The organism is Levilactobacillus suantsaii (assembly GCF_004115745.1).
Classification (GTDB): domain Bacteria; phylum Bacillota; class Bacilli; order Lactobacillales; family Lactobacillaceae; genus Levilactobacillus; species Levilactobacillus suantsaii.
Genome location: NZ_QXIL01000011.1, coordinates 1 through 57,671, shown reverse-complemented (window position 1 = coordinate 57,671; position 57,671 = coordinate 1). Strand labels below are relative to the sequence as shown.

The 57,671-nt window shown below is 50.3% G+C and carries 44 protein-coding genes (1 of these 44 running past the window's edge); 22 read left to right on the top strand and 22 right to left on the bottom strand.

Annotation, left to right across the window (positions count from 1 at the left end; genetic code table 11):
- A protein-coding gene (gene apf / locus DXH47_RS06905; protein WP_129032633.1) for an aggregation-promoting factor crosses the window boundary here: on the bottom strand, nt 1-362 show its 5' portion. 304 nt of this gene lie to the left of the window's left edge; only the first 362 of its 666 coding nucleotides appear in the window; the start codon lies at nt 360-362; its stop codon lies beyond the left edge, outside the window.
- A 496-nt stretch (nt 363-858) separates the two neighbouring features.
- Complete coding sequence (gene adhE / locus DXH47_RS06900; protein WP_129032632.1) at nt 859-3,474, bottom strand: bifunctional acetaldehyde-CoA/alcohol dehydrogenase; 2,616 nt, start codon at nt 3,472-3,474, stop codon at nt 859-861.
- 345 nt (nt 3,475-3,819) lie between these two features.
- Here adhE and DXH47_RS06895 point away from each other — a divergent pair, with 345 nt between their 5' ends.
- Complete coding sequence (locus tag DXH47_RS06895; RefSeq protein ID WP_129032631.1) at nt 3,820-5,457, top strand: glycerophosphoryl diester phosphodiesterase membrane domain-containing protein; 1,638 nt, start codon at nt 3,820-3,822, stop codon at nt 5,455-5,457.
- 141 nt (nt 5,458-5,598) lie between these two features.
- Here the strand turns inward: DXH47_RS06895 and DXH47_RS06890 are convergent, their stop codons facing one another.
- The 3 genes from DXH47_RS06890 to DXH47_RS06880 form a co-directional block, all read right to left on the bottom strand.
- Nucleotides 5,599-6,237, bottom strand: coding sequence for a nitroreductase family protein (locus DXH47_RS06890; RefSeq protein WP_129032630.1), 639 nt, complete (start codon nt 6,235-6,237; stop codon nt 5,599-5,601).
- A 197-nt stretch (nt 6,238-6,434) separates the two neighbouring features.
- Nucleotides 6,435-6,962, bottom strand: coding sequence for a DUF1836 domain-containing protein (locus DXH47_RS06885; RefSeq protein WP_129032629.1), 528 nt, complete (start codon nt 6,960-6,962; stop codon nt 6,435-6,437).
- 90 nt (nt 6,963-7,052) lie between these two features.
- Nucleotides 7,053-9,395: a cation-translocating P-type ATPase gene (locus DXH47_RS06880; protein WP_129032628.1), complete on the bottom strand. Its 2,343-nt coding sequence runs from the start codon at nt 9,393-9,395 to the stop codon at nt 7,053-7,055.
- 177 nt (nt 9,396-9,572) lie between these two features.
- Between DXH47_RS06880 and DXH47_RS11675 the strand changes: the two genes are divergently transcribed.
- Nucleotides 9,573-9,731, top strand: coding sequence for a hypothetical protein (locus tag DXH47_RS11675; protein ID WP_170954978.1), 159 nt, complete (start codon nt 9,573-9,575; stop codon nt 9,729-9,731).
- Nucleotides 9,732-9,852: 121 nt separating this feature from the next.
- On the top strand, nt 9,853-10,701 hold the full coding sequence (locus tag DXH47_RS06875) for an aldo/keto reductase (RefSeq protein WP_129032627.1): 849 nt from the start codon (nt 9,853-9,855) through the stop codon (nt 10,699-10,701).
- 102 nt (nt 10,702-10,803) lie between these two features.
- Here the strand turns inward: DXH47_RS06875 and DXH47_RS06870 are convergent, their stop codons facing one another.
- The 3 genes from DXH47_RS06870 to DXH47_RS11860 form a co-directional block, all read right to left on the bottom strand.
- On the bottom strand, nt 10,804-11,232 hold the full coding sequence (locus DXH47_RS06870; protein WP_129032626.1) for an Hsp20/alpha crystallin family protein: 429 nt from the start codon (nt 11,230-11,232) through the stop codon (nt 10,804-10,806).
- A 407-nt stretch (nt 11,233-11,639) separates the two neighbouring features.
- Nucleotides 11,640-12,698: a sugar transferase gene (locus tag DXH47_RS06865; RefSeq protein WP_129032625.1), complete on the bottom strand. Its 1,059-nt coding sequence runs from the start codon at nt 12,696-12,698 to the stop codon at nt 11,640-11,642.
- 105 nt (nt 12,699-12,803) lie between these two features.
- Nucleotides 12,804-12,971: a hypothetical protein gene (locus tag DXH47_RS11860; RefSeq protein ID WP_225423522.1), complete on the bottom strand. Its 168-nt coding sequence runs from the start codon at nt 12,969-12,971 to the stop codon at nt 12,804-12,806.
- Between the two features lie 97 nt (nt 12,972-13,068).
- Between DXH47_RS11860 and secA2 the strand changes: the two genes are divergently transcribed.
- From secA2 to DXH47_RS06830, 7 genes are read left to right on the top strand one after another with little or no spacing between them, the layout of a single operon-like run.
- Nucleotides 13,069-15,438, top strand: a complete 2,370-nt coding sequence (gene secA2 / locus DXH47_RS06860; protein WP_129032624.1) for an accessory Sec system translocase SecA2 — start codon at nt 13,069-13,071, stop codon at nt 15,436-15,438.
- A 15-nt stretch (nt 15,439-15,453) separates the two neighbouring features.
- Complete coding sequence (locus tag DXH47_RS06855; protein ID WP_129032623.1) at nt 15,454-16,689, top strand: preprotein translocase subunit SecY; 1,236 nt, start codon at nt 15,454-15,456, stop codon at nt 16,687-16,689.
- A gap of 12 nt (nt 16,690-16,701) precedes the next feature.
- Nucleotides 16,702-18,285 (top strand): accessory Sec system protein Asp1, encoded by a 1,584-nt coding sequence (gene asp1, locus DXH47_RS06850; RefSeq protein WP_129032622.1) that lies wholly within the window; start codon nt 16,702-16,704, stop codon nt 18,283-18,285.
- Nucleotides 18,224-19,804 carry an accessory Sec system protein Asp2 gene (gene asp2 / locus DXH47_RS06845; protein ID WP_129032621.1) on the top strand — a complete coding sequence of 527 codons (1,581 nt, stop codon included), beginning with the start codon at nt 18,224-18,226 and terminating at the stop codon, nt 19,802-19,804. Before asp1 ends, asp2 begins: the two co-directional genes overlap by 62 nt.
- Nucleotides 19,801-20,559 carry an accessory Sec system protein Asp3 gene (gene asp3, locus DXH47_RS06840; protein WP_129032620.1) on the top strand — a complete coding sequence of 253 codons (759 nt, stop codon included), beginning with the start codon at nt 19,801-19,803 and terminating at the stop codon, nt 20,557-20,559. The genes asp2 and asp3 overlap by 4 nt, the downstream gene beginning before the upstream one ends.
- On the top strand, nt 20,556-22,004 hold the full coding sequence (locus tag DXH47_RS06835) for a glycosyltransferase (RefSeq protein WP_129032619.1): 1,449 nt from the start codon (nt 20,556-20,558) through the stop codon (nt 22,002-22,004). The genes asp3 and DXH47_RS06835 overlap by 4 nt, the downstream gene beginning before the upstream one ends.
- Entirely contained in the window at nt 21,994-22,860 is an 867-nt protein-coding gene (locus DXH47_RS06830; protein ID WP_129032618.1) for a hypothetical protein, read from the top strand. Before DXH47_RS06835 ends, DXH47_RS06830 begins: the two co-directional genes overlap by 11 nt.
- A 154-nt stretch (nt 22,861-23,014) precedes the next feature.
- Here the strand turns inward: DXH47_RS06830 and DXH47_RS06825 are convergent, their stop codons facing one another.
- A complete protein-coding gene (locus tag DXH47_RS06825; protein ID WP_129032617.1) occupies nt 23,015-23,359 on the bottom strand; it encodes a DUF5776 domain-containing protein in 345 nt (114 codons plus the stop codon).
- Nucleotides 23,343-31,640, bottom strand: a complete 8,298-nt coding sequence (locus DXH47_RS06820; RefSeq protein WP_129032616.1) for a KxYKxGKxW signal peptide domain-containing protein — start codon at nt 31,638-31,640, stop codon at nt 23,343-23,345. The genes DXH47_RS06825 and DXH47_RS06820 overlap by 17 nt, the downstream gene beginning before the upstream one ends.
- A 579-nt stretch (nt 31,641-32,219) precedes the next feature.
- Here DXH47_RS06820 and DXH47_RS06815 point away from each other — a divergent pair.
- On the top strand, nt 32,220-32,657 hold the full coding sequence (locus DXH47_RS06815; RefSeq protein WP_170954977.1) for a MarR family winged helix-turn-helix transcriptional regulator: 438 nt from the start codon (nt 32,220-32,222) through the stop codon (nt 32,655-32,657).
- Nucleotides 32,658-32,671: 14 nt separating this feature from the next.
- On the top strand, nt 32,672-34,087 hold the full coding sequence (locus DXH47_RS06810) for an MFS transporter (protein ID WP_170954976.1): 1,416 nt from the start codon (nt 32,672-32,674) through the stop codon (nt 34,085-34,087).
- A 212-nt stretch (nt 34,088-34,299) separates the two neighbouring features.
- On the opposite strand, the gene DXH47_RS06805 is transcribed toward DXH47_RS06810, so the two are convergent.
- Nucleotides 34,300-34,662 carry a hypothetical protein gene (locus DXH47_RS06805; protein ID WP_129032613.1) on the bottom strand — a complete coding sequence of 121 codons (363 nt, stop codon included), beginning with the start codon at nt 34,660-34,662 and terminating at the stop codon, nt 34,300-34,302.
- Nucleotides 34,663-34,950: 288 nt separating this feature from the next.
- Here DXH47_RS06805 and DXH47_RS06800 point away from each other — a divergent pair, with 288 nt between their 5' ends.
- A complete protein-coding gene (locus tag DXH47_RS06800) occupies nt 34,951-36,330 on the top strand; it encodes a hemolysin family protein (protein ID WP_129032612.1) in 1,380 nt (459 codons plus the stop codon).
- Nucleotides 36,331-36,837: 507 nt separating this feature from the next.
- Here the strand turns inward: DXH47_RS06800 and DXH47_RS06795 are convergent.
- Nucleotides 36,838-38,292 (bottom strand): DHA2 family efflux MFS transporter permease subunit, encoded by a 1,455-nt coding sequence (locus tag DXH47_RS06795; RefSeq protein WP_129032611.1) that lies wholly within the window; start codon nt 38,290-38,292, stop codon nt 36,838-36,840.
- 299 nt (nt 38,293-38,591) lie between these two features.
- Here DXH47_RS06795 and nrdI point away from each other — a divergent pair, with 299 nt between their 5' ends.
- Together nrdI and DXH47_RS06785 are read left to right on the top strand one after the other, a co-directional pair.
- Nucleotides 38,592-39,065 carry a class Ib ribonucleoside-diphosphate reductase assembly flavoprotein NrdI gene (gene nrdI / locus DXH47_RS06790; protein ID WP_129032610.1) on the top strand — a complete coding sequence of 158 codons (474 nt, stop codon included), beginning with the start codon at nt 38,592-38,594 and terminating at the stop codon, nt 39,063-39,065.
- Nucleotides 39,058-39,813 (top strand): NADPH-dependent oxidoreductase, encoded by a 756-nt coding sequence (locus DXH47_RS06785; RefSeq protein ID WP_129032609.1) that lies wholly within the window; start codon nt 39,058-39,060, stop codon nt 39,811-39,813. Before nrdI ends, DXH47_RS06785 begins: the two co-directional genes overlap by 8 nt.
- A gap of 62 nt (nt 39,814-39,875) precedes the next feature.
- Here DXH47_RS06785 and DXH47_RS06780 read toward each other — a convergent pair whose 3' ends face one another.
- Nucleotides 39,876-41,048, bottom strand: coding sequence for an MDR family MFS transporter (locus DXH47_RS06780; RefSeq protein ID WP_129032608.1), 1,173 nt, complete (start codon nt 41,046-41,048; stop codon nt 39,876-39,878).
- A 199-nt stretch (nt 41,049-41,247) separates the two neighbouring features.
- On the opposite strand from DXH47_RS06780, the gene DXH47_RS06775 reads away from it, so the two are divergent.
- Nucleotides 41,248-41,481 carry a heavy-metal-associated domain-containing protein gene (locus DXH47_RS06775; protein ID WP_129032607.1) on the top strand — a complete coding sequence of 78 codons (234 nt, stop codon included), beginning with the start codon at nt 41,248-41,250 and terminating at the stop codon, nt 41,479-41,481.
- 14 nt (nt 41,482-41,495) lie between these two features.
- Nucleotides 41,496-42,044, top strand: coding sequence for a ferritin-like domain-containing protein (locus DXH47_RS06770; RefSeq protein ID WP_129032606.1), 549 nt, complete (start codon nt 41,496-41,498; stop codon nt 42,042-42,044).
- Nucleotides 42,045-42,155: 111 nt separating this feature from the next.
- Here the strand turns inward: DXH47_RS06770 and proC are convergent, their stop codons facing one another.
- On the bottom strand, nt 42,156-42,962 hold the full coding sequence (gene proC / locus DXH47_RS06765) for a pyrroline-5-carboxylate reductase (protein ID WP_129032605.1): 807 nt from the start codon (nt 42,960-42,962) through the stop codon (nt 42,156-42,158).
- A gap of 24 nt (nt 42,963-42,986) precedes the next feature.
- On the bottom strand, nt 42,987-44,288 hold the full coding sequence (locus DXH47_RS06760; protein WP_129032604.1) for a CD0519/CD1768 family membrane protein: 1,302 nt from the start codon (nt 44,286-44,288) through the stop codon (nt 42,987-42,989).
- Nucleotides 44,289-44,680: 392 nt separating this feature from the next.
- Here DXH47_RS06760 and DXH47_RS06755 point away from each other — a divergent pair, with 392 nt between their 5' ends.
- Together DXH47_RS06755 and DXH47_RS06750 are read left to right on the top strand one after the other, a co-directional pair.
- Nucleotides 44,681-45,241 (top strand): helix-turn-helix domain-containing protein, encoded by a 561-nt coding sequence (locus DXH47_RS06755; RefSeq protein ID WP_129032603.1) that lies wholly within the window; start codon nt 44,681-44,683, stop codon nt 45,239-45,241.
- A 216-nt stretch (nt 45,242-45,457) separates the two neighbouring features.
- On the top strand, nt 45,458-47,359 hold the full coding sequence (locus tag DXH47_RS06750; protein WP_129032602.1) for a heavy metal translocating P-type ATPase: 1,902 nt from the start codon (nt 45,458-45,460) through the stop codon (nt 47,357-47,359).
- A 72-nt stretch (nt 47,360-47,431) separates the two neighbouring features.
- Here DXH47_RS06750 and DXH47_RS11670 read toward each other — a convergent pair whose 3' ends face one another.
- From DXH47_RS11670 to DXH47_RS06735, 4 genes are all read right to left on the bottom strand, one after another.
- Nucleotides 47,432-47,578: a hypothetical protein gene (locus tag DXH47_RS11670; RefSeq protein WP_170954975.1), complete on the bottom strand. Its 147-nt coding sequence runs from the start codon at nt 47,576-47,578 to the stop codon at nt 47,432-47,434.
- Nucleotides 47,579-47,742: 164 nt separating this feature from the next.
- Nucleotides 47,743-48,300 carry an NEAT domain-containing protein gene (locus DXH47_RS06745; RefSeq protein ID WP_129032601.1) on the bottom strand — a complete coding sequence of 186 codons (558 nt, stop codon included), beginning with the start codon at nt 48,298-48,300 and terminating at the stop codon, nt 47,743-47,745.
- A gap of 1 nt (nt 48,301) precedes the next feature.
- Nucleotides 48,302-49,540: an NEAT domain-containing protein gene (locus DXH47_RS06740; protein WP_170954974.1), complete on the bottom strand. Its 1,239-nt coding sequence runs from the start codon at nt 49,538-49,540 to the stop codon at nt 48,302-48,304.
- A gap of 573 nt (nt 49,541-50,113) precedes the next feature.
- Nucleotides 50,114-50,899 carry an Ig-like domain-containing protein gene (locus DXH47_RS06735; RefSeq protein WP_129032599.1) on the bottom strand — a complete coding sequence of 262 codons (786 nt, stop codon included), beginning with the start codon at nt 50,897-50,899 and terminating at the stop codon, nt 50,114-50,116.
- A gap of 632 nt (nt 50,900-51,531) precedes the next feature.
- Here DXH47_RS06735 and zwf point away from each other — a divergent pair.
- A complete protein-coding gene (gene zwf, locus DXH47_RS06730; RefSeq protein ID WP_129032598.1) occupies nt 51,532-53,019 on the top strand; it encodes a glucose-6-phosphate dehydrogenase in 1,488 nt (495 codons plus the stop codon).
- Nucleotides 53,020-53,151: 132 nt separating this feature from the next.
- Here zwf and DXH47_RS06725 read toward each other — a convergent pair whose 3' ends face one another.
- Nucleotides 53,152-53,949, bottom strand: coding sequence for a tyrosine-protein phosphatase (locus DXH47_RS06725; protein WP_129032597.1), 798 nt, complete (start codon nt 53,947-53,949; stop codon nt 53,152-53,154).
- A gap of 321 nt (nt 53,950-54,270) precedes the next feature.
- On the opposite strand from DXH47_RS06725, the gene DXH47_RS06720 reads away from it, so the two are divergent.
- Nucleotides 54,271-55,053 (top strand): SDR family oxidoreductase, encoded by a 783-nt coding sequence (locus DXH47_RS06720; RefSeq protein ID WP_129032596.1) that lies wholly within the window; start codon nt 54,271-54,273, stop codon nt 55,051-55,053.
- Here the strand turns inward: DXH47_RS06720 and DXH47_RS06715 are convergent.
- A complete protein-coding gene (locus DXH47_RS06715; RefSeq protein ID WP_129032595.1) occupies nt 55,050-55,487 on the bottom strand; it encodes a GNAT family N-acetyltransferase in 438 nt (145 codons plus the stop codon). The genes DXH47_RS06720 and DXH47_RS06715 overlap by 4 nt on opposite strands.
- Nucleotides 55,488-55,756: 269 nt before the next feature.
- Here DXH47_RS06715 and gndA point away from each other — a divergent pair, with 269 nt between their 5' ends.
- Entirely contained in the window at nt 55,757-57,199 is a 1,443-nt protein-coding gene (gndA, locus tag DXH47_RS06710) for an NADP-dependent phosphogluconate dehydrogenase (protein WP_129032594.1), read from the top strand.
- 82 nt (nt 57,200-57,281) lie between these two features.
- Here gndA and DXH47_RS06705 read toward each other — a convergent pair whose 3' ends face one another.
- A complete protein-coding gene (locus DXH47_RS06705; protein ID WP_129032593.1) occupies nt 57,282-57,521 on the bottom strand; it encodes a hypothetical protein in 240 nt (79 codons plus the stop codon).
- Nucleotides 57,522-57,671 lie beyond the last annotated feature (150 nt).

Genomic DNA, 57,671 nt, shown 5'->3' with positions numbered 1-57,671 from the left:
GACGTGCGTTGCGCATTGTTACTATTGTAAGTCTTTGCGCTTTGCGTGTTGGCTTGCGTCGTAGTGGTCGTTGCTGGGGCCGTGTAAGTTTGGTGAGCCACACTCGCACTGGACGTAGTCGTCGTGCTGGTTGGAATCACCAGAGATTGGCCCACGTAGATCAACGCGCTGTTTTGTAAGCTGTTCGCTGATTCAATGGACTTAACAGATGAGTTGTAGCTGTTGGCTAAGGACCAAACAGAATCCCCCTGTTTGACCGTCACCCGCGTGTCAGCATTAGCAGTGTCGTTTGTAGCGAGGAGCCCGGCGCTCATCACTGCAACTGTCCCTAATGTCATAACTAAAGCTTTCTTAATCCTCATAAAAATAAACATCCTCCTTTGATTGCTTAACGGGTCTTAGAATAACTGATAGGTGTTACACGTAAATTGACGTTTGATTACGACCAGGTTAAGAAATCCCTAAGGCTATGACAACCTGTCATCTTTGTAACGCCGCTGTCATATAAAGCGTTTTATTTTCCCCTTTTTTAGCCTATTTAGTGCGATTTGGGGTAAAATACGCCCCACTGTGTCGTCAATTTTTTTGTAAAAATTGTCATTTTAGATGAAAAAACAATGAAAAAAGGCCCATTTTCGCCATAGATTACGGGGCCCTAACTTTTTTATCGGGACGAACCGCCCCGTAGTTACGCCTTTTCACCGTTTTTTCTTGGTTATTCATCCTGATGACAGCATCGCTTGCAATTTTAAGTTTCTTCCTATATAAAATATAGGTTCCTAGATGGCTCACAAAAAAAGCACCGACTCAACGTCAGTGCTTTTCTTGGTTTGATAAGGTTTTAGAACCATCTGGGAATTACTTTTCGACCCCCTGACCGTCATATTCGTCGACCATGATTTGCTTCAGGTCGGCAATTAACGGTTCCTTCGGGTTGGCCATGGTGCATTGATCTTCGAAGGCCAATTCCGATAAGTGATCCACGGCTTGGTCAAAGTGGGCTTTGTCGACACCATTGGCTTTTAAGCTCAACGTTACGTTGACAGAGTGCGCCAGTTCGATGATCTTGTGGACCAAGGCTTCCTTCAATTCTTCGTTGGTCTTTCCTGGCAGGCCTAAGAAGCGCGCAATTTCAGCGTAGTCTTCATCAGCCCGGAAGTATTCGTACTTCGGCCACATCGACAACTTGGTTGGTTCTTTGAAGTTGTACCGGATAACGTGCGGCAAGGTGATGGCGATGGCTAACCCGTGGGTCAGACCGAATTCTCCCCCAAGTTTGTGGGCGACCGAGTGGGTAATCCCTAAGAAGGCGTTGGCAAAGGCCATCCCTGCTAAGGTCGACGCATTGTGCATCTCGGCGCGAGCGTGCACGTCGCCGTTATAGGAAGCGGTCAAGTTGTTCATGACCAGCTTGATGGCTTGCAAGGACCATGGCCGGGTGTAATCCGACGCCATGTTGGAGACGTACGATTCGATGGCGTGGGTTAAGACGTCCAACCCGGAGTACGCCACGGTCTTCTTCGGCACTGTTTCGATAAATTGTGAATCCACGATGGCCACGTCTGGCGTCAATGCGTAGTCGGCCAGTGGGTACTTCACGTGGGTCTTGGAATCCGTGATGACGGAGAACGGCGTCACTTCGGAACCCGTCCCCGACGTGGTTGGAATCGCCACGAATTGGGCCTTGCTTGGCTTCTTGAACTGGTAAGTCCGCTTCCGAATGTCCATGAATTTCTGCTTCGCCCCGAAGAAGCTAGCTGCTGGATCTTCATAGAAGAGCCACATGTTCTTGGCAGCATCGATTGGCGACCCCCCGCCTAACGCGATGATGGTATCCGGCTTGAAGGTCCGCATCTGGGCCACGCCCCGGTTGACCGTGTCCGTGGTCGGGTCGGGTTCCACGTCGGAGAACAGCGAGTATTCAATGCCGTCTGGCCGGCGCTTCAATTCGTTTAAGACCGTGTCCACGTAACCCAGTTGAACCATCGATGGGGACGTGACCAGGAAGACGCGCTTGATGCCCGGCATATCGTCGAGATAACGCACAGACGTCTTTTCAAAGTAAACCCGAGGTAATTTAATCCATTGCATGTTATTTCGCCGCTTTGCAATTGTTTTGATGTTCAAGAGGTCAAAGGAAGACACGTTGTGGGAAACGGAGTTCTTGCCCCACGAGCCAGTCCCTAAGGTCAAGGAAGGAATCATTTCGTTGTACAGGTTCCCAATACCCCCGACTGCAGATGGCGTGTTGACTAACACCCGACTGGCCTTCATCTGAATGCCAAAGTCGGTGGCCAAATCATCGTCTTGCGTGTGGATAGCGGCGGTGTGCCCTAAGCCCCCGAAGTGTAAGAGCGCGTCGGCCTTCTTAAAGGCATCGGCGTGGCTAGTGGCCTTGTAGATCGACAGGACCGGTGATAGCTTCTCGGCTGACAAAGGTTCCTTGGGACCAATGCCCGTGACTTCAGCGGCTAAGACCTTGGTGTCGCTCGGAATCTTGATGCCGGCTAAGTCAGCAATATATTGCGCGGACATGCCGGCGATGGGGCCCTTGATGCCGCCTTCTGGTCGGAACATCGCGGTGGCTAACGCAGCGTGTTCACTCTTCTTAATGAAGTAAACGCCGCGAGCCTGCATTTCCTTTTTGACGTCGGTGTAAATCTCGGTGTCGATGATGGCACTGTTTTCTGAGGCGCAGACCATCCCGTTATCGAAGGTCTTGGATAACACGATGTCGTAAACGGCCCGTTTGATATTGGCCGTTTTTTCAATATACGCTGGACCGTTGCCGGGACCGACCCCTAAGGCTGGCTTCCCGGTGGAGTAAGCGGCCTTGACCATGCCAGGGCCCCCGGTAGCCAGGACACTCGCCACTTTCGGGTGGTTCATCAGCGCCGTGGTGGCATCCAAACTGGGCTTATCAATCCACTGAATAACGCCTTCGGGTGCACCGGCCGCAACCGCGGCGTCCCGGACCACCTTCGCCGCCATCACGGACGATTTTTGCGCCTGCGGGTGGAAGGCAAAGATGATGGGGTTCCGCGTCTTCACGGCGATCAAAGATTTAAACAGCGCCGTCGACGTTGGGTTAGTCACCGGGGTAACTCCGGCAATGATGCCCAAAGGTTCGGCCACGGTAATCAGTTGCCGTTCACGGTCGTCCTTAATGATGCCGACCGTCTTATCGTTTTTGATAGAGTGCCAAATCTCTTCGGTCGCAAACATGTTTTTAACGGCCTTATCTTCAACGTTCCCCCGGCCAGTTTCCGCATAAGCGGCCTTGGCCAGTTCCATGTGGTGGTCTAGTCCGGCAATTGCCATTTGATGCACAATGTGGTCAACTTTCTCCTGAGTAAAATCGTCCATCGCGCATAATGCACTATGTGCTTTGGTGACTAGCCGGTCGATCATTTGGTCGACGGTTTCAGTATCCGTGCTGGTTTTGGTGGTTTTAACTTTGATATCTTTTAACATCTCTATGCCTCCATCTTGGTTGAAAACATCTTGTTATCTTATTCACGAGTCCTATCTTATCATTCTTTTTTCAAACGTCAACTGCTTTGTGCTCAAAATATCACAATTTTCACTGAAGCCGGCGAAATCCCAAGTTCATGGGATTCAATAACCACGTCATTGGAAGCGGATACAAAAGCAGTGCTAGATCTGCCAAATTATTTTTCCGTTTGAGCGGTGTGAATTGAATCACATTATTGATAATTTTCAAGTTTTCCAAACCAGCCTACTTCCGACTGAAAGCGTCGCTAGACCACCCGTTTGGGTAAATTGTGGTACATTAAGACTATTAAGGGGGTAAGAACTATGGGTCAAGCCTGGACGTTTTGGCGGCGGAGCACCCGCCACTTTCGACACCACTGGGGAAGTTACGTCTCCCTGGTGTTTCTCACTAATGTTGCGATCAGCTACTGTGCCATCCCCATTTTCGGGTGGTTAACGGCCGCGTTGCTTCGTTGGCAGCAAGTCCCCTACGTGTCGTATACCAACCTCGGCAATATCGTACTCGACCATCCAGTAGCGGTCATCGGGCTACTGGCCATCTTACTGGCTATCATGCTGCTGGTCTATTGGCAGTTTGCCTTTTTACTGTTGGGGATTCGTAATATCCGCCGCGGTCGGCCCCGCACCACGGGCCAGTTACTACGGGCTACGGTCACCAGCTTGAAGGGGGCCTCCCCGAGCACTTTTTTGTTCTTCATGGGGTATTTCATCGTGATTCTCCCCTTTGGCAGTATCCTTTTTTCCACCCCACTGCTAAACAAAGCCAAGCTTCCGGCTTTCATCACCAGCTACTTATTAGATAACCCTCTGTGGGCAATCGTTTTGGTCTTCTTTTATGCCGGTGCCATCTACCTAGGGATTCGCTTGATTGCGGTCTTGCCCTTAATGATGTTGGACCACTACCACAGTCACGCCGCCATCCGCGAAAGTTGGCGCATTACCCACCACGACTTTTGGCACTACCTTAGTCGGATCTTGTTAGCCTTGGTCATGGTCAGCTTGAGTAGTCATGCCGACCACGAGCCGACACCCACGATGTTATTGAACTTCCACGAACCAGCGCACACTAAACTTCGCACTCGTTTATTCCTACTGGCTGGACTAGTCGTGATTGCCGCATCACTAGTGACTTTCAACCTGGTCTATTTGAACGGTCTGGCTACCAGCCGCCCCATCACCATTTCTCACCGGGGCGTCGATAACGGCAACGGCGTCCAAAACACGATTCCGGCGTTGATCAAAACCAGCCGTGAACACCCCGACTACGTCGAAATGGACATTCAAGAAACCAAGGACCACCAATTCGTGGTGCTACACGACACTAACTTGAAACAACTCGCGGGACTCAATAAAAAGGTGGGCCGCTTGACCCTCAACCAGTTAACTAAAATCACGGTGACCGAAAACGGCTATCAGGCTAAGGTCCCCAGCTTTGCCGCCTACCTCAAGGCCGCTAACGCCCACCACCAAAAATTATTAGTCGAGATCAAGACCAACTCAGCCACCACGCCCGACGTTGCCCAGCGCTTTTTACGCCAATTTGGTAACGACCTTTTGGCCCACCACGACCAGGTCCACACCCTCAGCTACCGCATCATGACTGCGCTCCGTCACGACCAACCGAAGCTCTTCGTCAGTTACGTGTTGCCCTATAATTTGACGTTCCCGTATACCGATGCGAGTGGTTATACCGTCGAAGCCACGACCCTCAACGACAACTTCGTCGAACAAGCTGCCCAGCATCACCAACGGGTTTACGCCTGGGATATCGACCGGGTGACCCAGCTCGACCAGATGATGTTCTTAGGCGTCAACGGCATCATCACCGACAATCTGCATACGATGCAGGCCGAAATCAAGCGAAATTCGGATAATCCGAGCTACGCCAATTTGTTACTGGCGTTCATGAACGAACTTGACTTGGAAACCCAAACGCAGTAGTTTCGAGTCCCATCGCAACCACTGGCATGGTCGTCTTACGACCCCATTTATCCTATCAAAGATTTCAGTAGAAACTAAAAACGGTGTCCTCACGTCGCAACGTAAGTTCACCGTTTTTTGCTTTCTTCAATTTTGGTTAGGTTAAGCGAAATCCGTCAATTCATCGACATTGTAGCGAATCGACTTGATTGGTGTCTCGTCGGGTTCCCCGATGGCAATGGCCATGACCGGGACGTAACGGTCTTTATCGAGGCCAAAGGTCGAAACGACTTTGTCCGCTGCGTAACCCGCTAACGGATTCGCCCCATAACCGTGTGCCCGAGCCGCCAGTAACAATTGCATGGCTACCATGCTGGCGTCGATCATGCTGTCCTTGACCAAGAAGTCACGGTCCGCATGTTCATAGAGCGGGAGGAAGGTCTGGAAAATCTCGTCACGTTTCTCCGGCGTGATCCGGCCTTCGTCACACATCTTGTTCCAAACTGCCCGATACTTTTCGTGAGACTGGGTGTCACCTAAGACGAAGATAATGGCCGAGCAGGTATCGGTTTGCGGGTAATTGAATGGCATAACCAGGTCGTGGGCCTTTTGCTTGCCCGCCTTATCGTTGCAGACCACGAAGTGCCAAGATTGCAGGTTGCAAGCCGATGGTGCCGTGGTGGCTTCCTTCAGCATCGTCATGATTTCGTCCCGGGAGATTTCCACGTCCGGCTTGAATTTCCGGACAGATTGGCGCTTCAACATTAAATCGGTATAACTAACTTCTTTAGTTGCATCCATTACAAACAGCTCCTTTACTCAGCCGATGAGGACAGCCTCACCTGGTCTCTAGTCACACCTTTACCTTATCACGAAACCGGTTACATTTAAACGGCCGTTATCGTTATTCCCCGTTTCCTAGCGAGCCACTTCCTGCAACTTTTTCTCGCCAAATTAAAACGGTTCCCGTCATCTGGAAACCGTTTCGTACGTCACATTTATTTGGTTTTTTCCACCTTACGAATCGGCCGTTTGATCATGGTCAATAACTTCGCAGATTGTAGCCGGGAGACCACCGCATCTACGGCGACCTGCATCAGCTTTTCGTTTAAGTTCTTGGCCGCCGGTTGGACTTGGTCTTCACCTAAGTGGTGGAGCCGGTCTTCCAACTGGCCGATAAAGTTATCATAGGCTTGCTTAGGGTAGTCGCCCGCCGTAATCTGGTCGATGCCCGAACGAACCGTGTCCGTTTGGAACATTGGTTTGAGCAGACTAATCATTAAAATATCCGTCAGCTGCATGGTCTGGTACTTCTTCTTCACTGGTGCCAAGATGACCTTATGTTTCACGTAATTGTTAATCATGGCCGGCGTCACCGTATCCACGCCTAACGGCCCCAGCACCTCGTTGACCAGCGCTGTGACTTGGTCCATGTACAGGTCGAATTTGGGGAGGTCATCCCATCGGGGAAGTTGCACCCCGTGCATCTGCGTTTCCCACCGGGTATATTGATTAAAATCTGCCATCGTCGTTCCCTGCCCTTCTGGATTTTGTCTTAATTATAACATATAACCTAGTCATGATGACTAGATAAAGCTTAGCCCCGCTATTTTTACCTAACGCCAGTTGATACGACTTAGAATCCGTTTACCCAGGACGGCTTGAACCAGTAGGAACACGGGTTGAACGCTGACGACCAACGGGAGGTAAATCAGGGCCAGTTCCCAATTGAACAGATCGACCAATGAGAATAATTTGCCCAAGAACAGAAAAATGAAAGCAAATAACGTGGCCATGACCAGAATCAGTACGACTTTGAGACGGTTGAGTGGTCGAGCCACCATCAGTAAGGCGTTCAGACTGACTAGTCCCGTCATCAGGACACTCAAAGTCGAAGTGGTCGCAAAGTCGAGGTGAAATTGCGTCCCTAAAACCATGATGACCACGATGTAGCCCACGACGCAGGTCGCAGCCGGTGCGGCAATCTCCATGACTTGTTTCATGAACCGGTCGGCAATCCGCGCATAGTTGGGTTGCAAGGCCAAAAAGAAGGTCGGAATCCCCACCATCAGCGATGAAATCGGGGTCAACTGAATCGGTTCGAAGGGGTAGCTGCGCGTCATAAAAATGAAGATCACGGTCAGCACCACCGAATACATGGTCTTGATCAGAAATAGCGACGCCACTCGCTCGATGTTATTGATGACTCGCCGACCTTCATTCAAAACGTTGATCATCGCATCGAAGTTCGAGTTGACCAGTACGAAGTCGGCCAGACTCTTGGTGGCCTCACTTCCAGAAGCCATGGCGATACTGCAATCGGCTTGACGTAGGGCCAACAGGTCGTTGACCCCGTCACCGGTCATGGCCACCGTGTGCCCGGCGGCTTGATAAGCTTTGATCAGTCCTTCTTTTTGCTGGGGGGTAACTCGGCCGAACACGTTATAGTCAGCCACTAGCTGGGCGTAATCCGGTTGTTCGCCCACCTGGCTCATATCGACCAGTTGCTGGGCGCCCTTGATGCCTGCACGTTCAGCGATGCTGGCCACGGTCACGGGATTGTCGCCCGAGATGACCTTCAAGGCCACGTCCTGGGTGGCAAAGAAGTCAAAGGTGTCCGCCGCGTGCGGGCGCAGTTCATCGGTAATCAACAACAACGCTAAGGCGGTGGGGCTTGTCGGGTGCGGCGTGGTCAATTGGTCCACTTGGGCCAGGACTAAGACCCGGTAACCCTGTTGCGCCGCCGTTTGGATTTGACTTTGTACGGCCACCGGGACCGTTTCAAAAATGAACTCCGGAGCGCCCATGACGTAGGCCCGTCCAGTAGCCAGCCGAGCGCCACTCCACTTACGCCCCGACGAAAATGGCAGGACGTCACTGGCCGTCACGTCCGGGTTGCCCAGGGCCTCTTGAATCGCCTGCGCCGTCTCGTTATCGTCACCGGTCGCCGCCACGATTTGAGCCAACAGGGCCTGTGCCGTCACCATGGACGTTGTGCCCAGCGGCACCACCCGGTCGAGCTTTAATTTGCCACTCGTGATTGTCCCCGTCTTATCCAAGCACAAAACGTCGGCACGGGCCAACGCTTCGATAGCTGGCAGTTCTCGGACTAAGACGTTACGCCGACCCAGGGTCAAGGCCCCTACCGCCAGTGCCACCGACGTCAACAGGACCAGCCCCTGGGGAATCATGCCACCAACGGCCGCAACCGTCCCCAAGATAGCCCGGTTGATTGCTTCGCCCTTGATGAGCGAAGCGCTAAACAAAATGATGCCCAACGGAATGATGGTAATGGTCAGCACTTTAATAATACGATTAATGTTATTCAGCAACAGGCTGGCCGTCCGGGGTTGTTGCTGGACGGAATGGGTCATTTGCTTGACGAAACTAGCCTGGCCAACCTTGGTGGCCTGGACCACAGCCCGGCCGCCCAACAGGACGCTCCCTGAAGCCATGGTGTCACCGGTTTGCTTCACGATGGGCGTTGACTCCCCCGTGATTTGGGATTCGTCGACTTCCAGCCCCGTGGTTTCACGAATCACCCCATCAACGGGGAGTTGGTCGCCCCGCCCCAGTTCCAGTAGGTCATCTTGGACGATCTCTTCCTGGCGGCGTGGTGTGGTTTTGCCGTCCCGGCGGACCCGAATGCGCCCTTCCGAAAGTAACGCTAGATGATCGATCTGGTGTTTGGAGCGAATTTCCTGAAAGATTCCAATCCCCGTATTCACCACAACGACTCCGATGAACAGTAAGTTTTTATAGCTACCGGTCAATAAAACTAAGCCGGCCAGCACGAGATTAATTAAATTGAATAAGGTTAATAGGTTGTCTTGAAAGATTTGCCGCACACTACGCGTTAGTGGCGGCACCGGGTCATTTTTTAGGCCTTGTTGGACTCGGGTGGTCACCTCAGCGGCCGTTAATCCCCGTGTTAGCGATGTCGATTGTTCTTGCGTCATGGCCCGACCTCCTTAAATTGGTACCGCTTTTACCCTTATTGTACAAGATTATCGCAACCCTCACCCGTCATCCGTTCAACTTTTCTGACATCTTAATGGAATCGCTAGCTGTTAACAGTCAGCCAGCAGAGTGGTTAAATGAGAAGTGAGTTATCTAATTATAAGGGGGAATTTTTCATGGGACATAAATCAACATCACTGCTCCTGTTCATCTTGTACTTGGTCTTGTTAGGGGTCATGTTCGCCAAACAAAGTATGGTCGCCATGTGGTTAATGACTGCTGGAATGCTGATCGAATCCAGCGTCAACCTGTACGACCAATTTCGGCGGCACTGAATCTAGTAAGCGTTGTCATTTCTAGCCTTATCCCCTAAGATAGGTCTAGGGGCTCGCTGCTTCGTTCGGCCCGAGCCAGACTAATCATGACGGGATTTTCCGCCAAGGAGGAAACGTATCCATGACATTATCTAGCATCACCGCAACGCACACGCTCGCCGACGGCAATACCTTACCCATACTGGGTTTTGGCACCTACCTCATCAAGGACCAAGCCGCAATGGACACCACCATCCAAGCAGCCTTTGACGCCGGCTACCGCCTCTTCGATACGGCCATGCTGTACCGTAACGAAGACCTACTGGGCACCACCCTCAAGCAACTAGCCTTACCGCGAACAGACCTTCAGCTCACCAGTAAGGTCGCCGAGGTCGTGCAGGGTTACGACCAGACGTTAAAAGCCGTCGAGGGGTCGCTAAAACGCCTGCAGACCGACTACCTTGACCTGCTGTTGATTCACTGGCCGGTCCGGGTGCACTTCTTTGAGACCTGGCGGGCACTCGAAAAGTTGAAGGCTGACGGGAAGGTTCGCTCGATTGGGGTTTCCAACTACACTGTCGCCCACCTCGAACTCCTGGCAACGCAGGCCCACGAGATGCCGGTGGTCAATCAAGTCGAGTACCATCCTTATCTCAACCAGCAGGCTTTGCTCGATTACGATACCGACCACCATATTCTGACCGAAGCCTGGAGTCCGTTGGGGCATCATACCGTACTGGCCAATCCGATGCTTCAGAAAATTGGGGCCCACCACCAGAAGTCCCCGGCCCAGGTGACGTTACGCTGGGAACTGCAACACGGGTTACTTCCAATCCCGAAATCGCAACACCCCGCCCGTATCGCCGAAAACGCAGCGGTCTTCGATTTCGAGTTGACCGCCGATGAGATGTCGATGATCGACCTACTCAACCAGAACCAGCGGACCGGCAACGAACCTGAAATCGTCTACGAGACCGGTAAACAATATTAAAGTCCGAAAAATTTCCACCATTGTAAAAAAAGAGTGTGGCGTCCCGACCCTGCACGGGCTAAGACGTCACACTCTTTTTAATCAGCTTTTAGGTCAGTCAGCTTAGTCGATGCTGATCTTATGGCTGTCATTCTTTTCGGTTTCCTTTGGTAAGGTCAACGTCAAGATACCATCATCATACTTGGCAGCGACTTGCTTTAAGTCAACGTTTGGCAGGTAGAAAGCACGCGAAACGTTTTGCTGGGAGCGTTCTTGCCGTAAGATGCGGCCATCGTTGTCCTTCGTATCGGCGTTAACTTCGGACTTACCCGTGATCCGCAACGTATCGTCACGGTAATCGACGTGGATATCCTCTTTCTTGAAGCCTGGCAATTCTGCCGTGACCACGTAATTCTTATCGTGTTCCACAACGTCGGTCTTCATTGGGGTCGATTCACCACTGAATAAGTCACGGCCCAAGTTACCCACTTCGTTAAAGAAATTCATTGGATTGAATAAGTCATCGTTCCGGTTCATCATTTCATTGGTCATTATCAATAACCCCTTTCAATTAGCTTTGTTTCTCTTTACATTTTCTATAATAGTCAGTATTGGTCAGAAATGCAAATAATTAGCACTTGATTTTTAGAGTGCTAATTATTTCATTCAATCCCTTGATACTACTACGTTTTATAGAAAACAGTATAAGCGGTTAGCGCCGATGTCGTCAATTAATTTGCTTTTAAACGTCAAATTAAATCAAACAATTCTTAGTTGTCTAAATGGCTTCGCCTTGCGACGTTGCTTCGGTCACTTCCCCAACTGCCGTTTTCCTTACCGGTGGTACCAAAAAGGAGATTGGACATCCGTCCAATCTCCTTTTTATCAATGCAGCAGTCATGCCGGTTCTTTCATTGTAAGTATTTCAGACTATAATAAATGTAGCAGGGCAACCCATTCTATTGCAGGTCAGTTGGGATTTGAAAGTCCGGTGCAATCAACTTCATTTCAGCCGCCTGGAGCCCTTGGCGCGTGAACCACCCGTCCCGAATCAGCTGACCAAATGCGTTGACCCGCTCCAACATCTGGGCTAAATTATCATCAGATATACTATTTATAGCATTATCTATCTGGTCCAAACTATCAATAGCTAATCCCAGCCCGTTTTGCACGATAATATCAGCCACGGCGGCTTGCCGCCAAATGATGACTGGTAAACCGTGGGCCAGATACATCGCGACCTTATGCGGGTGATTGTAACGGGTGTAATCATTATATTTATAAGTCTCGGTGTCACTGTCCCAGGCTAAACCAAAGGTACGTGGCAGTTCCTGGGCCAAATCCCAGCGCCAGCGTTGCCCCCGAAAGTCGATCTTCGGATTGGCGGCTAACTGTTGGTCCAACTGGTCATCACTGACGCCAAAGACCGTGATGGGTGTCTGTTGTGCCCATTGTGCCACATAGCGGGACTTCAACAGATTCCCAGCCAAGACCACGCCGCGCTTAAAGGTCTCCGGGGTGGACACGTATCGGTCGTCATCGTGGCTGTCGTCCAGATAATCCAGCAGATACTGCATGACCATCGGGGTGGTGACACCCAGTTCCTTCAACCGGTCCGCCATGCGCCGGTTGTGGACGATCAACACGTCACAACGGTTGAAGTACCCCAGTTCGTCGATCCACGTAGGTTTCTGTTGGTCTCTGAGTGTGGCCACGTCGTGAATCAAACAGACGAATTTAATCCCCCGTCGGTGCATCTGGTCCACAAAAAAGTTATCAAACCGACCACTATTCAAGGAAGGGTATTGGTACACCAGCATGTCTCCGCGGGCCACAGCAGCCGTGATACCATCGATTCTCGAGGTCACCGCCTCGTCAGATTCGCCACTATCATTGTAGCGAAAGATGTTGGCGATGTGATACCCCATTTGCGCCGCAATCTTCGCGATATCTTCTTTGGCCTGCCGAGTCGCGTCAAAAGTTCGGCCCTGAACAATATCCGTTATCCATTTATTCATTTTACAAACGCCCCAATTCAACCCAGTCTTTTGACAGTTTATTCGTTCTCTTCTCGATGGTTCACAGGGTCCCCCATAAGTCGCACCTTGAAACCATTCGCCCTCTTAAAATAGACTTACCAACGGGTACAGGATCCCCGCCAAAACAATAATGGCAATTGCGACCGAAATCGTTATGTTGAGTGCTTTGCCACCGGTTTCATTTTCCCGGGCTGGTACCTTCACATAACGCTTCTCCTGCTTCATTCGAGAAGAAATATCGTGTGTTAACATATCTTTTTTTGAACTACTCATCATGCTATAATTATAACCACCTTAACGTGTGGAAAGCAATGAATCGGGTCAACTTTGATGGAAAGAAATGGTCAATATGGCACTCAAATCAGAACACACGCCCCAACGCTATTTTCGCCAAATGAAAGCGGTCACCGCCCTAGCACCTAAATACCGTGCGATGAGTGATGACCAGCTCAAAGCTCAGACGGCACATTTTCGCCAGCAGCTAGCGGCGGGCCAATCGTTAAATACACTTAAAATCCCTGCCTTCGCCGTCGCGAGAGAAGCCGACCGTCGTGTCCTAGGCCTTTTCCCGTTCGACGTGCAGGTCATCGGGGCATTGGTCATGCAGGACGGCAACGTCGCCGAAATGAAGACCGGGGAAGGCAAGACACTGACCGCCACTTTACCCATGTACTTAAACGGTCTGACCGGGAGTGGCAACTTTCTGGTCACGGCCAACGAATACTTAGCTTACCGGGACGCCAAAAAGATGGGCAAGGTCTACCGTTGGTTGGGACTCACCGCCGTGGCGGGAGTGCCACCAACTGGCGGCGACCCCCACGACCGGGATCTCCAGCGCATCTACAAAGCCGACATCGTTTACACCACCAACTCCACCCTGGGGTTCGATTATCTGATGGACAATCTGGCCGGCACCACGCAGGACCGCTTCTTACAGGGGTTCCATTTTGCGTTGCTGGATGAGATTGACGCGGTGTTGTTGGATTCGGCACAAATGCCATTGATCATCTCAGGGGCACCACGGGTACGCTCAAACCTCTTTGGCATCGCCGATCAGGTCATTCGCTTACTCAAACTAGACGTGGATTTTGAACGCAGTAGCGACCATAAGAAGGTCTGGTTCACCCCAGCGGGAATCACCCACATGTCGGAATATCTGGGGCTCACGGGGCTCTTGACCGAAAAACACCGGACCTTGTACCAGCACCTCGTCCTTGCCTTAAAGGCCCACCAGACGCTAACGCGCGACCGCGATTACGTGGTCGATGACGACGGCATCTCACTTTTGGACCTGTCGAATGGCCGAAAACTAGCCGGTATGAAACTGGAAGCTGGCCTCCACCAGGCCTTGGAAGCCAAGGAACAAGTCCCGGTTTCCACACAGACCCGGACCATGGCGTCCATCACCTTTCAAAACCTCTTTCGGATGTTCAGCCATCTCAGTGGCATGACCGGCACCGCGATGACCGACGCCGCGGAACTCCAAGAGACGTACCGCCTTTCGGTCATCCCCGTACCGACCAATAAACCCTCGCAACGCATCGACCGGCCCGACCAGCTCTTCATGACCACCGATACTAAGCTCGAACATGCCGTGGCCCTAGTCAAGCAGGCCCACGACAAGGGTCGCCCGGTCTTGATTGAAACCGGTTCCGTCTCGTTGTCGAATCTTTTCTCCCGGATTCTACTTCGCGACGAGATTCCCCATAACCTCTTAAACGCGCGCAGTGCCGCTAAGGAAGCCCTCATCGTCAAGGAGGCCGGCCAACTCGGTGCCGTCACGGTCGCCACTTCTATGGCCGGCCGGGGGACCGATATTTCCCTGGGCCCTGGCGTCAAAGAACTCGGGGGCCTCCTGGTCGTGGGGACCGAGCGAATGAACAGTGCCCGGGTCGATAACCAATTGCGTGGCCGGTCTGGCCGCCAAGGTGCTCCGGGCGAAACCATTTTCTTGGTCTCCATTGAAGATTCGATCTTGCTGGAGCACGGTCCTAAGTGGCTGCGGAAATACCGTCGTCAGTTGGCTAAAAATGAAGCACCGGCCCACCCGTCTTGGATAACTCGGCACCGCTTCAAGCACCTGATTACCCAGGCACAACACAATGCCGAACGGGAAGACCGCCAGTCCCGAAACCAGACCTTACAATACGCCGAGATCATGCGGGTCCAACGTGATACCATCTATGCCACCCGGCAGACCATCATGACGCAACCCGATTTGACGCCCTTGTTAACCAGCGTCTTTAAGATGGCCACTAACGCCTTCTTGCGCGACCACCCCGAACCGACTCGCAACGTCTTGGCTGATTACGTGCTCAATACCATCGATAACCAACTGGTAATCGCCGACGTCATTGACCAGCAGTGGACTCCCCAATCACAGCAAACCGCTAAATTTTTACGACGGTTAATGGTTGACCAATTGCAGAAAAAATTTAAGAATATTAATGAGGACCAACAAGTCTACTTTGAACGCATGTGCCTGTTGAAATCGCTGGACAACGCCTGGATTGACCAAGTCGATATGTTGCAACAGTTGCGCCAGATTGCGACCAACCGAAGTACTGCCCAACATGACCCGCTTTTGGAATACTTAAAAGACGGACGGCGATCCTTCGCCAATATGAAGCGAGCCTTCGCTCACCAGGCGGTCCAGAACCTTCTTTTATCGGAATTTAACTTCAAAGCGGACGGGACGATTGACGTAACCTATCCTTAGAAAGGTGATCTTGCTGTGCATCGCTATCGTGAATTTTTAACCAGCCTGGGCTGGACTGTCCTGATTTTGGCGGTCTTTGTCACCGGCCAAACCATCCCGTTGCCCAACCTCGATGTGAGCACGGCGCAGGACGCTATCAGTCACGTCACCTTTTTACGCTTATTCGCTAACGTGACCGGGAGTGATTTTTCCAACCAGACCCTGTTCTCCGTCGGCATGGGCCCGTTCATGAGTGCCATGATCATCTGGCAAGCAGTTCAGGCCGTGGGAGACGAGGCCATTAGCCACCTGAGCCCGCACCAGGTCAGTCTGGGCAAATACGGCATCACGTTGGTCTTGGCCATCGCCCAATCCTTTCAGGTAGTTTACCTGGTGCGCGGGTCACTGGACACGTTCTACTTTCCAGGCACCCAAATTAACATTGTCTTTATCAGCACCATTATCATTCTGGTCGCCGGCGCGATGTTCGTCGCTTGGCTGGCCAACCTAAACGCCGCCATCGGGATTGGAAGCAGTGTGGCGTTGATCATCCCTGGTATCGTGCGGGGCATCCCCGGGAACCTGATCAACGGGTTCGGCGACACAGAAGACGTGCCCCTCAAGATTACGGCTACGACCCTGACTGCCGCAATCATTATCGGGGCGATTTTCCTGGTCCTGAGTGTCATCACCAACGCCGCTGAATTGCGCCTCCCCATCGAACGACCGATGTTGGACCAAGAACACTCGGATTCTTACCTGCCAATCAAGGTTCTGACTTCAGCCGGGATGCCATTCATGTTCTCCAGTTCGCTGTTCATGTTGCCGCGCTACTTCGTCAACCAAACGGTCGGACCAACCACGCCACTGCAACACGCCATCGTGACCTGGTTCTCCTACCGCACGCCCCAGGGCATCCTGGTCTATGCGCTGGTGTTGATTTTATTGAACTACGCCTTTGGCTACATCAACTTACAGCCTTCCCGCCAGGCTAAGACCTTACGGGAAAGTGACGACTACTTGATCGGGGTTCCGGCCGGTGACGCGACCGAAGCGGTCATCATGCACCACTTTAACTTGCTAACGTTTATCTCGAACTTTCTGATTTTGCTAGTGGGCGTCGGCCCGTTAATCGTTGGGTTGTGGTACCCGGCTGCCGTCAACTACTCATTGTACTTGGGGTCCGTTTTGATTCTTGCCGGCATGGTCGGTGGCGTGGCCGACCAGATCAAGGGCTTGATCAATAAGAACCGTTACCAGATTTTTGACTAAGGAGCTGACAAGATGACTGTGATTATTCCCGCGTGGTCCCGCGATGCGACGGCGCTCAACGACACGCCCGTCGTCAAGCTGGCCCAACTATTCATGGATAACCAGGTGGCTACCCAGCTCTTATTGCTCCAGCCGTTGCCGTGGCTCCGGTATCAATTACAAGCTAACCACCTGACGCAACTGCCTTGGTGGAACGTCTTCGATGCCTTACAGGGCGTTACTCGGGCCACCGGGTTACCCTTAGGGCTGGAAGACTTGGATTTACCAGCAGATACCCAATTTGCCTACCTCGCCCACACCGTTTTGCTGTACCGTCACGACCGCATTTACGGTGAAGTCCATTTCCATCCAGCTGGCTTCGTGAGCGAAGTTGATTTGACCACCACGACTGGTCAACAAATCGTCAAGGTCTACGATGACCGGGGATTCTGTTCGACCCAAACCACTTACGATGCTCACCATCACCGGTTAGAAAAACTCTGGTTCTCCCCGACCCGGCAACCCAAGATGCGTCAAGTAAACGACACTACAATTCAGGTGTTAGGACCTGATGGGCAGCCAACACGAACTGTGGCTTCACTCGAAACCTTGATTACGACCACGGTCCAGCAACACTTGGCCCAGCGTCACGACCTCTTGATTGCGGACGCTAACCCGGCCACCGCTACCATTCTGACGCAGTTGGCTCACCAGCACCGGGTAGCCTATCTGTTATCGACACAACGGGCCCCGACGTTGCCGGATGACCTGTTGCGAGCCGTGGAACGCGTCATCGTCCCAACCAAGCAGATGGTGACCAAGTTTTCGTTGGTCAATGCCGACGTAGGGACGCCCATCGACGTCATCTCACCCTACGCGACAACACTTTCGCTGGGACACAGTACCGAACTGCCGGCAACCACACTCGTCTGGACCGTCAATCATTTGACCACCACCGCCCAACATACCGTGGCTAGTCAATTGGTCGCCTGGCTGACCCAAGCTGAGACAAATCAGTTGGCCATCATCACCACTTCGCAGCGTAGCCAACACGCCTTGGAACAAGACTTGCGCGCGCGGCTATTGGCCCACGCCCAAGTAGACCTGGAATCCCCGCAAGCTCAGATTATCGACTTGCTGTGGACCCAGATTCAACGCGGGCAAGGCGTTCGCCTCACGGATTGCCCCCAAGCCATTCAAGACGTGTTGACCCAACGCCAGCGGGTGACACTACAAGTCCATCTGACCGACAATGCCCGCGAACAGTTGCTGGGACAAGCGCGACTATTGATTGACCTCGGGCCCATGCCGGATCTGCAACTACAGATTGCCGCCATCAGTGCGGGCATCCCGCAAATCAACGCCACAGCCACCGGGTATGTCACCGACCACCAAAATGGTCTAATCATCCAGCACCCCCGCGACCTGACACAGTCCCTCGACTTTTACTTAAAGACGCTGGTTAATTGGAACCAGAGCCTGGTCAGCAGTATCACTGCCTTGGAAAATTTAGCAGAACCTAAACTTTTAGCTTATTGGAGAGAAGTGATCGATTATGGCGAACACACAGATGCCAGTCGTCCAACTGGGCGGCCAGCCGGTCATCCAGCCCGCTAAGCTCACAGCAGATTTCAAGTGGGTCTATTATCCGGACCGCGCCCAACACCCCCAGGAGCCCCAGTCCGTCCTCACGCTGGCCGGCCAACTCACGCCCCAGTGGCGTAACGCCCTGTTTCTCTTACCAAGTGGCGATGCCACTTGGTTGAACGACGCGGTGTTGCGAGTGTTGCCCGCCAACCACATCCTGTACGACCAGCGTGTCACGCCGCGCCAGGACGTCCAGCAACTATTGAAATTAAAGGGGGCCTTTGCCGTCGACATGACGGACCCGCAGCGCTTAACGGACACCATCAACCGCGACTGGTTCCCCGGTCAGGATGCCTTTAAATTAGACCACAGCCAATTACGTGTCCTGCCTAGTTTTGAGGGAGGAATCACCCGCTATGGCCGTTACCGGCTGACACTCACCGGCAACTTTGGGGCGACGCTACAACCGGTCGCTATCTGGGAGGCCCAGGGGTATGCGCCCCGGTTTCGTGACCTGCTCTTTCAGCCGGAGTGCCAGGTAGGCCCCAACGTGACGGTCCGTTACCAACTCACCTTGATCAATCAAACCACGGATCAGCCAATCCACACGGTCACGTTCGACCCGACGCGCCATCCCACGTGCAAGACTTTACACCTCGGCAGTACCGATTATTACTACACTCTGAGCCTTTTAGCCCGGGGCCAAGGAACCGTGGATATCGGTTTAGTCCACATCTCCCGTTCCCGCGAAACTTACGGCCGCCTCTTTCCCGGTGGGCAGTTCATCCATATTCCGCAAACGTTCAACGAGAACTTCTACGCCTACTTCGATGCCGGTGACCTTAAGCCACCGTTGAACGTGTATTTCAGTGGGTTCAACTTGAGCGACCACTTTGAAGGGAACTTTATGATGGAACGCTTGGGTGCCCCCTTCTTATTGATCAGTGACCCCCGGCTCAACGGGGGCGGCTTTTATTTGGGCAGTCCGGCGTACGAAACGGCCTTCTTAAAAGTCATCCAAGACACCTTGGACCGCTTGGGATTTGCTCCCGACGACTTGATTCTATCGGGCATCTCCGAGGGCACCGTCGCGGCGTTCTACTACGGTGCCAAGTTAAAGCCTCGCGCCATCATCGCCGGTAAACCCTTGTTGAACCTGGGGACCACGGCCACCAATGGGCGAATCAAACGGACCCAGGATTTCCAACCCTCGTTTGATTTATTGTTAGACCACACCGGCGACGTGACGGCAAAGACCGCCCAGGACCTCAACGACCGCATCTGGGCCCAGGTCAAACAGGGCGACTTCAGCCACACCACCTTTGCCGTGGCCCACATGCAACAGGACGACTTCGATAACACCACGTTTCCGGAGCTGTTCGACTGGATTACGACGGCCTTTCCCCACGTGCAATTCCTGCATAAAGGCATCTTAGGCCGCCACAACGACGATACGCCCGCCGTCAACGCCTGGTTCATCAAGCAGTACCGGATGATCCTCGCCACCGCGTTCGACCGGACGATCGCCTCTAAGGAGGTGTCCCCATGAGTTTGGCGTACTTATTATTGTGGCCCGCCCACTTACGTAGCACCTACGAATACGGGTGTCAGGTCAGCGTGTCTCCCGAACACGTCGTCAGTTACCGTGCACCGCTGATGCCGCCGGGCGAAGTCATTCATGACTGGCGATCGCAACGCAATGCCGGTCAAGAACACCTGAGTTGTGAGCTACCTATTCTGACCCCTGGAAGGGCCTATACTTTAGACGGCAACATCACCGTGATTGCCGGGGGTGTTTACTTGCGTCTGCGGTTCTTCGATGCTACGAACGCCGAGTTGGATCCCATCATTCTCGATGGCACCAGTGGTCGCTTCACCTTTCCATCGACGGCGGTCAATTACCGCATTGAACTAGTGAATACCCACCACCAACAGGTCATGTTTCGCTACCTCCTGTTAGCCGAGCAGACCACCGCTACCACCCATACGTTTACCGTCGACCAGGTGCTGGGAACCGTCCAGATTACCACTAAGGCCGCTCAAACCAGTCACGTTGATCTCGTGGTCCGGCAAAATGCCACTAAACCGCTCTGGATTGCGCCCAATGCAAACAATCTGGTCGGATTCGTGACCCCGCAGCAATTACGGGACCCCAATTGGGTCCACCAGCTCAATCAAAAACGAGATGCCTTTCTCGCCGCGCAGCCCCACACGTCGCCACAAGCTAGCGGCCTCGATGCGTGGCAGGCCTTGGAACGACATTGGCAGCCACAATCAGTTCAGAACCAGGAGGATCAGCTATGATATTTTTTGTAAACGGAACCATCGGGATGGGCAACTCCGGGGTGGAACATGCCGAATTCTACCGCGGAAAGGTCTTGGACCAGGCCCAGCTCCCATACCGCTACTTATTCTACCGATTGAACCGGGACTTACAGGCCCCGATGCGTCGCTGGGGGCTAGCGAACGAGCAGGTCATCAACATGTGGGAATACTTTGCTCTGGGCGAAGACTACCTCAAACATGGCGCCCAGAAGTTTTACAAGCACAGCACCCAACTGGTCATCGACTCCACCAACACTCACCGCAAACGAGATACTTACACGGAAAGTGGTCTGCACGTGGTCGACCACATGATCAAGCACCCCGATAAACATAAAAAATCTAAAATTTTATTGGTCGGGTCCAACCACGTGGAGATTTTCAACCGCAACACCGGCCAACGCATGGCTAATTTCCAGTTCTACGACGACCAGCACCGCAAGGTCATCATCCGTAATATTCACCTCTACCATCAGGCCGGGGGTGAGCACCTCTTCTTCGGCAACGGCATGCAACTGATTCGCTACTTCTTCGAACGGCTCAACTTGGCCTATAACGAAAAAAACATCTTCATGATCGACCGTGGCATCGACCCAGAAGTCGCCCTGTTCCCGATGCACTCCGATAAAGTCAAAATTATCGACGTGATTCACGCCGACCAGTTGAATAACCGTAAGGACCCGCGTTACCCCTTATTCAACAACTATAACGAATACTTATTGACCCACCTCGACGGGGTCGACAACGTGGTCACGGCCACCGAGCAACAGCGTCAAGATATGTTGATCGACTTTCCGGGCCACGATAAACAATTCGTCACGATTCCCGTTGGCGGCGTCCGTGACGATCCCCAGTTCGACACCACCAAACAACCCCATGACCCGCTTCGCTTTATCACAGCGTCACGGTTAGCGATTGAAAAACATGTCGCCTTCATCGTCAAGGCGTTGGTTAAGCTCCACGATGATGACGGGGTAAACTTAGTTTTTGACATTTACGGAGCTGGTGAAGAACAGAAACGCATCAAACAGGCAATTGAGGACGGTCACGCCGGCGATTACATCACCCTCAAGGGCCAATCCGCCGACCTTGACACCCAGTACCCCAAATACGATGCCTACTTATCCGGATCTTACTCGGAAGGCTTTGGTCTGACTTACATCGAAGCATTAAACGCTGGTTTGCCCATCGTGACTTTCAACGCCCGCTTCGGCGCACAGGAATTGGTCACCGAGGGTAAAAATGGTTTCTTGGCAGACTTTAACCGGACTGATGCCGACTATAGCGTCAATCAGCTCTATTTGGCCCTTAAGCGTCTCTTAGCAGCCGACTACCAGCAGTTACGGGTAAACACCCTCGCATCCATCCAACGCTACCAGGACCACGTTATCGCCGCAGATTGGAGGAAGTTAATCGATGCACTATGAACTAGTTAACGGTGTTTTCACCACCACTGACGTTTGGCACCAGGAAAAGAAGGTCTTACAGGCTAACAACCTGCATTTGCTTTCCATTGGGTCGGCCCCGAATTTTGCCGGAACCATGAAACAGGAAGGGATTAAGCACAGTTTGAATCTCTACGATGCCATCACCAAACGGACCACTTACAATACTGATGACTACCTTTTTTTCAACCGAGCACCGGTGCCGACGGAGACGAACATCTTAATGAACGCGGACGGCTACTGTGCCCTCGAATACGATGGCGCCCCGATTGGTCAGCTTAAGCTCTACCCTAATACCAATCGGGCCGTAAAGGAGATCGATTACTTCAATCCCGATGGTAGTAACGATATCGTGGAAGAGTATGCTACGGACGGCCGGCAATACACCCTGTTGTTTTACAACGAAGGCGACCCCCAAGAGTTTCAATTTTTGAACCTGGCCGGTCAACCCGTCATTCGCTACTATTATTACGATAAGGTCTTAAACTACATCACGATTGAAGACCCGACCACCCAAAAGGTCCTGGAACACTATGACAATCTCAACCAATTCATCTGCCAGCAGGTGGCTAAGTTGGTGACGGTCCAAGACCAGGTGACGGTCTGCTACCTGGGCGTCGAAATGATGGCTTTGCGCTATACCAAATCCCATAACATCTTGCACCTGTCCGAAGACCCCTTCGACCAGCAAAACGAAGTCCGCGGGAACCTCTTAGGAATTTTGAACGACGATATCCAATACATCCAAGAAGTCCAGATGACCCAGAGCGCCTACAATGCATTAGCTTTGCGTAACATTAACCTCGAGAAGGCCACTGTGATTCCGGACGAAGACTAAATCTAACCTTTAACGCAACTTCAAGCGGACCTGACACGCGCTGTCAGGCCCGTTTTTGACGTTATCAGTAATTTCCCCATGGACACTAAAAGCGGTCGCTAACCACCCTTAATTGGGCGGCTAACGACCGCTTTTAGTTGATTACAATGACTGTCTAATGTTTGTAAACGTACAGGGAATTGGCGGTAATATACCCACCGGCAACCCGGTAACGTAGCGTCCCGTTATCGGAGTAGTCCCAACCTAAGATCTTGATCTTCGTCTTAGCAGTGTAGTGATGTCCTGCCTTGGTCTGAAGGTTGTAATCTTTGTAGAGGTTGACACCGGTCTTGACCGTGACGTACTTCGCGTGGGTAAAGGCTCCGGTCCGAACTAATTGCTTGTTGGCCGTGATGTACGTGCCATCACTCAAGACGAACCGTGTCGTCGCGTGGTAGTGAACCACCCGTTTGATGGTGAGCTTCTGTCCTTGACGGTAGTGCTTAACTTCTCCTGTCAAGTTGACTGACTTGTAAGAGTTGACCCCCCTTTGGATTGATAATCGTAACCGTCTTGGTCTTAGAGGTCTGCTTCTTCAAAACGTACTTCGTCTTACCCTTCGCCGTCTTAGTCGCGACCTTCTTGGTCTTGGCCTTAGTCATAGACTGGTAATACGTTTCCTTGACGTACGCTTTGCGGGCCGTGATGTAACAAATCAAACCGTAAGTCTTGGACTTGTGGTTAACATCGCGTACCTTATAACGCAGGCGACCGCCCTTTGAACGAGCAATCCCGATAATCACGAACTCTGGCCGACGGTTTCTCGGCATCTTCTTGTACCAAACAATTCGGTTCTTCTTAGAGAACGTCGGTTTTTTGTACAAGCCGATCTTCTTAACCGCCATAACAGCGCGGCCAATCATAGAAGCTTTGGCGACCGTATCGGCACTGCTACCAGTCATTAAGGTACCTTCGTCATCGTCGGTTGCCGTATCAGCAGCCGTACCAGTCGAGATGGTGTTACCGCCCGGTGTAGTTCCGGTACCACCGGTATTACCAGTGTCAGCAGTACCACCACCATGAGGAGTTGCCATACTCTGACTGGCGTCGCTCATTGAAGCGTCACTTTGACTCGCGTTACTCATCGAGGCATCACTCATCGAGGCATCGCTCATTGAAGCGTCGCTTTGACTGGCTTCACTCATGGAAGCATCGCTCATCGACGCGTCGCTTTGACTGGCTTCACTCATGGAGGCGTCGCTCATTGAAGCGTCGCTTTGACTAGCGTTACTCATCGAGGCATCGCTCATGGAGGCGTCGCTTTGACTCGCATCACTCATTGAAGCGTCGCTCATCGAGGCATCGCTCATTGATGCTTCACTTTGACTCGCATCACTCATCGAGGCATCGCTCATTGAAGCGTCGCTTTGACTGGCTTCACTCATCGAGGTATCGCTCATTGAAGCGTCGCTTTGACTTGCGTCACTCATCGAGGCATTGCTCATCGACGCGTCGCTTTGACTGGCTTCACTCATCGAGGCATCGCTCATTGATGCTTCACTTTGACTAGCGTCGCTCATTGAAGCTTCACTTTGACTGGCTTCACTCATGGATCTGTCGCTCATTGATGCTTCACTTTGACTGGCTTCACTCATTGAAGCATCGCTCATCGAGGCGTCACTTTGACTAGCGTCACTTATCGAGGCATTGCTCATCGACGCGTCGCTTTGACTGGCTTCACTCATCGAGGCGTCGCTCATTGATGCTTCACTTTGACTCGCATCACTCATCGAGGCATCGCTCATCGAAGCATCACTTTGACTGGCTTCACTCATCGAGGTATCGCTCATTGAAGCGTCGCTTTGACTCGCTTCACTCATTGAAGCATCGCTCATCGAAGCGTCACTCTGACTAGCTTCACTCATCGAGGCGTCGCTCGCCGATGCCGAAGCCGATTCACTGGCGGATTCATGAGCTGACGCTTCACTGGTCGACCGATCGCTCAAGCTAACCATGGATGCACTTGCGCTGGCACTAGCATCACTCAAACTTGCCTCACTAACTGAAGCAACTGATGCGGAGACTGAACCGGAATCTGATCGGTCGCTTTGACTGGCTTCGGATTCACTGACGGAAGTTAAGCTATCCGCCATCGAAGCCGACGTATCACTCAAGCTATTCAAGGACTTCGACAATTCGGAGATGGAGTTTTCACTCAGGCTAGCCGCACTGGTCGACGTCGTCGACAGCTCACTACTCAAGCTGGTTGACGCATCGCTCAAACTTGCGGCGGAAGTACTCAACTCACTATCATGACTACTATCATCGTCGGCACTCAAGCTGGCACTGATTGAGTTGAACTCGGATTGGGCACTATCCGCACTCTGACTGCTTTCACTCAAACTATCTTCCACACTGGTCAACGTTGATTGATCCATTGAAATGGATGCTAACGATTTACTCGTAATGGCGGATTGACTAGCCGAGGCACTTGCCGAAGCTGTGGATTCCGACTCTGCCGCACTCGTCGTCGAAGCCACACTGGCTTCAGCCGACGTCGTGGCTGATTCCCGCGCTGACCCTTCACTAGCCAACGTCTGGCTGGCTTCGGACCATTGCGATTGAGCACTGGCTTCACTGGTCGATTGATTACTCAAACTCGTCAATGACTCGGAAACATCATCATCACTGACCTCAGCGGAATCCATACTAGTCAACGACTTGGAAATTTCCGCACTTTGACTGGCTTCGGAAGCCGAAACTTCACTGACACTGGCGTTCGAGATGGAACCTAACGACGTCGAAGCTGCCGACTCAACACTATCAGCTTGGCTGACTTGTTGACTAACGCTGGCTTCACTCGCCGATAACTCGGACGCCGTCGAGGCGTCACTCATAGACTGAGCACTCAAACTATTTTCACTCGCCGAGACACTGGCGGAAGCGACACTCAACGAGTTATCCTCACTGACACTCGTGGATTCACTGGCCGATTGACTAGCCGAAACACTCGCAGAATTTTCAGCTGAAGTTACGGCGGAATCACGTGCCGACTCACTCGCCGACTCATGCGCACTGGCTTCACTCTGTGATGCATCACTCAGAGACTTTTCCGCCAAGCTCATGCTCTGCGAGGCGGCACTCATGCTGGCTTCAGCTTCGGAAACGACCGACATTGATTGTTCACCCGAGACCGACCGGCTGGCCAAACTCGTTTCAGATTCTTTGACACTGGTAATGCCGCTATTAGTTGATGCAACGACGTCCTCTAAGCTGGCTAAGGATTCTGAGAACTCACTGGTTGACTGCGCACTCAGACTAGCTTCAGATTGCGAGGCCGTACTCAAACTATCCTGGGCACTGGTGACTGAAGCTTGCGAAACGCTCATATTGGAGAGAACTGTAGACAGACTTTGTTCTGCTGATTGCAGGCTCTGGTCATCCAAGTTGGAACCGGCCACACTCAATGATGCGATGGCCGAGGCGTTGGCACTTTCACTCGCTGAATTTGTCAGGGCACTATCCAATTCAGATTGGGCAGTCGATTCTTGAACCGATTGTAGGCTCAAACTATGTTCGGACGATGACCGCTGACTGGCTTGTGACAAGCTGGCACTGGCCAAACTCTTGGTTTGGTCTGCCGATTCACTGGCCGAGACCACTGATTGTGATTGCACCGCACTCAACGATCCCGCAATGGACGTTGAGGTCACGCTAGCTTGCGAAGCGGTTGAAGCTTCCTGGTCACTAGCTTCCGACCATTGTGATTGGGCGGATTGGTCCGAAACGGATTGATTACTTAAACTGGTCAAGGAATCTTGAATATCCGGATCCGTCGAGTTGATTAAACTCAAACTGACCAACGACTGTGAAATTTCGCTATTTTGACTGGTTTCAGAAGCCGAATAGTTGCTGACACTAGTGGCCGATAAGCTGGCTAATGAAGCCGACCCCAGTGATAATTGACTCAAATCAGATCCGGATTGTGACGTCAAACTCCCCTCATCCGCAGACAAGACGGACGCTTCACTCGCGATGGATTGCGACCACTGGCTCAAACTCATGTCAGAAACCGACAGACTAGCCGATGCTTCACTCAATGATACTGTCTCCGAAATACTCTTTTCCGCTTGCGACATCACGGATAACTCACTGACTTTCGCCGAGGCCCATTCGCTGGCCTGACTTTCCGCGGCCGATGTTTGTGAGGCTAAACTCTTGCCGGACAACGACCGTTCACTCAGACTGGCCAATGAAGTTGAGATGATAGACTGTTCACTATCCTGGGCCTGTGAAGCTCGGGACGCTGACAACTCAGATTGTTCGCTGAGTTGGGACATCGAAGCTTCACTCATGCTGACCTGCGATGCACTCCTATCCGTGCTCTGACTTGTCTGGCTCATAGAAGTCAGACTGCTACTTTGTTCAGCGGAAACGACCGCCGATAATTCTTGCGAAAGCGAGACGGACGTTTCACTCAACAGCGACGTGTCACTGGCACTAATCATCGAATCGACACTCACGGAGTCGTTACTCAGACTGGCCACCGAAGTCGACGCATTTGATTGCTGACTGGCTTCAGAAGTTGAAGCGTCACTCAAACTCGCTTCGGACACACTCATCGAAGCCGAGTCCCGCGCATTCGACGTGGACCAAGCACTCTGTTGTGACTCAAATTGCGATTCGGACACCGAAACAACACTAGCCATCGACTCACTGACACTAGCTTGTGATCGACTAGCATCACTGACGGAAGCCTCGGATTGTGAGGCCTCTGAAGCCGATTGCTGACTGGCTTTAGATTGCGACTGTTGTGCCCGTGATTCACTGGCGCTTTGGGTGGAGGTGATAGATTCCGAGTTTAAACTCATGTCGGAAACCGACCGGTCACTCAAACTCGCGTCACTCACTGAGGCCTCGGAGTTATCACTTTGATCAGACGTGGACCGCTGACTCAGGCTAGCTTCTGAAGCTGACGCTGAATCTTCTGCGTTATTGACAGAAGCCGTACTCTTCGACGTCTGTTGCGAAACACTGGCCTCAGCTGAAGTCGAAGCCGAATTTTGGGCTTCAGATGTTGAGGTTGAGGCTTCGGCAGACATCACGATTAAGTTAACCAGTTGTGAGACAGTTTGATTACTGATTGGATCCGTCAAACTCAAGGTGACCCCATAGGTGCCATCCGTATCCCAGTCAACCGCAGTGTCATCCGCCGTGACTAACGTGGATGACACTTGGTCACCATTAGCACCCGTAGCGTTATAAACGTAGTCCGGGGCCGTTGGCTTTGCCGTACCAATCACGTAGGTCACATCATGCCCGTTAATCTTTGGCAAAAGACTTTCATCTGTGGTCTGAACGACCGTCAGGTTTCCTTTCATTGCCATCAAATTCGTGATAGTTGGCAATTCATGGGTGTCGAAGAAGTCACTGCCTTCATCCGCTTGCAATTGGGCGATTAAGGCCTCGGCACCGGCTTGGGTCAAATGATACGTATAAGTTCCAACTTTGATATCGTCATTATCAACGGCTAACCAACCTTTATCCAGCGCGATTTGCTGACCGGAGTCATCATCATTCCAAGCTGGCGTAAAGTCTGAGTCATTCAATAACGTGCTGGCCAATTGACCATCATAGGTTCCCGTTTGGTCATTCAAACTCGCGTAGTTATAGGCCGCCGTTCGATTATAAATAAAAGCAATAGCAGAAGTGTCATCGGCGCTTTCAATGACGACCGGGTTATCCGAAGCCACACTCCACCCAGCATCGGGCGTTGGTGCCGTGACCGTGATGGACTTCCCTCGCAGGGTATGCAACGCTTCTTGAGCATCAAACATCGACGTTTGCTCGAAGGCAGCTGCATCATCGGTATTGGCTGCACTAGTCGTGACGTTGACCGTGACTAAGTTAACGTTATAGCCATCGGTAAAGGCTCGCCCTGGATGAGCTTCAGTATCAGTCCCATCGGATAATGGCATCCCTGATCTGCCGGACAATACCCCGGAACCATCAGATTGGTAATTAAGGCCTTTATAGCTCCCAGCTTCTTCCACAGCTGGAATGTCCCCATTAATAGAGTTTTCATAATTTTGTTCGGCTAACGCAGCGCCGGCCTTAAAGGCGTCAGTGGCATTTTTCAATTCTGTCTTGTAACTATTGATAAACGCTTTTTGGCCAATCGCCGTTAACGCGTTGACATTATCATCGGAGAAGGCCCGTGATAAAAGCGTGGAATCAACACTTTTATCAAGGTTCATGAAGTCGGGCAATTGAACGGACGGCGACCCAGCCATTGAGATTTGACCAATTTGACTATAAGTTAACGGATTCGTCTCCGTTGTCAAGTCCCCACGTAGCTCAGTATGAACCAGATCATCAGCGATACTCATCGCCCGATAGGCCGCATCCAATTCGTTCAGTCCGTTACGCACCAGCGAGTAACTCCGGTTATTGTACGACTGAATAGTAGCCGTGGAAGTCCCTTGATACGAGCCGGCATAAGTATACGCATGGGCTTCGTCTTGCGTAGCGAATTCTTGGCTATTTTTATAATTATACCCGGATGGATTGTTTAAATAGTCATCCGTTGCCGCCTTGACCGTATTGTATTGATTATCGTAAAGGGCTTGAATGATGGCTAACGCTCCGGCGCCACCCCGCGTATAAGTTACGTTGGCTGTAGCAACATAGGTATGCCCGGCGTCGTTCGTCAACTGATCAATTTCATCAGCGGTAATGATACCAATATCTTCCAATTCATTGAGGATGTCAGCTAGCCCGGGCCGGTTCTCCGTCAAGGCATCATGACTCGCTAAGGTCATGACGCTACCCAGGATTTTCTTTCCCCAAGCATAGGCAGCGGCTTGGACCGTTAGGCTAAGCTGACTGCCACTCCCGTCTGCAATCTTTGCAGGATCATCAATCCCAAAGCCCTCCACATCCGCATAGGTTGAGTTAGGGTCTAAAAAACCTTCACCGTTACTATTATCGTAACCGTAAATAAACCCCTGCATCAATTCGCCAATGGACGTATTCATCCCGATTGACCAGTCGTTCATGATGGCATTTACGGCAGAATCTTTGATACCGGTATAAATTTCGTTTAAAACGTTGGTCGTTAAAACCGAAGTCAATCCTAAACTGCTAACGACAGCCTGCAGATCACCGTTCAAGGCCACCGCGTCAGCCAGCGTTTCTGGGGCATAGTTGGTCGCACCATCCGCATTCGTCGAATCCAGAGTTCCCCCGATGGAACGGATATCCCCAATAGCCTCGTGGGTAATCCCATTAGTAATGGATGGCGCTAGAATCGCAACAAACCCATTAATATACTTTACCGTATTACTAATTTCAGTATCCGCAGTATTATTGGCATCAGACGTGTAACCTAATAGCTGAGAGGCATAATTTCCCTTTGAATTTTTAGCAATGGTTACCAGGCTACTAATTGCCGTTGACGTTGACCCACCAAACGACGCAGACGCCAAGTCATCACCGTCATAGGTTTGATTAATTAAATCGTTACCCGCATCGATATCCGTTGCCTTAGTCTCAATCCCCTTTAACCAAGCATTTAGGCCAGATGTGTAATCACGCAAACAATCTGCGTACCCTTGGTTATAATCTTTCGTATAGTACGTCGTTTTAAAAAGAAGGCCGGTAGTAAACGTATCTGCATCACTAGGCGCTTTATAATTATTATCAGACCAAATTGGCGGAGCATAATCCGTACTGGATTGCATAGAACTATCAGTATTATAGGCATCCAGCCATGAGGAAATCGTTTGGATCGACTTCGTAATCGCTGACGAGTCAAGTACCCCCAGAATATTTAGTCCACCGCTCAGATTAAGACTCGAAATGATGGTATCAATTGCTGATTTAGCGTCTGCAGCCCCAAGGTTATAGGAAACATCGTCAGTATACACGCCTGGTGTCGACGCTGAATTCGTATCCAGTGCTAAAGCCAGCGGCATAATGGCCGTCGTCCCCAGCAGCGAATTTGCCGCTTGGGCCCCGTAAGCATCTTTGAGATTGGTCAGCTGGTCCATGAGTTCATCGACCAACAGACTGTTTTCCGTTGATGTCGAGGCGTCTACTGAAGCCGATGTCTCGCTGGTCTCACTGGTACTGTCAGTCGTTGATGCAGAATCACTTGCACTATCATTGGTTGACGTGGACTCACTGACACTGTCATCCGTCGAAGCGGAATTATCGGTATCACTAGTCGATAAGCTGTCCACCGGAGAATCTTCGGAAGCACTGGGTTGTCCCGTCGACGTTTCCGTGGTGGAAATAGAAGCGCTTTCATCTTGTTGCGACGTGCTCGTCGCGGTAGACTCCGACTCCGTTGTGGACGTGCTAGCTTCTGTCGTGGAAGTCGCATCACTGGTACTGGTCGAGGTTGAAGTGGACGTCGAGGTCGCATCCGACTTGCTCGACGATTCACTATCAGTTGTGGTTGACTCATCACTCGTGGAAGCGGCCACTTTCGATGGTGCCGCGCTGGTCGAAGTCGTGGTCTCACTCGTGCTTGCTTGTTGCGCGTCCGTTTGCGACGTCGCCGGAATCGTCCCCGACTTTTGCGTTGCCGCGACGTCAGCCGTATCGAGTTGCTTGGCCGCTCCCGTCTTAGTATCCGCTTTAGCGGGTGACGAGTTAATGGTCCCCAGACCAAGTAAACCACTTAAGGCTGAGATACCGGCAACTAGCCACTTCCTACCTGCCTTATACATTTTAAAGTGCGTTTTGCTGTTTGATCGAAACAGTTCCGAAGCACGTTTCGGATCCAATCCTTTCATTCAATCGCCCTCACTCAATTCAATCCACATAACTTTTTAAAGGTTACAGTTATTACCCGATAATCTACTTTATAGTACCACGTTTTTACCGGTGTGGATAATTTTTATATTTCAATTTTTGCCCACATATTTGCTAATCAGCCGAAAAATAGTCGCGTTTATTCACTTTGTCCATTATTCCAGCCATGAATAAACCATATATAGGATAAAACGCAATCCGGGCGAACGTTGATTTCTAAGCGTTTACAAATTAATTTTGTCGACTAACTATCCTACATCAGTAACCCTTATGACCCTTAAATAAACATTTGCTGCATAAAATTAATTATCCCCAACAAAATTTAACCAAGATTGCTAAAGCGCCTAAACTAGTTAACCACCCGCCTTTCGGATAGTTAACTGGCCCACCTTTCTGCCTGCTAATCCACCGAAACGATTTTGCCTGGCGAGTTTAAAGTTTCAATTGCTTTCATCTTTTTACTTTAGTGTCAGTAAACCAGTTGCATTTTCATAACTATCATCCTAATATAGACTATGTTGCCTAGATATCTAGTTATTATTAAGGAGTGTGTGCCTAACTTGAAAAATCATGATTATGGTTTCTTAGCTCAAGTGTTAGCCCGCGGTATCAACCAATACTTTTCGCAAATTGGCGCCAAGCTAAACCTTAGTGGGATGGAAATCGTTATTCTCAATTTTTTCTTTGACAACTACCAAACGACTGTCTATCAAACTGACATTGAACGAGAATTTAATATCCGTAGTTCAACCGCCACCGCCAATATCCGCATTATGGTTCAAAAAGAGCTCTTGCAACAAACCGTCGATCCTAACGATAAGCGACGTAAGCAACTTTCACTAACCCATAAATCTATGCAATTAGAAACACAACTCAACGCTTCAAAGGAACGCCTCGAACAAGCATTGCTTACCGGCATGCCCACTAGTCAACAACAAACCTTTTTAGCGTCACTCGAGTTAGCTATCAAAAATCTCCATTCATTTAACACCCATTAAGAAAGGAAATGTGTATGGCTTCATCTCAAAAACATTCAACAACTCAAATTTTACTAGCTGTTTTAGCAACCGGCATCATGATTTTCTGTGGCATGGTCATCGAAACTTCTATGAACATTGTCTTTCCAACGCTGATGAAAGAATTTCATATCAAGACGTCTACCGTACAATGGATGACCACATCATATCTATTGATTGTTTCGATTATTGTCCCCATTTCCGCTTACTTAAAAAAGCAATTTAAGACCAAGCATCTGTTTATATTTGCCATTACTTTTTTCATTATTGGTGTCAGCATTGATTCCTTTGCGACAGATTTTACCTTCCTATTAGTTGGAAGAATTATCCAAGGCATTGGGACCGGGGTAGCCCTTCCACTGATGTTCAATATTATTATTGATGAAGTTCCGAGCGAAAAGATGGGTATCATGATGGCCGTCGGAACTTTGGTGACGGCCGTAGGGCCAGCTCTTGGCCCTACCCTTGGTGGGATCATCAGTAGCGCCCTTAACTGGCATTATATTTTTATTTTCCTTTTGCCCCTCTTAGTGATTGCGTTTATTTTGGGGGTCTTTACCATTCCTCAATCCAAACCGTTAAGTAAGCACCCATTCGATTTGCGAACCTTTATTTTTATCCCATTAATGTTTACTGGTTTCATTCTCGCCCTTAGTCAAATTAGCATTCACGGCATTATTAGTTGGCAATTTGCTTTAGCCCTAATCGTCGGTCTCATTGGGCTAATTGGCTTTATTAGCCGCAACAATCGGCAAGCTCGGCCCCTGTTAAATCTTGCCATTTTCAAAAATAACAAGTTTTCGGCACACGTCATGTCATTTTTGCTGATTCAGATGACCTTATTAGGCTTAGGCTTCTTGCTGCCTAATCTAAGCCAAATCGTCCTTGGTAAATCCGCCCTAATCGCCGCTCTGCAATTATTATTAGGCGCCATTATCGGGGCCATCTTTACGCTACTGAGTGGCCGAATTTTAGATGAATTCGGCGCCAATAAACCCATTAAAACGGGAACCCTGATTGTTTTCTTTGCCCTATGCTTGTTTACCATTAATACGACCCATTTGACCAACACCTCAATTATTACCTTTTACGCTATCTTTATGTTAGGTGTCGGAACGGGACTCGCAAACATTATGACTAACGGCATCAATCTCCTGCCCGCAAACCAGCAGGCAGATGGTAACGCAACGTTTAACGTGACACAGCAATTTGCTGGTGCCGTGGGAACGACCGTTTGTTCAACTATTGTGGCCCTATTTCAAGCTGGTCCAACAACCTCAAAAGTCTATGTCTCAACGACGCAATTAGGAACTGGAGTTGCCTTTATTATTTTAACCATTCTGACCGGGCTGAGTTGCTTAAACATGTGGCTCAATTTACGCAAAAATAGCCAGCAAACGACTCATCACTAAAGTCACACATGTCTGACGTGACTTCCTAGACACTACCTCACGACACGCAGTTACCAACGACTTTTGTTAGACACTAACCGGCACATTAATATAAGCTAACATCATTTGGATTGACACGACAAAAAGTGCCTGGTCATTGGCCAGGCACTTTTTGATGACAGGCAACTGTCTCAGTCGTCAAACTGTGTTTACTATGATAATTATTACTAAAATTAAAGATCGAAGTGTTCCGGTGGCGTAACCAATTTCTGGTTAATCTCCTGGCCTAACGTTTCCAGAGCTTTTTCCCGGGTTGGGATGAGGTCCATGTTAAAGATGATTGAATCGATGTCCCCACCCGCAAAGTCGAATTGCTCGAAGTAAACGTACGGGTCGTGATCGTCGTCGTCAGTTAAGAAGTGCTGCGTCACTGCATCCGCTAAAGCGGTTGCCCAAGGCAACTCTACCATTTTTGGTAGATCGTGTTTCGTCACATACCCCGGTTTTAAGATCAGTGCAGCCGCTTTCTTAACATCCTCTGCGGGAATGTCAATTTTCGGTTCTTCTGCTTTGTCTTTCTTTGGTGTATCTGCCATAATCCAAAATCTCCTTTGACGTTTCTAAGATTAGTCTAGTCCTTTTTGATGAAAACGTTAAGCACGGAGATGATTTATTTCATTATCGCGACTAACTCGCAATTTACAATAAAGGAAACGGTTTCAAAAACGTTAAGTAAATTTATCACCTTTTTTTCCCGGACTTCGAAAAAGTTTAGTTGCGTTTAAATAGCCAGAAGCGTAGAATTTGCTACAATCTGATGCCTATAAAAACGCGGTCAGTCGCGCTATAATAGAAGGATAGAAAAGTGAAATGAGGAATGATGTGTGGATAGCGGTCAGATAGTTGTAAATCTAGGTATAATTTTAGTTACTTTCTTTTTTGCAGCTTTCTTTGTTGCCTGTGAGTTTGCTTTGGTGCAGACGCGTCCCAGTGCGTTGCAGGAAAAAATCGACGCCCGGGAAAAGCCAAGCCCCAAGTTAGCTCGGGCCATGAAAATGGTCACTAATTTAAATGAATATTTATCAACCACCCAAGTGGGGGTCTCCTTGGCGGGGATCATCCTCGGGTGGATCGGGGAAACGTTCTTCGTCGACATCTTGTTGGCGGGCATTGCCCCGATGCACGTTAATAGCGGAACGGCGCACACGATAAGTGCCATTATCGGGGTCCTGGTCTTGACCTACCTCGAAGTGGTTTTCACCGAAATCGTGCCGAAAAATATCAGTATCGATATGCCCATGCGGGTGTTGATGCTGATTGTCACTCCGCTACATTACTGCCATGTCTTGTTCTACCCGTTCGTTTGGCTTTTGAATACCAGCGCCACGGGAGTCGTCAAGATGATGGGCTTAAAGGTCGCTAATGAAAGCGACGAAGTTTTCTCGCAAGCTGAAATCTTGAACCTTTCTCGAAGCGCCGTTGAAGGTGGGGAGTTGGAAAAAAACGACCTGGTCTACATGCAACGGGCCTTTGAATTAAACGATAAGGTCGCCAAGGACATCATGATTGACCGGACCCAATTGACGGTTATCGACATTACGTCCACGGTTAAAAAAGCCGTCACGATGTATCTGCAAGAACGGTTTAGCCGCTTGCCCGTCGTGGCGGATAATGATAAGGATAAAATTCTGGGTTATGTGTATAACTATGACCTAGTCCGTCAACAACAAGTCGATTCGTCAATTCGCATCGACAAGCTGTTACGAGACATCACCACGACACCCGAGACCACGCCCATCACGCAGGTCTTACAGCAAATGATCAAGCACCAAACGCCAATTGTGGTCGTGGTTGATGAGTACGGGGGCACCTCCGGAATCATCACCGACAAGGACATCTACGAAGAGCTCTTCGGGACCGTCCGCGATGAAATCGACGATGCCAACGACCAGTACATTTTCAAGCAACCCAAGGGCACCTTCCAGGTTAGTGGGAAGATGACCACTTACGACTTCGAACGGTACTTCAACGTGGATATCAAGGAATTCGAATCCACGGATATCGTCACTCTGGCAGGGTTCATCATCGACAATTACCCCGACGTCCAGGCCAACGATGTGATTCACCTAGAAAACTTCGACCTGAAGGTGTTGGATTACGAAAACTCCTTCATCAATTGGTTCGAAGTCACCGTGAACCCGGTCGTGCCTAAGCAATTGACGACGACGGCCGACCCATCGAAACACCACAAGACCACAACTTAATACCACTAAAGTAGGCCCATTAGCCGGCGGTTCGCCGGCTAATGGGCCCTTTGTGTTTCTAAGATGACCAATCCCCCAATTAGTCACCCGTTTCCTCACTAACCCGGTTCCCCCAATCAGATCAGTCAGGCACTGCAAGACTGGCAAACGTCGGTCCTGTAGCCATAATGAGGCGTGAGTGTGGTCCCGAAAGTACCGATCCGTTTAGACCCTACCCCCGCGAATTGAATGCTCCGATGACCGTTAGCCGGGTTCCCATTTACCATGTGAATCCCGCCCAACACCAGCCAAGCCAGTACGCGGTTAGGCTTGACTGAAGCATAGCACAGTTGGCGGTGAGGCCCAGCAGTTGTGAACCAGTTAATAAGTTTGTCGCCGCATCTAACAAGACACTACACGGGTTACACTATCCGTGGACTATTTTCTAACCATTAAATCTCCACGAAAACAAAAAAGAGCCTGGACAGATAACGTCCAGGCTCTCGTTTAAATCCTGTTTGAACAGGTTTAGTTTTCTTTAGTGGAGTACTTCTCCTTCTTCGGTAACCGGAAGGCTAAGAGGCAACCAACCAATGCCAAGACGAAGGTGAAGTAGAACCCGTAGTGCGCCCCGTTCGTGAAGGCGTCAGCGGCCTTATTCGTGGCCCCGTTGGCCATGTAAGCAGCTTGGCCAATCCCTAACAGACTAGTGGCAATCGCCGTTGAGATGGCCCCAACGACCTGTTGTAAGGTGTTCATGATGGCACTCCCATCGGCCGCAACCGGACCGGTCAAGGAGTTCAACCCGTGGGTCTGCGATGGTGACATCGCCATCGGTGCCCCGATCATCAAGATGACGTGGGCGGCAATGACATACGCAATCGTACTCTGCGCACTGGTCAAGGCCAACATCAAAGCACCGACCATCGAAATGATGAAGCCCAAGATAGCGGGTTTCCGAGCGCCGACTTGGTCGTACATCCGGCCAGAAATAGCAGAAACGATGGCGTTCATAATCCCACCGGGGAACATGATGATCCCGGTCAACGCAACTGGCACTAACAGCCCCTTTTGGATGTACATTGGTAAGAGGTACATCGCGGATAAGATAATTCCGAAGTTGACCATGACCAGGCCAGTTCCGACCCGGAAGCCCGGGATGGAGAAGGCCCGCAGGTTCAAGATGGGGTGTTCCATGGTCAATTGACGATGAGTGTACCATGCTAAGACAACGATCCCTAAGACAATGCTGCCGATAACGGCGGCAGAAGCCCAACCATAGTCACTGGCTAAGCTAACGCCGACAACCAGGCTCCCAAATCCAACCATTGATAATAGGATGGAAATGAAGTCGACCTTTGGCCGGGTAACATGGGCAATGTTCTTTAAGGACGTCACGGCGAAGATAAAGGCAATCGCTAAGAATGGAATAAAGATCCAGAAAATCCAGCGCCATGACGCAATCCCTAAGATTAAACCAGCCAACGTTGGCCCCACCGCGGGAGCGAACATAATGACCAGTCCGACGATGCCCATCGCCGCACCTAACTTGTACGGCGGGAAGATCTGCATCGCAACCGTAAACATCAACGGCAGAATCAATCCAGTGGCAATCCCCTGAATCATCCGGCCAACTAACAAAACGCCAAAGCCTGGTGCCAGGGCAGAAATTGCTGCCCCAACGGCAAAGTCAGCTAAGGCAAACAAAATCACTTGCCGCGTCGTAAACCATTTTGTAATTAAACTTGATAACGGTAAAACAATCCCAATCATCAGCATGTAGCCGGTGACAAGCCATTGCACCGTTGCCGTGGAGACGCCTAATTGCGCCATCAATTGTGGCAAGGCAATGTTCAATGACGTTTCACTGAACATCCCCACGAAGCCTCCAATCAGCATCCCCATCATCGCTAACATTGGATGAGCGACGGGAACTCGCGCTGTTTTAGCCGCAGCTGCTTGGTTATTTTCTACTGTGTCCATTGGTTTTCACTCTTCTTTCATGTTTACACAATGGATTACTCTACCAGAAAAAATTTTTCGCGTAAGTGTTTTTTAATGAAAAATTATAGTTAAGCGTTTTCATTAGGCAAATTCTCGATTTTGGTGCGCTTTAGACAGGTTATCCTTTTTCAATCTAGCTCACCCTGATAACCCGCAGTATCGCCTTCATTGCCATCAACAGTCCGCTCGATTTGACCACATAATCGCGCAAACTTCACGCGCAATTTTACTTAAATCCGTGTACACTAGAACTAAACTCAAAGACCGGAGGAACCGATATGCAACCACTACGGATTTTATTCATTTCAATCGAGGGCAACACCCGTAACTTCGTTGAACACCTAACGGCTTATGCCCAGACCCAACACGACGCTGACGCGACTCAACCGACGATTGATGCCACCGAGATCAGCGAAGCTAGCGACTTTACGCCCGAAACAACGCCGTACTTCTGTTTCGTTCCTACCTATTTAGATGGCGGTAACGGCATTGACAACGGGGTCAAAGAACTCATGACCAACGTGATGGGTGAATATATCGACTTTGGTGACAACGCCACGCACCTGATCGGCATTGTCGGTAGTGGCAACCGGAACTTCAATGAACAGTACTGTTTGACGGCTAAGCGCTACGCCAAGCGCTTCAACGCCCCGTTCATCGCCAACTACGAACTTCGCGGGGTCCCAGCTGACGAAAAGCGCGTGTACCAGGCAATGGTCACCCGGATTCAGGAGGTGACTGCCCATGCCTAATACTGCTTTAGACACTTTATTGGCACACCGAAGCGTCCGCAAATTCACACCTGAAAAATTGACGACTGACCAGGTCCACACCTTGATTGATGCGGCCCAGCATTCAGCCACTAGTACCTTTTCCCAACAATACAGCATTCTCAGCGTGACCAACCCCGCCAAGCTAGCGGTCTTGGGGGACATCACCGGCCATCACTGGCTGGAAAAGGCCGGCCACTACTTCATTTTCCTGGTCGACCAATACCGCAATCAACAACTAGTTCCCACGTCGGCAACCACGGCGGAAAACCTCCACAGTGTCGACAAACTCTTGGCCGGTATCTTTGACGCGACCATCGCGACCGAAGCCGTGGTCACGGCGGGCGAAAGTCTGGGCCTGGGGAGTACCATCATGGGCAGTATCTTGAACGACGTCCCTCGTCTCATCCAGTTGTTCGACCTTCCCGAATTGACCTTCCCTATTTTGGGTTTGGCCATCGGTCACCCGGCAGAACAACCAGAACAGAAACCGCGCTTACCCCAAGAGTTGATCCACTTCGAGAACCAGTACCAGCCCATCACGGCCACAGAACCACACTTGGTGGCTTACGATGCGTTGCTCAAAACATATTACCAACAACGGTCAACCAACCAACGCGAAGAGACCTTCACGCACCACATCGTCACCGAATTCAGCCGTGACCCGCAACAACGGGCTGGTATTTTGGCGGCGTTGCGGCAACAAGGGTTCTTGCAAGAAAAGCAATAATCACAATAGTTATAAAAAGCAGGCGCGGAAATCTTTCCGCGCCTGCTTTAATTTTGTTGAATTTAATCTTGTTTTATCCGGCGGTGTCGGATCTGCCGATTATGCCCCATCACGGCGAGTAGTGCGACCAGCATCAAAATGGTGACCGACCAGAACAGCGCCTGGTAACTGCCATACTCGATTAGCAGCCCACCGTAAAGTGGCCCGACCGCTCGGCCCAAGGAAATCGCCATATTATAGAGGCCCTGAAATTTCCCCTTGTCATTGTTACCTGCTAGATTATCAATCCATGCAGGTATCCCCGGAAATCCGGTCATTTCTCCTAACGTGAGGATGACCATGGTCAAAACGAACATGCTGTAAGTTCGGTCAAACACCAATAATAGGAACGATAACGTAAAAATCAACGTCCCGGCAAAGATTTGGGTACTGAGTTTAAAATTGGCTCCAATCCGGTTCGCTAACGGTTGGCCGAAGACGATCATCAACCCATTGAGCGTCCATAACAGACTGTATTTCTCAAACGAAATCCCCAGGTTGACCATGTGGACCGAAATCACACTTTCCCACAAGGTATAGCTTAAGTACAAGCAAAAGACCATCGTTGCAATCAACCAAATCAAACGCAAATGTGCCGGCTTGGCCGGGCCCTGTTCACGAGCCTTAGTCGCGGTGACCAGCACCACGTTAAAGTCCGCCAACAAGATGAGGAGTAAGACCAAGTAAAAGACACTGGCGACCATGAAGACTAAGACCACACCGTACTTCATCAGGTAACCCACCATCAAGGTCCCGATTACGACCCCTAGGTTCATGCCGATATATAAATAATTAAAAACCCGTCGACTCGGGATACTCTTCACGTTAGCCGCAAACGAGTTCACGACGGTCATCACGATGCCGTCGCCCAACCCAATCAGCAGTAAGAGCAGGCCAAAAATTGGCCAGCCGTGGAAGAAAATCAAGAGCACCATCGGTACTAACGAGCAGGTGGTCCCCAGCAAACTTGATTTAAACGGTGACCAGTGGTCGAACAACCAGCCGCCTAACCAATTCCCGAGAATCATGCACAGAGACATCCCCAAAAGCGCCACCCCGGCCAACGCCAGGGTTTGATGCAACTGGTTATGCATGTAGACCGTCGTTAATGGCCACATACAGGCTGCCGCGGCGTTCAACAGTAGCGTTGCCGCGAGGATGCCCACCAAACTGACTTCCTGTTTTGTTTTCCACATTTCAATTCCCTCGCTTATTCGACTTTCTGCTCTCATTGTCGCATATTTGGCCTAAAACTCAACCGCCGCCCCTCATCACGGCAATCCTAGAAAAAGGGGGAATTCCACAGACTTTTTGGTGTAACTTGATTTGAGTCAAGTTTTTTCACCCCTGGTCCCCCTATACTAAGACTTGTAATCAAGACAGGAGGAATTCAATATGACTAAAGTAACCATGAAATTAGACGACCTGACTTGCCCATCTTGCATGACCAAGATTGAAGGTGCTTTGTCCCACCAAGCCGGTGTCGATGACGTCAAAGTTCTGTTCAACGCCAGCAAAATCAAAGCTGAATTTGACGACAGTCAGACTTCTGCCGACGACCTCGCTAACGTGGTGACCGACCTGGGATACACCGTAAAAAGCGCTAAAGTTAAGACCCTCGACAAGTAGAAAGGAAGTTTCCTATGACCACCACGATTGAAGACCGTTACGCCGCTGAACAAGCCCAAGCCGACCACGACCACCACGTCCCGACGGCCGGGGCCATGACCAACCATATCCTGGCTAACTTACACATCTCGATTGTGAAGTTCCACCAAGTCCGTTGGTCTGTCAAAGGCCCACTCGCTCCCAGCGTCCGCGATCTCTTAGCGGATTACATCGCCACCTACCGCAAGCAATTCGATGCGCTCGGTGAACTATTGCTCGACGAAGGGGAACTGGTCTCGACGACCACCCAAGAATTTGGGGAGTACAACATGTTAGAGGAAAGTGGTGCCAAGAAATACTTGTCCGCTACCGACCAAGTTGATGAATTAGTCCACGATGCGGACACGCACAACCTCTTTATCGACCGGGCCATCAAGCTGGCCGCAAAAGAAGATCGTCCAGCCCTGGCCGCCTTTTTGACCACCCTGCGCGGCACGAATAACCACATCATCCGCGAACTCCAAGCCATCTTGGGTAACGACGCCCGCGACGGCTTAGACGAAGACGACGATGATGATGACTAAAGTTGACTGCGGACTACGAGCCGCGTTACCTAAAGGGACCCAACAGAAGATTACTTTCTGTTGGGTCCCTTTTTAGGTTACTCGTCAATTATGACTCTTAAGCGCTGCCTTTCATTCAGCCATTTGGCGGTTCTTTTCCGCCACAGCGTGAACCGTATCCATAACTAATCCCCGGAAGCCCCCAGTTTCTAAGACCCGGACACCTGTAATCGTGGTTCCAGCAGGGGAACAAACCATGTCCTTTAGATTGCCCGGGTGTTCCCGTGTTTCCAATACCATTTTGGCCGATCCCAGAACAGTTTGAGCCGCAAATTCATAGGCATCTTTTCTTGGCATCCCTTCAAGCACTGCACTATCGGCCAGCGCCTCGATGAATAAATAAACGTAGGCGGGTCCAGAACCAGAGACACCGACAACTGCATCAATAAGATGTTCTGGTACTACCTTGGCTAAGCCAAAACTGCTAAACAGCGTAACCGCCAATTGCTTTTCCTGCTCATCAACGTTCTCATTCGTAGCAATGGCTGCCATTCCTGCTCCCACCAATGCTGGTGTATTTGGCATCACCCGAATCAGTTTCAAACGACCGGTTAACCCCGCTGCTAACTGGGCCAAAGTGACCCCCGCCGCAATTGAAATCACGAGTTGCTGTTCATTAACCCTACCATTGATTTTCGCCAAGACCTGGTTCAATACCTGAGGTTTAACGGCTAAGACGATAATCCCTGCGTTATCAACCAAATCTTCAACAGTCGTGGTCGGTTGTACACCCAAAGTATCCTCTAAATGCTTCCGCACTTTAACTGAAGGGTCGAACACGTAAACCTCAGTCGGCTGATACTGCCCCGACTTAAGCAAACCGGCCATCATCGCTCGTCCCATGTTACCGCCGCCAATAAATCCAATCGTTTTTTTCATCATCATCCCTCTTTCTTATGACATCTAAAAGATCAACTGTGCCGCATAATTTGCGACCACTCCCGCAACTAAGCCACCAATCAATTGTGCGAACATAGCAAAAGTTGTAATTTCACGTGTCTTCATTGTATCGGCAATCGAGGCGTGAGCGGATAAGAACCCTGACCAACACCACGCGATGGCAAAATAGACTGTCATATCATGCATCCCAATCGTTCCGGCATCTGCCATTTGCTTAGCCCCAGCTAGTGAGGCGCCGGCAGCCCCTAATGATGTTAAAGGTAGGCCCAGAGTCTGTGAATTTGTCAGACCAAACAGGGGCTGTAGAATGAACGACAGCTTATCGCCCAGCATTGGTAACAAGCCCGTCCCTTCGTAAGTCACGCCTTGATACACTTCATGTCCGTGAACCACGCTGGGACCATTGGTCAACATCATAACTAACGTGGTGAAAATCAAGACACCAGGGATAATCGACATCCCCAAGTTAACCCCAACTTTACCACCATCACACGCGGCACTCAGTCCCCGCTGGAAGGGGCCACCGTCTCGAATTCTCCGGTAACCTTTCGGCGCTGGTTCCAAGTCACTAGCCAGACACTTCTCGTCAACGTCCGCGTCCATACCATACATTTTCTTGGTCTTCCACATTAATAGTCGATTACTGACTACCCCACCTACGATTGTGCATAACGACCCAACCGCCACACACGATACAAACTTCCCGGACTGAATGCCCAAGATTCCTCCGGCAAGGATAATCCCCATCCCGAAGGTGGTCCCCAAATTAATCATGGTGACCCACTGGTACTTCTTATAGTACTTCGCAACCGACGGATCCTGAGCCACAACAGCCACCGCCGTATTATCAGAAAAGTAAGTCGTGATTGCCACTAGAGAAGCCACACCGGGCAAGTTAAACAGCGGCTTCATTAACGGAGCCAGTAATTTATTTAACAGTGCCGTAACTCCAAATTCAGAAAACAACGTTGAGACCGCACCAGCTAAGACGGCCACACCCATGATGTAAAAAATCGTATTTAATAAGAGGTCGTGGGCCGTACTCATGACGACACTGAACATAGTCCCAAACCCCATCACACTTGAGAAATAAATGCCTAATAACAATAAGAACCCCAGACTAATGAACGTTCCTTTACTGATTTCACGGCGAAAATGAGCCGTGTCTGGCGCGGCATCAAGCGTCATCTCACCATCATCTTGTAGATCAATCTCTGGTTCCGGTTGAGCCTGCGCTTGATTTTGTGCGTATCCTCGAGTCTTTTTTTTCGTCAGTCTAAAACTCGCCAGCTTCCGTAATCCCATCTTGAAATCCCCCTATTTCAAATCCAACCATTTGCTCAGGTAATCACTACGGCATCGGGTGCTTAAGTCTTCATGAATCTGGACCATTCTAGGATTCCTGATGACGGTCATTAACCTTAATCAATAAATTTCCCGTAGTCGCAGACATCACATTTTTCAAAGTACCTATCATTCTCATTTTGTCATCGTTTTACGAACATGCTCACTTTTTAACTTGATTAATCGAGCATTATTATAATTCACGAATATAAAATAATCAACATTTAAACGCTTATAATTTCATTTTAGTATAATAATTAACGAACATTTTCATTTTCAGCTGTATTGTCTTTTATCGCCCCTTCGACGATAATTAGGGTAGCATCAAGTCTAATTAAAGGGGTTATCTAACCATGAACATTGGGGAAAAATTAAAAGCTCTACGGACCCAAAGTGGGAAGACGCTTAAGGAACTTGCAGCTGAAGTCGACCTATCAATTGGATTTATTTCTCAATTTGAAAGAGGAAAGACAACGATTGACGTCGCTAACCTTAAAAAAATAGCTGACGTCTTTAACGTCACTATCCAATACTTCTTCGACGATGATAGTGACGATCAAATCATTATTCGAAGCTACAACCAAAAAATTGATAAACAGCTCAATCACGCCATTTATAAACCACTCAGTTCTAAATCTACTACGCTAACTATGCAACCGGAGTTATTAATTTTGTTGCCAACCGAAGCCAAGGAGCTACCCAAGGCATACACTCATGAGGGCGAAGAATTTTTGTACATTCTCGCTGGGACGTTAACCTTAATTATTAACGACCAAATTTACAAACTCTACCCGGGCGACGCAACCCACCTTAATTCCCAGTTACCACATAATTGGGGAAATTTAGGCAGTCTTCCCGTTAAAATGATCATTGTTCATGATAGTCAGCATAGAAATAGTGAACACCACGGCTAATCTCTCCCAACAAGTCAATCGTGCTAAAGTAGCGGTCAAGCCCTAATATCAAGGCTTGACCGCTACTTTAATCTAGTCTCATCATAATTTTTAATCTTTTTCCGCCAACTTGATTCACGTCAAGTTAACTAATCCCGGGTGGGGGCATACTAGAGTCAGCAATTGAGGCAAGCATATTTAATCAACTTCCCCACTTAATAGAAAGGAACGACTTACATGGCATTTCAACGTTACATCTTTCAACACACCACGCCCATCACCTTCTGGTCGGCAGGATTGATCATTCTGGGATTTCTCAACTCCTGGTTCGTCCACCTCAGCTACCTGACGGCAACGGTCTGGATCATCGCATCGATCATCGCAGCCGCCCCCATCGTCTTACGGGCGATTGGTGCCCTGAAGGCCCGCGTCTTCAGTATCGAACTTCTGGTCAGCATCGCCGTCATTGGGGCGTTTGCTATCGGTCAGTTTGAGGAGTCAGCCATCGTGACCTTCCTCTTTCTGTTCGGATCCTACCTGGAACAAAAGACCCTGGCCAAGACGCGCGGCGCCATCAAATCGCTGACCGAAATGGCCCCGACGACCGCACTCTTACTCGACAGCACCGGTGCCACCAGTGAAGTCGACGTCGACGATTTGGATGAAGGTGACGTGGTCTTAGTCAAAGCCGGGGGCCAAGTCCCCGTTGACGGCACGGTCACTGACGGCTCCGGGTACGTGAACGAAGCCTCCATCACCGGTGAATCCCGACCCGTCGGTAAACAAGTCGGTGACGCTGTTTATTCCGGCGCCATCGTCGAAAGCGGTACAGTCCAGATCAAGGCCACCAAGGTCGGCGACGAAACTACTTTCGCTAAGATTATCGACCTGGTCGAAGAAGCGCAGGACACCAAGTCTCCCGCCGAAAAGTTCATCGATAAATTCGCCCAATACTACACGCCCGCCGTCCTGGTCATCGCCATTCTCGTTTTTCTGATTTCTCAAGACTTTCGCCTGGCCATCACGGTGCTGGTCTTAGGGTGCCCGGGGGCCTTAGTCATCGGGGCGCCGGTCTCCAACGTGGCGGGTATCGGTAACGGGGCCAAGAACGGCATCTTGATCAAAGGCGGCGACGTGGTCGACAGCTTGAGCAAAGTCGACACGCTGGTCTTCGATAAGACCGGAACCTTGACCACCGGAAAAATGACGGTCGCCGCCACCAAACGCTACACTACCGATGACAATCTCCTCGGTGGAGTGGCCCAAATCGAACAGGCTTCCGACCACCCATTGGCCCAAGCCATCAAGCAACATTTAACTGCTAGTTTGCCAACTAACGCGACCACTATGCAGACCGACACTATCAAGGGCCAAGGCATGATTGGTACCTGGCAAGATGCCCCCTTATACGTCGGTAATACCAAGCTTTTAGCTGATCATGACATCGCCTTGACCGCCGCCCAAAATGCTGATTTAGACGCCCTACAAGCCGCCGGTCAATCCACCGTCTTAGTGGGTTACCAGGGACAATTGGCCTACATCTTCGGAATTGCCGATCAAATCCGGCCCGAAGTCCCCGCCGCTTTGACCGCCTTAAAGCGCCAGGGCATCAAGCATCTAGTCATGTTGACCGGGGACAACCAAGCGACAGCCAACGCCGTGGCAGCCTTGTTAGCCATCGACGAAGTCCACGCCGACTTACTCCCGGCTGATAAAGTCGACTACGTCAAGCAGTTCCAAGACCAAGGTCGTAACGTTGCCTTCGTTGGGGACGGCATCAACGACAGCCCATCACTGGCGACCGCTAACATCGGGATTGCCATGGGTGGTGGGACCGACGTGGCCATCGAAACGGCTGACGTGGTCCTGATGCAGTCCAGCTTCACCGCGTTGACCCACGCGATTGGCTTAGCCCGTAAGACGGCTGCCAACACCAAACAAAACATCACGATTGCCATTTTGACTGTCGTCTTCTTATTGATTGGCTTGGTCTACGGCTACATCTACATGGCCAGTGGGATGTTCGTCCACGAGGCTTCCATCCTCGTCGTTATCTTCAACGCGATGCGCTTAATTGTTTACAAGCCCCACACCACTAAGCTGGAACCAACTCCGCACCAACAATTGGCCACCAACTAAACACCGTTATTAAAAAGAACGCATCCGAATTAATTTCCGGATGCGTTCTTTTTAATCATCATTGTTGCTAAGTTAATGTTTCGGCGCGTGCCGCCGGGCAATCCAAGTCGCCCCACCGATAAGGATCAAGACCAGGACAATGGCACCGCTTAAGAGCCATTTCATCCCAGATTGAGGTGCGGCCGATTGGGCCTTGAGGTCCTGTGTCTTGTGGGTCACATGCTTGGATGGACTACTAGACTGGGCCGCCGCGACCTGATCGGCCGAACTCGAACTTTGGCTCGGCTTTGAGCTAGAAGACGATGCCGGCTTTTTACTGGAAGTCGAGCTTGCGGCTTTGTGGGACGCCGCAGTGGTCGGCGTCTTTTGCGCTTTCGATGATGCTACACTGCTGCTAGAAGCGGGTTGGGAATGGCGGGCAGCAGTGCTTGTGCTTTTTTTGCGGAGCTACTACTAGTTGTCGCAGTTGCGACAGCGGCTTGGCTGGTATGCTTCTGCTTCTTCAAACTGGGTAATTGCGATTGCTTGAATTTAAACGAAATGTTGTGCTTGGCTTTGTATACGTGCAAAACGTTGATGGCCAGCTTTGCCGTAATCTTATTTTTCATTTGGCTAGCCGTTGCGGTGAACGAGTAGTATAAATTGTAACTCCCCGATTGATGCACCTTTTTGAGGTTCTGTGGGGTCTGCCCGTTAGCTTTTAAGACTTTAACTGGGTACTTCCCTAATGCGTTAGCCGTCTTTAACCGCATCGTCACATAGTACTTGCCGTTTTTGACCGTGACCTTCGCTGGTCGAACAAAGTACTTGCTGGCCATCGAGGTCTTATTCGTGCCGTAAGTCAATGCCGAATAGGTCACCGACTTAGCTTGCGCGGTCGTGGCTAGGCCCAAGGTACTCAGAGCGACAATCGCCGCCGCTAAGAGCCATTTTGCTTTCATCTTAAATCCCCCGCTTCCAAAAGATGACACTGCTAATCAACCCAACGATACCAAACGCGATGGCACCAAAGGCCACGTGATCACGAGTTTGTGGTAACGTGCCCGTATCAGCAGCGGTACTTCCGGTCGTAGTGGCCGTTGGATCGGTGTCACTGGCACTAGCTTGGTCGGCTTGACTACCACTTGCGGTCTTATTCGCCGCGCTGGTCCCCGTTGCAGCTGACCCATTGTGACTGAACTTGAATTGAACTGTAAAGGTTTCGTCAATGCCTACAGTCGGTACCGTGACGTGCAGGGTCCCCTTAAGTAAGTGCTTCAACGTCTTCAATGACGGTACGTTGAAAGTATAAGTATTCGTGTAATATTTGCCGCTCGTGCCGTACGTTACGTTTTGGACCTTTTCACCGTTGACGGTCAATGGCGTAAAGCCCTTTTGGGTCATCCCCGAATTCTTAGCGTATTTCACGGTCAACTTAACCTGGTAATGGTCGCCAACTTTAGTCACCTGGGCGGTATGGGTGTAGAACTGGTTAGCCGCCGAAACCGACTTGCCATCCTCCTTTAAAACTTGGTAGGTCCAGCCAGCGGTAGGATCCGTTGATTTAGTGCTAACAGCATTGGCCTCACTAGTCGCGGTGTCACTGGTAGTTGAGCCAGCGGTCGCAGGTGTACTACTAGACGAGGAAGAACTACTACTGCTCGAAGACGAACTACTGGATGAAGAGGAGCTACTACTACTTGACGATGACGAACTACTAGATGAGGAGGAACTATCGTCATTAGAGACTGACTCGGCCGATGACCAATCTAACTCTAAAATGGCTGGTTCCGTCATGGTTCCCATGCCGACCGACGACAAATCGAGGGTGAACGTAATCGGAATCTGCGTGGCCGTGCTGGTCACGGAAAAGACCAAATTAGTCCCACTAACGACATTATCATCTTGATCATTGACCGTGACAGTTTTAATATACTGCTGTCCCGATTCTTTGATGGGTAAGGTGACATCATACGTCCCGTTCTTAGCGGTGACGGTTGCTGAAGTCGCAAAATACTGGGCAGCTGCTGATGTCGAACTGGTATCTGTGCTTTTCACGAAGGTTGCTGGGACGGTGTATTCACCGTCAGCAAGCGTACTGCTGGCTTGCGCCTTGGTCGCTGGATTGATTCCCAACAGTGCCAAGAGCGTTACCACTACCGCTAGTAAGCCCACTTGAATCCACTTTTCTCTTATTCTCATAACCATTTTACATTCCTCCAACTACTTAAAACTATGGACCTAGTACTGCCCATCTTTGGCAGTGCTGGCTACCGTGATGACACCGGATTGAACCACCGATGACGTCCTACTACCAACGTTCACCATCATCGCCAGAATGGGATGTTGTCGTTCACAACTGCGTTGACTTCAGCCTTAGTGGTTGCGCTTACAACAGACGCCACACAAAGCGTCCAACCAGTGTAAGCAAGTCGGTTTCAAACCACTTTACTGTTATTATGTACCCCCTCTAGAATAGACGAATTGATTAAACCTCCTTTAGTCTACCACAAGTTTAAAATGTCTTCGCTGTGAATAGCTTATTTACGATATTATCATTGTTGTTAACTTATTTATCAGACGATTAATGAAATACTCAAGGCCTATCTCGCCCAGCTTAATTCCCCGTCAATCGGCTTTTCCACGTCCAACTGCCCCCTGATTTCCATCACCTCACTGTCGTTAAGTGACTGAATCAACTTGCCGAAAAAGCCGACAAAAAACGACTTGCGAATAGTCACAAGTCGTCTTTCATTACTATTTTGTGGGTATCATTTACTTCTTAGTAAACGTCCACTTAGCGGCTGGCGCAACGCCGGCCTTAGTCTTGATGACACGGTTCTTGGAGTTCACAATCTTGAACTTCTTCGCCGAAGTGAAGCGCATGTAGAAACTGCCCTTCTTGTTGTGGCGCGTGTAAGTGATCTTCCAGAAGGTCTTAGTCTTTGGCGTTACCTTGTAGGTCGCGTAGGACACTAACTTCTTCACTTTTTTACCATTCTTGTACAGTGTCTGGTTGAAGCCCTTCTTCTGGCTGAAGACGAAGACTTGCGAGTACTTGTTGGCCGTGTTGGACTTCCAAGTGCCCGTTGGCGTCTTCACAGAGAAGCTAGCCGTCTTAGTTGACTTCTTCGTGGACTTTTTAGTCGTGGTCTTTTTCGTCGTCTTTTTCGTGGCTGCCTTGGTGCTGGCTGCTTGGACCCGAATGATTCGGTAGAAGTAAGCCTTAGTCTTTGGGTTGCGGGCGTAAACGTAGACGTTGCTGTTCTTCTTCAGCGTCTTGGATAACTTGGCCGTGTACTTCCCGGTCTTCTTAGAAGCCGTAGCTGTCGCCAGGTTCTTCTTAGCGTGCTTCGTCTTCTTAACCGTAATCTTGGAGCCCTTAGTTGCTTTCCCCGTAATCTTCTTTGAGTTACTGTAAATCTTGTTAACGCTTAAACTCGGACTTACGTAACTGGACGTCTTCTTGGCGGCGTTCGCCGTCAGCGTTGGTGCAGGCATTGCCGCACCGACAGTTGCTAACGTGACCAAGCCAGTCAAGGCTACCATAAACTTTTTCATTACTCCGACTCCTTCACTCTGTGCTGGTCATTTTTAACCGGCATGATTTATTAATTCGCTTCGTAGTATAACAGACTTTTTACATTCTGATGACAAAATATTGCAGGTTTAATGAATTTTAACCTCTTTGTAACTTTTTGTTAGTGGTTTCCACCTCTCGCTAGGCTTGTCATTCTATAATATATTCCGCCAAATTAACCGACTGATCCACGAACTCAAAATTCTGCCACTTTCCAAACTGGCGGCCCCTAAGCCAATTTCTTCCCTCTCCCATTGATTTTTGCTACTCTTAACGCGATAGCGATTACACTTGTCAGGCAAAGCGAACTCATTTTCAGAAAAAATGGCGATATTTGTTTCCGTTTTCATGAAAAATCGTTTCTGATTGTAAACGCTGTTAAATAGGGATTGCAACCGGTTGTCAAAAATTCAATTTCTTGCTTTAAAGGGGTCGCTTTCTCCGCTCGATTAGCGTATAATAATTGACGAAGTGGTCTAGATAAGCTGTTGTGATCACTCGTTGCGGGTTGACTTGCCCCACTCGCAACCATTTAGGAAAAATGTCCGTTTTTCCGCGTAACTCGTTGAACACATCTAACTAAATTGTTTTCATTTTAAGGAGTGACTATCTCGTGGCAACTGAACGTACAGCTTTATTCTTATTCTTCGGTGGGACCGGTGACTTAGCATACCGGAAACTCTACCCTAGTCTCTTTAATTTATATCGCAAAGGCAATTTACGGACCCACTTCGCCGTAGTCGGGACGTCCCGGCAGGCGATGGATCACGAAAAGTTCCGGACGGCCGTCAAGAAATCATTGGCCGACACCGGGAATCGGGTCGAATCTAAGGAAGTCACCGACTTTGCGTCACACTTCTACTATCAAGCCCATGACGTGACCGACACTGCGCACTATGCCGTGGTCAAGGACCTTCTGGACAAGCTCGATAAGAAGTACAAGTTGCAAGGAAATCGTATCTTCTACTTGTCGATGGCACCGCAATTCTTCGGGACCATCGCTCATGACCTGAAGACTCAAGGTTTAATGTCCACTAATAAAGGGGCCTTTAACCGGCTGGTCATCGAAAAACCGTTTGGCCGCGATTACGATTCCGCTAAGCAATTGAACGACGCCCTCAGTGAATCGTTCGATGAAAACCAAATCTTCCGCATCGACCACTACTTGGGGAAGGAAATGATTCAAAACATCGAAGCCATCCGCTTTGGCAACACCCTGGTCGAATCCTTGTGGAATAACCGGTACATCGATAATATCCAAGTCACCCTGTCCGAAAAACTCGGGGTCGAAGAACGGGCTTCCTACTACGACAATAGCGGGGCCTTACGGGATATGGTCCAAAACCACATCATGCAAATCGTCAGTCTACTGGCTATGGAACAACCTGTCGCTTTCACGGATACCGACATCCGGGCCGAAAAAGTCAAGGCACTGCGGAGCTTACGGGTCTATAACGTGGCTGCCGCTGCGACCAACTTCGTCCGCGGCCAATACGGCGCCATCGATGATCAACCCGACTACCGCCACGAAGACAACGTCCCGAATGACTCAACGACTGAAACGTTCGTTGCCGGGAAGCTCCTCTTCGATAACTACCGTTGGTCAGGGACGCCGTTCTACGTCCGGACCGGGAAGATGTTAGCCGATAAGTTCACCCGGGTTGACGTGGTCTTCAAACGGCCGCTCGTCGATATCTTTGCCTTCCCACAAAGCAAATCGACGCCACTCGCTGCTAACGTCTTGACCATCTTCGTGGAACCACACGCTGGCTTCTCCCTGCAATTAAACGCCAAGACCAACGACACCGGCTTCCAGACGGAACCCATCAAGTTGGACTACCTGGTGGACGCTCAGAAGTCCAAGAAGACGCCAGAACCTTACGAACGCCTCTTACACGACGTCTTAAAGGGCGACGGTACCAACTTCTCTAGCTGGCCAGAAGTGGCTTATGCTTGGAAGTTCGTTGACCAGATTCGCCGGGTTTGGGACCTGCAAGAACCAAACTTCCCGAACTACACGCCCCACTCCATGGGACCGGCTTCCGCTGAAGAATTGATTCAACGGGACCACCGGGAATGGATCTACCGACTCAACCACTAAGCATGATTAAAAACCGAAACATCGAAACAAGAGCTTGCTTACCAGGCTCTTTTTTTGTGACCTCCGTCACGCAAAAGCAGGTTATCCAGCATATGATTAGCTGGATAACCTGCTTTAATTTTTAAAATCAATTTAATGGGTCAAGTGAGCCGGCGTTAAGTAGTGGTGCCGAATGGCCTTTTCTTGGGCCGGCGTGATCTTTAAGCCTTTGTGGATATAAGCGCTCATCGAGCCGTATTGGCCCTTCACGTCTTGGAAAAACTGGTTCAGTAACGCCGGTTTAGCCCAGGTCACGTTCAGTTGCGTATTGGATAAGAGGTAGTCGCGTTGGATATCACGACGACTGACGCCTAAAATCGTGTAGATGATGGCCGCAGCCGTCCCGGTCCGGTCCATCCCGTGAGAACAGTGGAACAGTAGACTACCTTTCTTCTGGGCGGCCATCAACGTCAACAACGTGTGGTAGCTACGTTTGGCAGCTGGTTTGAAGGCCATGTCGTGGTACATCCCCGTATCGTCGTCATCGTAGTTCGACCGTGTCCCCAATACGGACGCTTGCAGATAGTTGACGCCTTCGATCAGTTGGTCAGGGCTCTTTTTGATCTGGTCCGTCGTCCGTAAGTCAACGACCTGTTTCAAGTGCAAGCTGGATTGTAACTGCACCATGTCGCCAGCGGTCAACTTGTCCAAAGAATCACTCCGTAAGAGCCGGCCTAGTCTGACCTTTTGGCCACTCTTAGTCCGGTAACCGCCCATGTCCCGGGCATTAGGTGCCCCCGTGAGGTTGATGGCCGGCGTTTTCGTCTGTGAAACAGTTGGCTGTAATGCCGTATCAGTCGCAGTGGTGGCAGCAGCTAGTGCCGGACTCCCCGTCGCTCCAAACAAAGCCAGGGCGCAGCTCACACTCAATAAAACCCGTCGCAAAATCATCTTTTTTCGTTCCCCTTTCTCTAATGCAGAAACAAGCTTACCAACTGCATGTAAAGAACTGGTCTAAGAATGGTAGATTTTGTGTAAATATCTTGCCCATGCACCATCCTGGTCCCACACCGTGTGGCCCACGCATTTTCTCACGGCCACCGGTCCCCAAATGACTTGAACCGGCCCACCTCGAATTGACAACTTTTCAAAAAAAGATTTATGATGAAAGCGGTTTAATCGTTTAACCGGGTCCCAACGCGGCGCAACTTGATTAAAAATACATATTCCGCGCCTGGTCACCCGCCAACTAATTGCAAGGGAGTTTTGCTTATGTCCAATTCACCTGATTTTTCAACTGAGTTCTTTCGCCTGGACGACCAAGTGGCCATCGTCACCGGTGGTGCTTCGGGTCTAGGCTTCTATTACACCAAGGCACTCTTGCGTTCCGGGGCACACGTCCTGGTCGTCAGCCGAACCGATAAAGGCTGGGAAGATTTACGTTCCTTGCCCGATGTTTTCTCCGGTCAAGTGGCCTTTTTGAAGTGTGACCTCACTGCACCCGAAGCGCCCGCCAAAATCGTTAAAATCGCCCAAGAAGAGTTCGACCACATTGATATTCTGGTTAACAACGCCGGCCGGACGATTCGCCAGAACTGGCGTGACTATCAAGACGAAGACTGGCGTAAAGTGATTGAGTTGAATTTGAATGCCCTGTACTACCTTTCTCACGCTGTCGCCAAGGTCATGGCCCAACAAGGACACGGTAAGATCATCAACGTGGGTTCTATGCAGTCCTTCCGTGCTGGGAAAAATATTTTCCCGTACGCCGCCAGTAAGCACGGCGTCGTGGGCTTGACCAAGGCCTACGCCGATGCGTTAGCCGCTGATAATATCCAGGTCAACGCCATTGCGCCGGGCTACATCGACACACCAATGACCAAATCACTGCAAGCCGACCCACAACGTAACCAAGAGATTCTGGCTCACATTCCCGCCGGTCACTGGGCCCAACCTCAGGAACTCATGGGGACACTGGTCTTTCTGGCCAGTCCCGCAGCTAACTACGTGACGGGGACCACGATCCCGGTCGATGGTGGTTACCTGTTGCGTTAATCACGCCGTTGCATCTTAATATGGGGCGTGTGTTGAAACAAAAAGGGCTGTCCCACCGGCATATGATTGAATTTTTCATAAAAGCCCTGTTTATCGACCTGGGCCTCGATCACCACCGGTTGGTCCGCAAAGTGACGGGCCAATTCGGTGGTGATTTGTTGCATCAACTGCCGCCCCAGGCCTTGCCCACGAACTTCCGGCACGGTCAAGACGCGGCCAAAAGTAGCGTGATCGTCCGTTCGAAAGACGCGGGCGTAAGCCACTAATTTGCCACCTTGATACCCTAACAAATGGCGGGCCGTTTTATCCACGGCATCTAACTCCTGATAAATTCGTTGCTGGGCTACCACGAAAGTGCGAATGCGTTCATAAAAAACGTCATAAAATTCCTTAGCGGTTAGTTCCGCAAAAGTCTTAGCTTCCCAAGTGACCATATCAACCACGCTCCCGTAAGTTTCGATTATTATCTAACATACCGCGTTTGTGGTCTCAGGACAATTATTCTTATGATAGCGATTACCGTCTCAAAGGGCTGACAGTCTTGGCATCCCCAAAACTGAAACTAGTCATTGCCACCTTCTGATTGAAAACCAAGCATAATTTTCAAACAATCAGGGGTAAAATAGTTCACTTTCAGATTGTGAGATGATACACTTATCTTTGTAAGGCCTGATTTAATTCTGAACATAAAGGAAGGTTACTAATGGCAGATCAAAAAGCAAACATTGGTGTTGTTGGGATGGCAGTCATGGGCAAGAACTTAGCCCTCAACATTGAAAGCCGCGGTTACACGGTTGGCATTTACAACCGTTCTGATTTCCGGACGAAGGACGTCATGAAGGACCACAGCGATAAGAAGCTGATCCCGAGTTACAACGTCGCTGACTTCGTGAAGTCACTGGAAACACCACGGCGGATTTTGTTAATGGTTAAGGCTGGAAAGCCAACCGATGCTGTTATTCAAGAACTCTTACCATTATTGGATAAGGGTGACGTCTTGATCGATGGTGGGAACACCAACTTCCACGACACGATGGCGCGTAACGCCGAACTCGACAAGTCCGGAATCAACTTTATCGGCATGGGGGTATCCGGTGGTGAACTGGGTGCCTTACAAGGCCCATCCTTGATGCCTGGTGGCCAAAAGGAAGCTTACGATTTAGTTGCGCCTATCTTAGAACAAATCTCCGCTAAGGCGCCCCAAGATGGCAAGCCTTGTGTCACTTACATCGGCCCTAACGGTGCTGGCCACTACGTTAAGATGGTCCACAACGGGATTGAATACGGTGATGAAGAGCTGATCGATGAAAGCTACAACATCATGCGTAACGTTGCCGGTATTTCCGTTGACGAGATGGCTGACATCTTCAAGGAATGGAACAAGGGTGAATTGGACAGCTACTTAGTTGAAATCACCGCTGATATTCTGACGCGCAAGGATGACTTAGGCGACGACAAGAACTTGCCAATCGTTGATGCCATTCTTGACCGTGGGAACAACAAGGGAACTGGTAAGTGGAGCTCTGAAGATGCATTGAACATTCAAGTCCCACAATCAGTTATCACTGAATCCGTCTACGCGCGTTACATCTCCATGATGAAGGACGAACGGGTCAAGGCTTCCAAGGTCTTACCAGCTGCTGAAAAGCAAGGTAAGGTCGACGTTGGCGATAAAGACGAATTCGTCGAAAAGGTTCGTCAAGCCCTCTTCTTCAGTAAGTTGATGAGTTACGCCCAAGGGTTCGAACAACTCCGGGTCGCTTCTGAAACCTACAAGTGGGACCTGAAGTTTGGTGAATTAGCACAGATTTGGCGTGGCGGTTGCATTATCCGGGCCCAATTCCTGCAAAACATCACCGACGCCTTCGACAAGGATCCTCAGTTGACCAACTTGTTGTTTGACGACTACTTCAAGGACATCTCCAAGAAGTATCAACAATCCGTCCGTGACGTGGTTGCCTTGGCCGTTCAAGCTGGTATTCCGGTACCAAGCTTCTCCGCTGCCATCACCTACTACGACAGTTTCCGGGCCGAAGTTTTGCCTGCTAACTTGTTACAAGCACAACGGGACTACTTCGGGGCACATACCTACGAACGTCGGGACCGTAAGGGTGACTTCCACTACTCATGGTACGAAGAACAATAAATTAAAGCCACTAAAAACAACCAGGGTGACCTGGTTCATGGCACAAAGAAGCACGACGAGTTTTTCTCGTCGTGCTTCTTTTTTAGTCTGCTGCCAAATCGGTCTCTAAGGTCACTAACAGGTCGTGCAAGGCTTCCCACTGGTCGATTTCCGTGGTCATGCCCCCTTCCCACTGGGCCTTATCGCGGCTCTTCGCAATAAATTGGTCCCAACTCGCGGCTGCCGTTAATGGATCACGGGTCCGTTGCCACTGGGCCCATGCACTGAGGTGCTGCACCAGTAATTGCGCCGTGGCTGGCGGTAAAACGATGTCGTGTGTCATATTTGGCCTCCCTAATGTGTCTCATGGACACTTTAGCGCCATGATACCAAGCCACCTGATTTTACCGGGACGAATTGTCAAATCAAGTGTAACTTTTTACCGAAGAAAACTTCAGATGGTGTCTTCCAGCCTAAGACCTTACGGGGGCGA

Excerpts from the sequence above, each read along its gene's own strand:
- DXH47_RS06715 (WP_129032595.1), bottom strand. The coding sequence starts at position 55,487 with ATGGTCACTTGGGAAGCTAAGACTTTTGCGGAACTAACCGCTAAGGAA.
- DXH47_RS06740 (WP_170954974.1), bottom strand. The coding sequence starts at position 49,540 with ATGAGAATAAGAGAAAAGTGGATTCAAGTGGGCTTACTAGCGGTAGTG.
- DXH47_RS06775 (WP_129032607.1), top strand. The coding sequence starts at position 41,248 with ATGACTAAAGTAACCATGAAATTAGACGACCTGACTTGCCCATCTTGC.
- asp3 (WP_129032620.1), top strand. The coding sequence starts at position 19,801 with ATGAGTTTGGCGTACTTATTATTGTGGCCCGCCCACTTACGTAGCACC.
- nrdI (WP_129032610.1), top strand. The coding sequence starts at position 38,592 with ATGCAACCACTACGGATTTTATTCATTTCAATCGAGGGCAACACCCGT.
- secA2 (WP_129032624.1), top strand. The coding sequence starts at position 13,069 with ATGGCACTCAAATCAGAACACACGCCCCAACGCTATTTTCGCCAAATG.
- DXH47_RS06810 (WP_170954976.1), top strand. The coding sequence starts at position 32,672 with ATGGCTTCATCTCAAAAACATTCAACAACTCAAATTTTACTAGCTGTT.
- DXH47_RS06880 (WP_129032628.1), bottom strand. The coding sequence starts at position 9,395 with ATGACGCAAGAACAATCGACATCGCTAACACGGGGATTAACGGCCGCT.
- DXH47_RS06720 (WP_129032596.1), top strand. The coding sequence starts at position 54,271 with ATGTCCAATTCACCTGATTTTTCAACTGAGTTCTTTCGCCTGGACGAC.
- DXH47_RS06890 (WP_129032630.1), bottom strand. The coding sequence starts at position 6,237 with ATGGATGCAACTAAAGAAGTTAGTTATACCGATTTAATGTTGAAGCGC.
- DXH47_RS06785 (WP_129032609.1), top strand. The coding sequence starts at position 39,058 with ATGCCTAATACTGCTTTAGACACTTTATTGGCACACCGAAGCGTCCGC.
- DXH47_RS06745 (WP_129032601.1), bottom strand. The coding sequence starts at position 48,300 with ATGAAAGCAAAATGGCTCTTAGCGGCGGCGATTGTCGCTCTGAGTACC.
- DXH47_RS06705 (WP_129032593.1), bottom strand. The coding sequence starts at position 57,521 with ATGACACACGACATCGTTTTACCGCCAGCCACGGCGCAATTACTGGTG.
- DXH47_RS06725 (WP_129032597.1), bottom strand. The coding sequence starts at position 53,949 with ATGATTTTGCGACGGGTTTTATTGAGTGTGAGCTGCGCCCTGGCTTTG.
- DXH47_RS06760 (WP_129032604.1), bottom strand. The coding sequence starts at position 44,288 with ATGGGATTACGGAAGCTGGCGAGTTTTAGACTGACGAAAAAAAAGACT.
- DXH47_RS06865 (WP_129032625.1), bottom strand. The coding sequence starts at position 12,698 with ATGAATAAATGGATAACGGATATTGTTCAGGGCCGAACTTTTGACGCG.
- DXH47_RS06820 (WP_129032616.1), bottom strand. The coding sequence starts at position 31,640 with ATGAAAGGATTGGATCCGAAACGTGCTTCGGAACTGTTTCGATCAAAC.
- gndA (WP_129032594.1), top strand. The coding sequence starts at position 55,757 with ATGGCAGATCAAAAAGCAAACATTGGTGTTGTTGGGATGGCAGTCATG.
- DXH47_RS11675 (WP_170954978.1), top strand. The coding sequence starts at position 9,573 with ATGGGACATAAATCAACATCACTGCTCCTGTTCATCTTGTACTTGGTC.
- asp1 (WP_129032622.1), top strand. The coding sequence starts at position 16,702 with ATGACTGTGATTATTCCCGCGTGGTCCCGCGATGCGACGGCGCTCAAC.
- proC (WP_129032605.1), bottom strand. The coding sequence starts at position 42,962 with ATGAAAAAAACGATTGGATTTATTGGCGGCGGTAACATGGGACGAGCG.
- DXH47_RS06755 (WP_129032603.1), top strand. The coding sequence starts at position 44,681 with ATGAACATTGGGGAAAAATTAAAAGCTCTACGGACCCAAAGTGGGAAG.
- adhE (WP_129032632.1), bottom strand. The coding sequence starts at position 3,474 with ATGTTAAAAGATATCAAAGTTAAAACCACCAAAACCAGCACGGATACT.
- DXH47_RS11860 (WP_225423522.1), bottom strand. The coding sequence starts at position 12,971 with ATGTTAACACACGATATTTCTTCTCGAATGAAGCAGGAGAAGCGTTAT.
- DXH47_RS06770 (WP_129032606.1), top strand. The coding sequence starts at position 41,496 with ATGACCACCACGATTGAAGACCGTTACGCCGCTGAACAAGCCCAAGCC.
- DXH47_RS06875 (WP_129032627.1), top strand. The coding sequence starts at position 9,853 with ATGACATTATCTAGCATCACCGCAACGCACACGCTCGCCGACGGCAAT.
- DXH47_RS06895 (WP_129032631.1), top strand. The coding sequence starts at position 3,820 with ATGGGTCAAGCCTGGACGTTTTGGCGGCGGAGCACCCGCCACTTTCGA.
- DXH47_RS06795 (WP_129032611.1), bottom strand. The coding sequence starts at position 38,292 with ATGGACACAGTAGAAAATAACCAAGCAGCTGCGGCTAAAACAGCGCGA.
- asp2 (WP_129032621.1), top strand. The coding sequence starts at position 18,224 with ATGGCGAACACACAGATGCCAGTCGTCCAACTGGGCGGCCAGCCGGTC.
- DXH47_RS06885 (WP_129032629.1), bottom strand. The coding sequence starts at position 6,962 with ATGGCAGATTTTAATCAATATACCCGGTGGGAAACGCAGATGCACGGG.
- DXH47_RS06830 (WP_129032618.1), top strand. The coding sequence starts at position 21,994 with ATGCACTATGAACTAGTTAACGGTGTTTTCACCACCACTGACGTTTGG.
- DXH47_RS06780 (WP_129032608.1), bottom strand. The coding sequence starts at position 41,048 with ATGTGGAAAACAAAACAGGAAGTCAGTTTGGTGGGCATCCTCGCGGCA.
- DXH47_RS06735 (WP_129032599.1), bottom strand. The coding sequence starts at position 50,899 with ATGAAAAAGTTTATGGTAGCCTTGACTGGCTTGGTCACGTTAGCAACT.
- DXH47_RS06870 (WP_129032626.1), bottom strand. The coding sequence starts at position 11,232 with ATGACCAATGAAATGATGAACCGGAACGATGACTTATTCAATCCAATG.
- DXH47_RS06835 (WP_129032619.1), top strand. The coding sequence starts at position 20,556 with ATGATATTTTTTGTAAACGGAACCATCGGGATGGGCAACTCCGGGGTG.
- DXH47_RS06750 (WP_129032602.1), top strand. The coding sequence starts at position 45,458 with ATGGCATTTCAACGTTACATCTTTCAACACACCACGCCCATCACCTTC.
- DXH47_RS06805 (WP_129032613.1), bottom strand. The coding sequence starts at position 34,662 with ATGGCAGATACACCAAAGAAAGACAAAGCAGAAGAACCGAAAATTGAC.